At 61.0% G+C, this 56,286-nt stretch carries 51 protein-coding genes (2 of these 51 running past the window's edge); 22 read left to right on the top strand and 29 right to left on the bottom strand.

Annotated features, from left to right (window positions below; all coding sequences use genetic code 11):
• Positions 1-110 carry the 3' portion of a DMT family transporter gene (locus RA24_RS11255; RefSeq protein WP_019297263.1) on the top strand. The gene continues 799 nt to the left of window position 1, outside the view, so 110 of the gene's 909 nt are visible here — the last part of the coding sequence; its start codon lies beyond the left edge, outside the window; the stop codon is at positions 108-110.
• Here the strand turns inward: RA24_RS11255 and RA24_RS11260 are convergent.
• Complete coding sequence (locus tag RA24_RS11260) at positions 84-2,042, bottom strand: lytic transglycosylase domain-containing protein (protein WP_019297262.1); 1,959 nt, start codon at positions 2,040-2,042, stop codon at positions 84-86. The two genes, RA24_RS11255 and RA24_RS11260, sit on opposite strands and share 27 nt — an antisense overlap.
• Before the next feature lie 139 nt (positions 2,043-2,181).
• On the opposite strand from RA24_RS11260, the gene dapA reads away from it, so the two are divergent.
• A complete protein-coding gene (dapA, locus tag RA24_RS11265; RefSeq protein ID WP_039191553.1) occupies positions 2,182-3,054 on the top strand; it encodes a 4-hydroxy-tetrahydrodipicolinate synthase in 873 nt (290 codons plus the stop codon).
• Between the two features lie 122 nt (positions 3,055-3,176).
• Here dapA and RA24_RS11270 read toward each other — a convergent pair whose 3' ends face one another.
• From RA24_RS11270 to pdxR, 9 genes are all read right to left on the bottom strand, one after another.
• A complete protein-coding gene (locus RA24_RS11270; protein WP_039191555.1) occupies positions 3,177-4,058 on the bottom strand; it encodes a sigma-70 family RNA polymerase sigma factor in 882 nt (293 codons plus the stop codon).
• Positions 4,055-4,516: a carboxymuconolactone decarboxylase family protein gene (locus tag RA24_RS11275; protein ID WP_019297259.1), complete on the bottom strand. Its 462-nt coding sequence runs from the start codon at positions 4,514-4,516 to the stop codon at positions 4,055-4,057. Before RA24_RS11275 ends, RA24_RS11270 begins: the two co-directional genes overlap by 4 nt.
• A gap of 117 nt (positions 4,517-4,633) precedes the next feature.
• Complete coding sequence (locus tag RA24_RS11280; RefSeq protein WP_039149538.1) at positions 4,634-5,521, bottom strand: dimethyl sulfoxide reductase anchor subunit family protein; 888 nt, start codon at positions 5,519-5,521, stop codon at positions 4,634-4,636.
• The gene (locus tag RA24_RS11285) at positions 5,521-6,285 is read right to left on the bottom strand and encodes a 4Fe-4S dicluster domain-containing protein (RefSeq protein ID WP_039149537.1); all 765 of its coding nucleotides are present in this window, start codon (positions 6,283-6,285) and stop codon (positions 5,521-5,523) included. Before RA24_RS11285 ends, RA24_RS11280 begins: the two co-directional genes overlap by 1 nt.
• Complete coding sequence (locus RA24_RS11290) at positions 6,282-9,104, bottom strand: molybdopterin oxidoreductase family protein (protein ID WP_039191558.1); 2,823 nt, start codon at positions 9,102-9,104, stop codon at positions 6,282-6,284. Before RA24_RS11290 ends, RA24_RS11285 begins: the two co-directional genes overlap by 4 nt.
• A 96-nt stretch (positions 9,105-9,200) precedes the next feature.
• Positions 9,201-10,229 carry a phosphate acetyltransferase gene (pta, locus tag RA24_RS11295; protein ID WP_039191800.1) on the bottom strand — a complete coding sequence of 343 codons (1,029 nt, stop codon included), beginning with the start codon at positions 10,227-10,229 and terminating at the stop codon, positions 9,201-9,203.
• A gap of 43 nt (positions 10,230-10,272) precedes the next feature.
• Positions 10,273-11,019, bottom strand: coding sequence for a sulfite exporter TauE/SafE family protein (locus RA24_RS11300; protein ID WP_039191561.1), 747 nt, complete (start codon positions 11,017-11,019; stop codon positions 10,273-10,275).
• Positions 11,020-11,023: 4 nt separating this feature from the next.
• The gene (xsc, locus tag RA24_RS11305; RefSeq protein WP_039149528.1) at positions 11,024-12,796 is read right to left on the bottom strand and encodes a sulfoacetaldehyde acetyltransferase; all 1,773 of its coding nucleotides are present in this window, start codon (positions 12,794-12,796) and stop codon (positions 11,024-11,026) included.
• Between the two features lie 266 nt (positions 12,797-13,062).
• Positions 13,063-14,523 (bottom strand): MocR-like pyridoxine biosynthesis transcription factor PdxR, encoded by a 1,461-nt coding sequence (gene pdxR, locus RA24_RS11310; RefSeq protein ID WP_019297252.1) that lies wholly within the window; start codon positions 14,521-14,523, stop codon positions 13,063-13,065.
• Between the two features lie 106 nt (positions 14,524-14,629).
• Between pdxR and RA24_RS11315 the strand changes: the two genes are divergently transcribed.
• From RA24_RS11315 to RA24_RS11325, 3 genes are all read left to right on the top strand, one after another.
• Positions 14,630-15,382: a hypothetical protein gene (locus RA24_RS11315; RefSeq protein ID WP_039191564.1), complete on the top strand. Its 753-nt coding sequence runs from the start codon at positions 14,630-14,632 to the stop codon at positions 15,380-15,382.
• 73 nt (positions 15,383-15,455) lie between these two features.
• The gene (locus tag RA24_RS11320) at positions 15,456-15,767 is read left to right on the top strand and encodes an ArsR/SmtB family transcription factor (protein ID WP_019297250.1); all 312 of its coding nucleotides are present in this window, start codon (positions 15,456-15,458) and stop codon (positions 15,765-15,767) included.
• Positions 15,760-16,791, top strand: coding sequence for a permease (locus RA24_RS11325; RefSeq protein WP_019297249.1), 1,032 nt, complete (start codon positions 15,760-15,762; stop codon positions 16,789-16,791). Before RA24_RS11320 ends, RA24_RS11325 begins: the two co-directional genes overlap by 8 nt.
• Positions 16,792-17,080: 289 nt before the next feature.
• On the opposite strand, the gene RA24_RS11330 is transcribed toward RA24_RS11325, so the two are convergent.
• Positions 17,081-18,478, bottom strand: a complete 1,398-nt coding sequence (locus tag RA24_RS11330; protein ID WP_019297248.1) for an aminotransferase family protein — start codon at positions 18,476-18,478, stop codon at positions 17,081-17,083.
• Positions 18,479-18,773: 295 nt separating this feature from the next.
• Here RA24_RS11330 and RA24_RS11335 point away from each other — a divergent pair, with 295 nt between their 5' ends.
• Positions 18,774-19,550, top strand: coding sequence for a 3-keto-5-aminohexanoate cleavage protein (locus tag RA24_RS11335; protein WP_019297247.1), 777 nt, complete (start codon positions 18,774-18,776; stop codon positions 19,548-19,550).
• A gap of 2 nt (positions 19,551-19,552) precedes the next feature.
• Positions 19,553-20,881: an aspartate aminotransferase family protein gene (locus tag RA24_RS11340; RefSeq protein WP_039191566.1), complete on the top strand. Its 1,329-nt coding sequence runs from the start codon at positions 19,553-19,555 to the stop codon at positions 20,879-20,881.
• Between the two features lie 46 nt (positions 20,882-20,927).
• Here the strand turns inward: RA24_RS11340 and RA24_RS11345 are convergent, their stop codons facing one another.
• Positions 20,928-21,596, bottom strand: a complete 669-nt coding sequence (locus RA24_RS11345) for a DsbA family oxidoreductase (protein WP_039191569.1) — start codon at positions 21,594-21,596, stop codon at positions 20,928-20,930.
• A 166-nt stretch (positions 21,597-21,762) separates the two neighbouring features.
• Here RA24_RS11345 and RA24_RS11350 point away from each other — a divergent pair, with 166 nt between their 5' ends.
• Positions 21,763-22,821, top strand: a complete 1,059-nt coding sequence (locus tag RA24_RS11350; RefSeq protein ID WP_241480935.1) for a D-cysteine desulfhydrase family protein — start codon at positions 21,763-21,765, stop codon at positions 22,819-22,821.
• A 37-nt stretch (positions 22,822-22,858) separates the two neighbouring features.
• Here RA24_RS11350 and eda read toward each other — a convergent pair whose 3' ends face one another.
• From eda to zwf, 3 genes are read right to left on the bottom strand one after another with little or no spacing between them, the layout of a single operon-like run.
• Positions 22,859-23,509: a bifunctional 4-hydroxy-2-oxoglutarate aldolase/2-dehydro-3-deoxy-phosphogluconate aldolase gene (gene eda, locus RA24_RS11355; protein ID WP_039173949.1), complete on the bottom strand. Its 651-nt coding sequence runs from the start codon at positions 23,507-23,509 to the stop codon at positions 22,859-22,861.
• A gap of 3 nt (positions 23,510-23,512) precedes the next feature.
• A complete protein-coding gene (gene edd, locus RA24_RS11360; protein WP_019297242.1) occupies positions 23,513-25,321 on the bottom strand; it encodes a phosphogluconate dehydratase in 1,809 nt (602 codons plus the stop codon).
• Between the two features lie 48 nt (positions 25,322-25,369).
• Positions 25,370-26,830, bottom strand: coding sequence for a glucose-6-phosphate dehydrogenase (zwf, locus tag RA24_RS11365; protein WP_039191572.1), 1,461 nt, complete (start codon positions 26,828-26,830; stop codon positions 25,370-25,372).
• Between the two features lie 281 nt (positions 26,831-27,111).
• Here zwf and RA24_RS11370 point away from each other — a divergent pair, with 281 nt between their 5' ends.
• On the top strand, positions 27,112-28,215 hold the full coding sequence (locus RA24_RS11370) for a CaiB/BaiF CoA transferase family protein (RefSeq protein ID WP_039191574.1): 1,104 nt from the start codon (positions 27,112-27,114) through the stop codon (positions 28,213-28,215).
• Positions 28,216-28,410: 195 nt separating this feature from the next.
• Entirely contained in the window at positions 28,411-30,396 is a 1,986-nt protein-coding gene (locus RA24_RS11375) for a CocE/NonD family hydrolase (protein ID WP_019297239.1), read from the top strand.
• 64 nt (positions 30,397-30,460) lie between these two features.
• On the opposite strand, the gene nadC is transcribed toward RA24_RS11375, so the two are convergent.
• The 3 genes from nadC to nadA are packed head-to-tail and all read right to left on the bottom strand — an operon-like array spanning position 30,461 to position 33,924.
• Positions 30,461-31,315 (bottom strand): carboxylating nicotinate-nucleotide diphosphorylase, encoded by an 855-nt coding sequence (gene nadC, locus RA24_RS11380; protein WP_039191576.1) that lies wholly within the window; start codon positions 31,313-31,315, stop codon positions 30,461-30,463.
• A complete protein-coding gene (locus RA24_RS11385; protein ID WP_039191577.1) occupies positions 31,312-32,868 on the bottom strand; it encodes an L-aspartate oxidase in 1,557 nt (518 codons plus the stop codon). The genes nadC and RA24_RS11385 overlap by 4 nt, the downstream gene beginning before the upstream one ends.
• 3 nt (positions 32,869-32,871) lie before the next feature.
• Complete coding sequence (gene nadA / locus RA24_RS11390) at positions 32,872-33,924, bottom strand: quinolinate synthase NadA (RefSeq protein ID WP_039149506.1); 1,053 nt, start codon at positions 33,922-33,924, stop codon at positions 32,872-32,874.
• A 292-nt stretch (positions 33,925-34,216) separates the two neighbouring features.
• On the opposite strand from nadA, the gene RA24_RS11395 reads away from it, so the two are divergent.
• From RA24_RS11395 to RA24_RS11405, 3 genes are read left to right on the top strand one after another with little or no spacing between them, the layout of a single operon-like run.
• Positions 34,217-34,921: an ABC transporter permease gene (locus RA24_RS11395; protein ID WP_039149502.1), complete on the top strand. Its 705-nt coding sequence runs from the start codon at positions 34,217-34,219 to the stop codon at positions 34,919-34,921.
• Positions 34,921-35,631 carry an ATP-binding cassette domain-containing protein gene (locus tag RA24_RS11400; RefSeq protein WP_039191579.1) on the top strand — a complete coding sequence of 237 codons (711 nt, stop codon included), beginning with the start codon at positions 34,921-34,923 and terminating at the stop codon, positions 35,629-35,631. Before RA24_RS11395 ends, RA24_RS11400 begins: the two co-directional genes overlap by 1 nt.
• Positions 35,628-36,431: a substrate-binding domain-containing protein gene (locus tag RA24_RS11405; RefSeq protein WP_039191581.1), complete on the top strand. Its 804-nt coding sequence runs from the start codon at positions 35,628-35,630 to the stop codon at positions 36,429-36,431. The genes RA24_RS11400 and RA24_RS11405 overlap by 4 nt, the downstream gene beginning before the upstream one ends.
• 72 nt (positions 36,432-36,503) lie before the next feature.
• Here RA24_RS11405 and phnF read toward each other — a convergent pair whose 3' ends face one another.
• Positions 36,504-37,217 carry a phosphonate metabolism transcriptional regulator PhnF gene (phnF, locus tag RA24_RS11410; protein ID WP_039191584.1) on the bottom strand — a complete coding sequence of 238 codons (714 nt, stop codon included), beginning with the start codon at positions 37,215-37,217 and terminating at the stop codon, positions 36,504-36,506.
• A 107-nt stretch (positions 37,218-37,324) separates the two neighbouring features.
• Between phnF and phnG the strand changes: the two genes are divergently transcribed.
• The 7 genes from phnG (at position 37,325) to phnN (ending at position 42,660) form a co-directional block, all read left to right on the top strand.
• On the top strand, positions 37,325-37,777 hold the full coding sequence (phnG, locus tag RA24_RS11415; protein WP_039191588.1) for a phosphonate C-P lyase system protein PhnG: 453 nt from the start codon (positions 37,325-37,327) through the stop codon (positions 37,775-37,777).
• On the top strand, positions 37,777-38,361 hold the full coding sequence (gene phnH / locus RA24_RS11420) for a phosphonate C-P lyase system protein PhnH (RefSeq protein ID WP_039173762.1): 585 nt from the start codon (positions 37,777-37,779) through the stop codon (positions 38,359-38,361). Before phnG ends, phnH begins: the two co-directional genes overlap by 1 nt.
• 4 nt (positions 38,362-38,365) lie before the next feature.
• Positions 38,366-39,466: a carbon-phosphorus lyase complex subunit PhnI gene (locus RA24_RS11425; RefSeq protein WP_019297229.1), complete on the top strand. Its 1,101-nt coding sequence runs from the start codon at positions 38,366-38,368 to the stop codon at positions 39,464-39,466.
• A 315-nt stretch (positions 39,467-39,781) separates the two neighbouring features.
• The gene (locus tag RA24_RS11430) at positions 39,782-40,639 is read left to right on the top strand and encodes an alpha-D-ribose 1-methylphosphonate 5-phosphate C-P-lyase PhnJ (protein ID WP_039191804.1); all 858 of its coding nucleotides are present in this window, start codon (positions 39,782-39,784) and stop codon (positions 40,637-40,639) included.
• Positions 40,639-41,409: a phosphonate C-P lyase system protein PhnK gene (gene phnK, locus RA24_RS11435; protein ID WP_039191591.1), complete on the top strand. Its 771-nt coding sequence runs from the start codon at positions 40,639-40,641 to the stop codon at positions 41,407-41,409. Before RA24_RS11430 ends, phnK begins: the two co-directional genes overlap by 1 nt.
• A 10-nt stretch (positions 41,410-41,419) precedes the next feature.
• Positions 41,420-42,103 carry a phosphonate C-P lyase system protein PhnL gene (gene phnL / locus RA24_RS11440; RefSeq protein ID WP_019297225.1) on the top strand — a complete coding sequence of 228 codons (684 nt, stop codon included), beginning with the start codon at positions 41,420-41,422 and terminating at the stop codon, positions 42,101-42,103.
• Positions 42,100-42,660 carry a phosphonate metabolism protein/1,5-bisphosphokinase (PRPP-forming) PhnN gene (phnN, locus tag RA24_RS11445; protein WP_019297224.1) on the top strand — a complete coding sequence of 187 codons (561 nt, stop codon included), beginning with the start codon at positions 42,100-42,102 and terminating at the stop codon, positions 42,658-42,660. The genes phnL and phnN overlap by 4 nt, the downstream gene beginning before the upstream one ends.
• Here the strand turns inward: phnN and RA24_RS11450 are convergent.
• Positions 42,642-43,325, bottom strand: coding sequence for a DUF1045 domain-containing protein (locus RA24_RS11450; protein ID WP_039149486.1), 684 nt, complete (start codon positions 43,323-43,325; stop codon positions 42,642-42,644). The genes phnN and RA24_RS11450 overlap by 19 nt on opposite strands.
• A 50-nt stretch (positions 43,326-43,375) precedes the next feature.
• On the opposite strand from RA24_RS11450, the gene RA24_RS11455 reads away from it, so the two are divergent.
• Positions 43,376-44,518 carry an alpha-D-ribose 1-methylphosphonate 5-triphosphate diphosphatase gene (locus tag RA24_RS11455; protein ID WP_039149483.1) on the top strand — a complete coding sequence of 381 codons (1,143 nt, stop codon included), beginning with the start codon at positions 43,376-43,378 and terminating at the stop codon, positions 44,516-44,518.
• Positions 44,519-44,590: 72 nt separating this feature from the next.
• Here RA24_RS11455 and RA24_RS11460 read toward each other — a convergent pair whose 3' ends face one another.
• Genes RA24_RS11460 through RA24_RS11490 form a run of 7 tightly spaced genes read right to left on the bottom strand, consistent with a single transcriptional unit; the run spans position 44,591 to position 51,104 of the window.
• Positions 44,591-45,070, bottom strand: a complete 480-nt coding sequence (locus RA24_RS11460) for a class I SAM-dependent methyltransferase (protein WP_019297221.1) — start codon at positions 45,068-45,070, stop codon at positions 44,591-44,593.
• Positions 45,071-45,829: a polysaccharide deacetylase family protein gene (locus RA24_RS11465; RefSeq protein ID WP_039173767.1), complete on the bottom strand. Its 759-nt coding sequence runs from the start codon at positions 45,827-45,829 to the stop codon at positions 45,071-45,073.
• Positions 45,826-46,962, bottom strand: a complete 1,137-nt coding sequence (locus tag RA24_RS11470; protein ID WP_039191594.1) for a glycosyltransferase family protein — start codon at positions 46,960-46,962, stop codon at positions 45,826-45,828. The genes RA24_RS11465 and RA24_RS11470 overlap by 4 nt, the downstream gene beginning before the upstream one ends.
• Positions 46,959-47,546 carry a histidine phosphatase family protein gene (locus RA24_RS11475; RefSeq protein ID WP_039191597.1) on the bottom strand — a complete coding sequence of 196 codons (588 nt, stop codon included), beginning with the start codon at positions 47,544-47,546 and terminating at the stop codon, positions 46,959-46,961. Before RA24_RS11475 ends, RA24_RS11470 begins: the two co-directional genes overlap by 4 nt.
• A complete protein-coding gene (locus RA24_RS11480) occupies positions 47,543-48,637 on the bottom strand; it encodes a glycosyltransferase family 4 protein (RefSeq protein WP_039191599.1) in 1,095 nt (364 codons plus the stop codon). Before RA24_RS11480 ends, RA24_RS11475 begins: the two co-directional genes overlap by 4 nt.
• Complete coding sequence (locus RA24_RS11485; RefSeq protein ID WP_039191601.1) at positions 48,637-49,881, bottom strand: glycosyltransferase; 1,245 nt, start codon at positions 49,879-49,881, stop codon at positions 48,637-48,639. The genes RA24_RS11480 and RA24_RS11485 overlap by 1 nt, the downstream gene beginning before the upstream one ends.
• Positions 49,878-51,104, bottom strand: coding sequence for a glycosyltransferase (locus RA24_RS11490; RefSeq protein WP_019297215.1), 1,227 nt, complete (start codon positions 51,102-51,104; stop codon positions 49,878-49,880). Before RA24_RS11490 ends, RA24_RS11485 begins: the two co-directional genes overlap by 4 nt.
• A gap of 390 nt (positions 51,105-51,494) precedes the next feature.
• Here RA24_RS11490 and RA24_RS11495 point away from each other — a divergent pair, with 390 nt between their 5' ends.
• Complete coding sequence (locus tag RA24_RS11495) at positions 51,495-53,972, top strand: mechanosensitive ion channel family protein (protein WP_039191604.1); 2,478 nt, start codon at positions 51,495-51,497, stop codon at positions 53,970-53,972.
• A 59-nt stretch (positions 53,973-54,031) separates the two neighbouring features.
• Here the strand turns inward: RA24_RS11495 and RA24_RS11500 are convergent, their stop codons facing one another.
• Together RA24_RS11500 and RA24_RS11505 are read right to left on the bottom strand one after the other, a co-directional pair.
• On the bottom strand, positions 54,032-55,378 hold the full coding sequence (locus tag RA24_RS11500; RefSeq protein ID WP_039191607.1) for a CoA transferase: 1,347 nt from the start codon (positions 55,376-55,378) through the stop codon (positions 54,032-54,034).
• Positions 55,375-56,286 carry the 3' portion of an ABC transporter permease gene (locus tag RA24_RS11505; protein WP_019297212.1) on the bottom strand. Its footprint extends 243 nt past the window's final position, so only the last 912 of its 1,155 coding nucleotides appear in the window; its start codon lies beyond the right edge, outside the window; the stop codon is at positions 55,375-55,377. Before RA24_RS11505 ends, RA24_RS11500 begins: the two co-directional genes overlap by 4 nt.

Genomic DNA, 56,286 nt, shown 5'->3' on the forward strand with positions numbered 1-56,286 from the left:
TGGGCATGGCGGTGTTCGGCGAGGTGATCCGCACCAATGTCGCCATCGGTGCGGGCATCATCATCGCCGCGGGCCTGTTCACCCTATGGCGCGAACGCGTGAAGGGTTGAGCCCTTCAGCTCCTTTGAAAACGGCACCGGCAGCGGCTTCTTGCCCAGCCGCGCGCGGTAGACAGGCAGGCTTTCGGTCACACGCATCACGTAGTTCCGGGTCTCGTTGAAGGGGATGTGTTCGATCCAGTCAACGATATCGGGGTCACCGTCCCGGGGATCGCCATAGCGTTCCATCCAGGCAATGGGGCGGTGCGGGCCGGCATTGTAGCCGGCCGCCATCATCACCACGTTGCCGCGGAACTTGCCGGCTAGGCCTGCCAGGTAATTGGCCCCCAGCTTGGCGTTGTAGTCCCATTCCGCTGTCAGGCGGGACGTCTTGTGGTTTGCCAGGATGCCCAGCTCGGTCGCCACCAGCTTGGCCGTTGCCGGCATTACCTGCATCAGTCCGCGCGCACCGGCATGGCTTATGACCGCCGGGTCGAATTCGCTTTCCCGCCGCGCAATAGCCAAGGTCATTTCTTCGGCCATTGGAAGCTGCCGCTTGGCAACGGGGTGCAGCGGGTAGTAGGCGCCCTCCAGCTCTACCCCGCCACGGGCTGCGCGTTTGGAGATCATCACAGCCAGATGCGGCTGGTCCATGTCCACTGCCATCTGTCCCAGCTGGCGCGCCTGTACCGGTGGCAGGGTTTCGACCAGATGAGTAAGAAAGCGCTCGGCCAGCGCCAGATCGCCAGCTTTCAGCAGTTGCAACCCGGCCTCTGCCACCGAGGACTGCATGAATGCCGCCTCGCGCCAGTCCGGCATGGGGGCGGGTGTCACCAGGGCAGGATCAAAGGGGCGTCCCAGTTTTTCGGCGGCCAGCAGTCCGTAGAAAGACGTCTGATATTCTGCACCCCTCGCATAAGCCTCGTGTGCTTTGTCGGCCTCTCCCATTGCCGCATAGGCCCGGCCCAGCCAGTAGCCGCCGCGGCCGATCGAGATCGGGGTCTCGACGGAGGAAAGAAAGCGCTGGAAGTGCACCGCAGCCAGTTCCGGGTCGCGCAGCTTCTGCAATGCGATGTAACCTGCCAGCCATTCACAGTCGGAATAGCCGTAACCGTCATCGGGCGTGGAGAAATGATAGGCCGCAAGCTGGTAGGCGCGCTCATGTTCGCCGTCACGCATCACCTGGCGGGCCAGATCACGGCGGCGGCGCAGCCATTTTTCCGGCTCACCCAGGTTATCGGCACTGGTACTGCGATCTAACAGCATTTCTATCGCGCTCTCCTGCAGCCGCTTGCGGTCGCGCCAAGAAAAACGGTCATAAGCAAGTCCAGCTGAACCCGTCAGGCTGGCGGGAATGGCTTCGATTTTTGCATCCACGCCGGCGGCACGCTCCTGCAAGGCAATGCGGGCTTCGGCCAGTTTGCGCTCACCCTCGGGCACCAGCGGCAGCATCCGCTTGGAACTGACCAGATGATCCTCCCACAAGAGCCGGTCCAGCCGGGCGGCATGGTGCGGCTTCAGCAACTTGCTGAAGTCCCGCAGATAGAGATCCTGAATAGCGCTGCCCATTGCCATGGTACGCCAAGCCAGCACAATTTCCGCCTCACCTTCGCCGTGGCGGCCGTCTGTTATAAGGGCCTTACCCAAGCTCAGCGCACCTTCGGCGGTTTGCGGACGCTGCTTGGCATAGAAGGCCAAAATAGTTTCACGCCCGGTGGCGGCAATGGCGTCCTCGTTCTGGCGGCGCAGGTAGTCCAGTCCAGGCCAGTCCGGGCGCCGCTGAAGAAACGCCATCACATCGCTGACGGAACCTAGCCCAGCCCGAAGCCGGTGCCATTCAATGATATCGTGTGCCACGCTTTTCGGCTTGCCTGCCTCGCGGGCTGCGTCTGCCCACTTCTCCGACCGCATCAGGTCCAGCGCCTTGCCCAGGTCGCGCGCCTGGGCAGATGCCCCAGGCAGGGCAGCCGCAATCAGCAGAATAAGGGCCAGGATGCGTGTCATCTCTTGCATTTTCCAACGGTCCGGGGATAGAGGCTTGAACGTTACTCATTGGCGTGCCGGTATCAACTCAAATCACCGGCATTCCGTATCTTGACGGCGGCGGATTGCCGCCTGCACCTGCAGCGAAGGGAGCGTGCCCATGTTTAAAGGCTCTATGCCAGCACTCGTTACCCCGTTTTCGAACGGCGAGCTGGATCTGGATGCGCTCAAACGTCTGGTGGAATGGCAGATTGCCGAAGGCTCTACCGGCCTGGTGCCTGTCGGCACCACTGGTGAAAGCCCGACCCTGACCCACGAAGAGCATGAGATGGTCATCGCAGAAACGGTAAAGGCAGCAGCCGGCCGGGTGCCGGTAATCGCGGGTGCAGGCTCAAACAACACTGTTGAGATGATTCGCTTTGTCGAGTTTGCCAAGAAGGTTGGTGCCGATGCGGCGCTGGTTGTGACCCCTTATTACAACAAGCCGACCCAGCGCGGCATGGTGCAGCACTTCCAGGCCGCCCATGACTGCGCCGAGCTGCCGATCATCATTTACAACATCCCCGGCCGTTCGGTTGTCGACATGACGCCTGCGACCATGGGCGAGCTGGCCAAGCTGCCGCGCATCATCGGGGTGAAGGACGCCACTGGCGACCTGGCCCGAGTCAGCCAGCAGCGCGCCGCCTGTGGTAAGGACTTCGTGCAGCTGTCCGGTGAAGACGCCACCGCGCTGGGCTTCAACGCGCACGGCGGCATTGGCTGTATCTCGGTGACCGCAAATGTTGCGCCAAAACTTTGTGCTGAGTTCCAGGCCGCCACGCTGGCAGGCGACTATGCCACGGCGCTGGAGTATCAGGACAGGCTGATGCCGCTGCATGAAGCGATCTTCATCGAGCCAGGCCTTGCAGGGGCGAAATACGGTCTGTCCAAGCTTGGCATGTGCAGCGAAGAGGTGCGTTCGCCGCTGACCACGCTGGAAGACAGCACCAAAGCAGCGATTGATGCAGCCATGCTGCACGCTGGCTTGCTGTAACTCCTCTCCAAAGATCGAACCCGTCAGGGCGGCCTCCACTGGAGTGCCGCCCTTTTTGCTTCTTTCTGGTTTGAAACGCTCCGGGTTGAATTGCTCTACTAGGACAAGAGGGGTTGACCCCTTTAGTCCAGAGCACCAGCCAGATGCCGGGTTTTGTCTGGATTGCGGGTCACATAGATCTTTGTGATCCTGCCATTCGTGATTTCCAGAGACGTCGCCTGCAGGATACCGTCCTCCGCTTGGTTCAGCACTGCCGGGAGGCCGTTCAGGCGGCAAAAACGCCAGCGTTTCGGAAGCGTGTTGGCAAACTTGCGTGCGATACCTTCCATGAGCCGCAGCACTTTGTCCCGGCCGTAAATCGGATTGAGGGCGGCCATCGCCTTGCCGCCGCCGTCAGAGATCAGCTGCACATCCTGCGCCAGAAGCTGGGTTAGCGTTGCTGTGTCACCGGTTCTGGACGCGCGAAAGAAGGCCTCGGTCAATTCCCGCCCCTGATCCGGGTCCGCGGGGCGCTCTGGCCGCAGCTTCTGCACTTTGCGCCGTGCCCGCGCAGCGAGCTGCCGGCAAGCGTCAGGGGTGCGGTTGAGGGCGGTGGCAATGTCACCGTATGAGCTGTCAAAGATGTCATGCAACAGGAAGGCAGCGCGTTCCAGCGGTGAAAGGGTTTCCAGTGCCAGCAGAAGGGCAATCGAGACGTCATGATCCAACTGATCAGCCACGTCCTCGGTCAGCAGAGGCTCCGGCAGCCATTCGCCGGGATACGTCTCGCGCCGCACCCGGGCCGATTTCAGCTGGTCCAGGCACAGCCGGGTGGTGATCCGCATCAGGTAGCCTGTAGGGTCCTGCACGTCCTTCCGGGGTGCTGTCTGCCAGCGCAGGAACGCATCCTGCAGGATGTCTTCGGCGTCGCTGACCGTGCCCAGCATCCGGTAGGCGGCCGCAAACAATCGCGGCCGCGCTGTCAGGAACGCGTCGGTTCCTTCGTCCCTTTCCTGAGCTGTCACGCGGCGTTGGCCTCCTCAGCGGCAGGATGCGGGGTGCGGAAGCCGATTGCAATGCGGTTCCATGCGTTGATGGCGCTGATCAACAGTGTCAGCACCACTTGCTCACGTGGAGAGAACAGCCTGGTTGCTTCCTCGTAATCCGCATCCGGGGCACCGGTTGTTTCCACCCGCGTCAGCGCTTCGCACCAGGCCAGCGCGGCACGTTCCCTCTTCGAGTAGAGAGAGGATTCCCGCCATGCATTCAGCAGTTGCATCCGGTCCTCGCTTTCACCATGTGCGCGCAGGTCGTGGCTGTGCATGTGGATGCAGAAGGCGCAGCCGTTGATCTGCGAGGCCCGCAGTTTCACCAGTTCCACCAGGCTGTGCTCCAGCGTGCTGTCCTTGAACAGCTTCTCCTGCTCCAGCATCGGCTGGAACAGTTCGGGAGCAATGGCGAAGTAGTCTAGGCGTTGGGTCATAGTTCTGTTCCTTTCTAATCGCTTCAGGAACAGGACGAGGCAGCCAGGGCGTTTGTGACACCTACGGTAAAAAATACTTCAAAAAATTGAGGCGCCCCTTCGGCGCCCCGGTAGATATCAGCGTTTGCCGTAGTAGAGGCCAACCACATGTTCGGCCTGGGCAAAGAAAAGCCAGCGTGAGGTGGCGACGCCTGCGAGATGTGACAGCACCGCGAGGGCGGCAAACACATGCTTGATCACGATGCCCTGAACCGGGGTCAAGATCAGCAGCAGCGGCAGGGCAAAGCCGAGGATAAAGGCAATCATCCGCAGCTTCTGCGCGTGCTTGCGGCCGACCACATGCACAAACTCGCGCAAGAGATAGTTGGAGCCGGTGTGCGGCGGTTCAAAGGCGCGGACCGCGCCGCGGTCGCCAAGGCCGGTGGCGGTGCCCAGACTGGTGCCAGAGTTTTCAAGCGCCTTATCGCCCTTGGTCCAATAGGCCAGCTGCACCGCGCCTGCGATGGCCAGCAGCCAGGGCGCCACCGACTCCGCTCCGGCCAGCAGCGCGCCGCCTGCCAGGCTGAAAGACAGAAACATTGCAGGCGTCAATTCCATGTTCCAGCGCGGGATGGTTTTCAATTGGGTGTAGATCATTGAGGTGGTGAAGACGGTGGCCAGGCTCAATGCCGCACCGATCCAGCCCAGCAGAGTCCACTGGCTGTCCATGAAGACCGCGCCAAGCGCATAAAAGCCCATGACGATCAGAGCTCCGACCGCGCAGACGCCTTCACGGCTGAGCCAGCTGGTTTTCCACTGGGTGAGGGCACGCCAGGCGCGCTCCGGGTGGCCCAGGTGGAAGGTCGAGGCCAGCAGGCCGCCGCAGGCCAGGCCAAAGGCAATGGCATAGAACACGAAGGCTACTGTGCCGGTCACAGCTGGCTGACCGAGCCCGAGGAAGAACAGCAGGCCAAAACCCAGACCCGACAGGGTGGTAAAGATGATGACTGAGGGTGCAGGATGCATCAGTTCGCTCCTCCCGGAAGTTTGTCGAGGGCCTTGTCCAGCCAGCCCATGAAGCCCTGCGGCTCCTCAGCAACCGGCGCAAGCAGCGGGGCGAGAATGTCGATCTGCTCCTCTATCTGGTCCTTGGGGCGGGGCGGCAGGTATTTATTTACCGGTTTGGTGCCCATTTCCGGCATCAGGTCCATGCCGCCGCGCTCTGCCACCAGTTTAGAGACATCACTGTCCGGGTCGCCTAGATCGCCGAAATGCCGCGCGCCTGCGGGGCAGGTGCGCACGCAGGAGGGGATGCGGTCCACCTCCGGCAGGTTCTCGTTATAGATCCTGTCAACGCAGAGGGTGCATTTCTTCATCACGCCCTCGGCCAAGTCCAGTTCCCGCGCGCCATACGGGCAGGACCAAGCGCAAAGGCCGCAGCCGATGCAGTGGTCCTCGTTCACCAGCACGATGCCGTCCTCGGCGCGCTTGTAGCTGGCGCCGGTGGGGCAGACGGTGACGCAGGGCGCGTCCTCGCAGTGCAGGCAGGACTTGGGGAAATGAATTAGCTGCGCATGGCCGTCCGCAGGCTGCACCTCATAGGAGTGAACCCGGTTCAGGAAGGTGCCTGAAGGATCGCCGCCATAGGGATTCTGATCACTGAGCGGCGCGCCGTAGTTTTCCGTGTTCCAGCCTTTGCAGGAGATCACGCAGGCATGGCAGCCGACGCAGGTGTCCAGGTCGATGACCAGGCCCATCTTGCGTTCTGTGGAGTTGGGGAGCTCGGTCATTTGCCTACTTTCCACTTCAGTTCTTTCGGGCCGGTGCCGACCGGGGACTCTTGCGCCGGGAAGGCCGGCTGGCTTTCCTGCAGGTCAGAAGGCGTCGCGGCCTTTTCGATTTTGACTTTGAGGTCGAACCAGGCCGCCTGGCCGGTGATCGGGTCTGAGTTCGCCCACCGCATGCCGTCGCCCTTGGCGGGCAGCAACTCGTGGATCAGGTGATTGAGCAGGAAGCCCTTGGTGGCCTCCGGCGCATCCTGTTCCAGTGCCCATGCGCCTTTGCGCTTGCCGATGGCGTTCCAGGTCCAGACGGTGTTGTCATTGAGTGCCGCCATCTCCATCACCGGCACGGTGATTTCCCCGTGCGGCGAGGTGACCTTGGCCCAGTCGCCGTCCTGCAGCCCATGCTCGCGCATCAGCTTGGTTGGGACATATAGCGGATTGCGTCCATGCAGCTGCCGCAGCCAGGCGTTTTGGGTGCCCCAGGAGTGGTACATCGCCATCGGGCGCTGGGTTAGCGCGTTGACTGTAAAACCCTCGTTGCCTTGCTGGTCGGTCTCGTACCAGATTGGCAGTGGGTCCATGACGTCCTTCACCCGCTGGCGCAGATGCTCGGGGGGCTGGCGTTCGCCGTGGCCCTCTGCAGCCAGCTGGAACTTGCGCATCGGCTCCACATAAAGCTGGAACAGATAGGGCTGCGGGCTGTCATAGATGCCCATGCCCACCGCCCAGTCCTGATAGGCGGTGTTCCAAGGTTTGTAGTAGTCGGCACCTTCCGGGATGTGGGCGACGTAGAAACCGCCGTTTTCGATGTATTTGTCCAGCTGCTCAGGGTTCACTGCGCCGCGGCCTTCCTTGTCGCCGTTTTCACCGCGGAAGCCTGCCAGCGGGCCGATACCCGGCTTGCGCTCGTGGTTGACGATGTAGTCGGCGTAATCCTTCCACTTGGGCGTCCGGTCCTCGTTGGTGAAGTTCGGCAGCTTCATCCGGTTGGCGAGCTGGATCAGCACCGTCTGGAAGCCGCGGACATTCCGGTCCGGCTCAATCACCGGCCAGCGGATGGCATCTGCCGCTGCATCCGCTTCGCAGATCGGGCGGTCCAGCAGCGAAATGCAGTCGTGGCGCTCCAGATAGGTGGTGTCGGGCAGGATCAGATCGGCAAAGGCCACCATCTCCGACGAATAGGCATCCGAGTAGATGATATGCGGGATCTTGTAATCACCGTTTTCATCCTTGTCGGTCAGCATCTCCATTACACCCTTGGTGTTCATGGAGGAGTTCCACGACATGTTGGCCATGTACATGAACAGCGTGTCGATTTTGTAGGGATCGCCCGCATGCGCGTTGGAGATCACCATGTGCATGAGGCCATGGGCCGACATTGGGTTTTCCCAGGTGAAGGCCTTGTCGATGCGTGCGGGGCTGCCGTCTTCCTTCAATGCCAGGTGCTCCGGGCCGCGGACAAAGCCCAGGTGCGGGCCGTCCAGAGGGGTGTCGGGCGTAGATTTGCAGTGCGGTGTCGGGTGCGCCTCAACCGGCTTGGGGTAGGGCGGTTTGAAGCGGAAGCCGCCGGGAACCTCGACGGTGCCCAAGAGGATCTGCAGCACATGCAGCGCGCGGCAGGTCTGGAAGCCGTTCGCGTGTGCCGAAACCCCGCGCATCGAGTGCATCGAGACCGGGCGGCCCGTCATCTTGGAGTGTTTCTCACCGCGGAAGTCGGTCCATTCGACATCCAGCTCAAACGCCTCGTCAAAGGCGACGCGGGCCAGTTCACCGGCAATGGCGCGGATGCGTTTCGCCGGGATGCCGCATTTGTCTGCCACCGCTTCAGGGGCGTATTCATCCGCCAGGTAGCGCTCGGCCATCAGGTGGAACACCGGGCGATGGATGGCGCCGTCTTTTTCGTAGACCGCCGACAGGTCCGGGCGCACGCCGGGCTGGTCAAACGGGGTCAGCTGGCCGGTATTGCGGTCGATGACCAGCATCTTGCCATCGTCGTCGCGCAGGAACAGGCCCTTGTCCGGCCCCTCTGACGCGTTGATCAGCACGGGCGCGTTAGTAAAGCGGCTGAGATAGTCGAGGTCGATCTTGCCAGCCTTCATCAGCACGTGGATCATCGACAGGATAAACAGGCCGTCAGTGCCGGGAGTTATGCCGACCCAGTCATCCGCCACCGCGTTATAGCCGGAGCGGATCGGATTGACGCCGATCACCCGCGCACCGCGCTTCTTGATCTTGCCGATGCCCATCTTGATCGGGTTGGAGTCGTGGTCCTCTGCCACGCCGAACAGCATGAACAGCTTGGTGTGTTCCCAGTCGGGCTGGCCGAATTCCCAAAACGCCCCGCCCATGGTGTAGATGCCAGCGGTCGCCATATTGACCGAGCAGAAGCCGCCATGCGCGGCATAGTTCGGCGTGCCATAGCTTTGCGCCCAGAAACTGGTGAAGCTTTGCGACTGGTCGCGCCCGGTGAAAAACGCCAGCTGTTCCGGTGCCTCATGGCGGATCGGTTCCAGCCAGCCCACGGCAATGGCCAGAGCCTCGTCCCAGGTGATTTCCTTGAATTGCCCCGACCCCCGCGGCCCGGTTCGCATCATTGGCGCCCTCAGCCGAGAGGGGGCGTTGACCTGCATGATGCCTGCAGACCCTTTGGCGCACAAAACACCCTTGTTGACCGGGTGGTCGCGGTTGCCCTCGATGTAGGCGGCCTTGCCGTCCTTCATATGCACATTAATGCCGCAGCGGCAGGCGCACATGTAGCAGGTGGTCTTCCGGATCTCATCCGAAACCTTAGGCGAGGTGTTCAGGATTGGCTGCTGATGAGTCATGGGCGGGTCCTGTTGGGTGTTTCGGGCGACCGTATGACGGAAAGCCTCAATATGGGAATAGTGTTCTGCAACGGTTTAGTCTTTTGGAACATTTGTTCAAATTTCCGGGCGCTTGGCGCCCGTAGCCTGCAGGATGGTGACGGCGATGATCTGGGTGACATCCTCGGCACTGCAGCCGCGCGACAGGTCGTTGGCGGGTCTGGCCAGTCCCTGCAGAACCGGGCCGATGGCGGAGTAGCCGCCTAGCCGTTGGGTGATTTTGTAACCGATGTTACCGGCATCCAAGTTGGGAAAGATCATCACGTTGGCCTGGCCTGCGACGCCGGAGCCGGGTGCCTTGCGTTCACCCACCGACGGTACGAAGGCGGCATCGAATTGCAGTTCGCCATCGGCTGGCAGGTCCGGGTGTGTGTCCTGGAACAGCGCCAGGGCTTCAGTCACCTTGTCCACTGCCGGGTGCTTGGCGCTGCCCTTGGTGGAGAAGCTGAGAAAGGCCAGCTTAGGATCCACCCGCATAAGTGTGCTGGCTGACTGTGCAGAGGCAGCGGCGATCGACATCATTTCATTGGGACTTGGGTCAATCACCAGTCCGCAGTCGGAATAGAGCATCGCGCGGGCATCCTCTGGCGCGCTTGCAGGCGGGTACATCAGGAAAAAGGAAGAGACCATGCCTGCATCCGGCGCCATACCGATTACTTGGATCGCGCTGCGCACCACGTCGCCGGTTGTATGCTCGGCACCGCCGACGGTGCCGGTGGCATGACCCAAGCGTACCAGCATGGCGGCATAGACTAGCGGGGTTTCAGCTGCAGCTCGGGCTTTTGCCTCATCCACGCCCTTGTGTTTGCGCAGATCATAGTACTCTACCGCAAAGCTTGCAGTCAGATCCGAGGCGGCCGGGTCGTGGATCGCGACGCCTTCGCTGGCTTCGGCGCCCTCGGCTTGCAGCGCGGCTTCGACTTCAGCCTGCGGGCCGACCAGGATCACATCGGCGATGCCGGCCTGATGCGCGGCCAGAGCGCCTGCAACCACACGGGGGTCAGTGCCCTCGCTCAGCGCAACAACTGGACGGGTCGCCGGGGCTTCGGCCTTCAGCAGTTCGAGCGGGGACAAGGTTTGGGTCACGAGGGTCAGGTCCTGTAACAACGGTTTCGGGGCAGGGCGGGTATCAGAACGCCAGCCGCGCGATATTGATCAGCGAAAGCGCGGTCAGCATCAGAACCACCGCGCGGCGGAACAGCCTTTGCGAGACCGCCTTGAAACTATGGGACCCGGCCCAGATGCCGAGGCCCAGAATGGGAAAGGCCAGCAGGATGCCCGTCAGGGTTTCCGGTCCGACCAGTCCGTTTGCGGCCATAACCGGAAGCGCCATCAGGTCAATGCCGGTCAGGAACACGATCATCGTGGCCCGGAACACCGCAGGCGGAACCGGCTGCGCGGTTAGAAAGGCCGCCACGGGCAGGCCACCGACGCCGGCACTGTTGGCAATGCCTGCAATGGCACCTACGCCTACATTGCCGTTGCGCCCCACGGGGCGCTCCAGTTGCCAGCCGCTCAGCAGAACCAGGCTGAGGACCAGGATCAGGCTCGAGATTGCCAGCCGGGCTTCCTGCTCCCCCAGCCGCGCCATGATAGCGATGGCGGGCACGGTGGCGATGGCGGCGCCTGCCAGCAGGGCAATGGCCCGGTGCCAGTCGATATGCGGGCGGATGTCCCGTGCCTGAAAGGCGGTCATGGCAATTTCGCAGGAAAACACCACCGGGATCAGCGGCAGCGGGTTGGTTGTCAAGGCTGCCAAAATGATGAAAATCGCGGAAAATCCGAAACCTGAGAAGCCCCGGATAACGGCCGCCGTGAATAACGCGGCGGCCAAAAATGCCCCTTGGCCGGTGGACAGGTCAAAGGGCAAATCCATGGTCTTAGACTTTCTGCGGACGCATGTCGTCCTTGCTGATGCCTGCAACCTGAACCGGTTTCTTCATCGCGTCGCGGCGGAAGGGCTCGCCCAGTTCCTGGTTGATCATCGCTTCGATCAGGGTGGTGATGCCTTTCTTCTGGTCTTCGCAGGCCTGGCGCAGGGCGTCGGTCAGCTCTTCCTGAGTGCGGGCAATCACACCTTTCAGGCCGCAAGCATTGGCGATACCGGCATAAGACACCTGGGTGTCCAGCTCGGTGCCGACAAAGTTGTCGTCGAACCACAGGGTGGAGTTACGCTTTTCCGCGCCCCACTGGTAGTTGCGGAAGACAACCTGGGTCACGGCGGGCCATTCTTCGCGGCCGATTGCGGTCAGCTCGGTCACTGCGATGCCGAAGGCGCCGTCGCCGGAGAAGCCGACAACCGGAACGTCTGGGCAGCCGATTTTCGCACCGACAACCGCCGGCAGGCCGTAGCCGCAGGGGCCGAACAGGCCGGGGGCCAGGTACTTGCGGCCTTCCTCGAAGGACGGGTAGGCGTTGCCGATGGCGCAGTTGTTGCCGATGTCGGAGGAGATGATCGCATCCTTCGGCAGGCCGGCCTGGATCGCACGCCATGCACGGCGCGGCGACAGCCAGTCAGGCTTGGCAGCGCGGGCACGCTCGTTCCAGGTGGTGCCGGGATCGTCCTGCTCGCTGTCCATCGAGGACAGTTCCTGCGCCCAGGAGGATTTGGTGTGTGCGATCAGCGCCTTGCGCTCGTCGCGGCCCTCGTCGCCTGCGGTGCCGGACAGTTTGCCCAGGATGGTGTCTGCAACCTGCTTGGCGTCGCCGACGATGCCGACGGTGACTTTCTTGGTCAGGCCGATGCGGTCCGGGTTGATGTCAACCTGGATGATCTTCGCGTCGGTCGGCCAGTAGTCGATGCCGTAGCCGGGCAGGGTCGAGAACGGGTTCAGGCGGGTGCCCAGGGCCAGAACGACGTCGGCTTTGGAGATCAGTTCCATGCCGGCCTTGGAGCCGTTGTAGCCCAGCGGGCCAGCGAACAGCGGGTGCGAGCCGGGGAAGGCGTCATTGTGCTGGTAGCCAACGCAGACCGGCGCGTCCAAGCGTTCGGCCAGGGCCATCGAGGACGGGATCGCGCCGCCGATGACAACGCCGGCACCGTTCAGGATGACCGGGAATTTTGCGTTCGACAGCAGTTCAGCCGCTTCATTCACGGCGTCGGTGCCGCCTGCGGGGCGTTCAAAGTCGACGACCGCCGGCAGCTCGATGTCGACGACTTGGGTGAAGTAGTCGCGCGGCACGTTTATCTGGGCCGGAGCAGAGTTGCGCTTGGCTTGCATGATCACGCGGTTCAGGACCTCTGCCATGCGGGACGGGTCGCGCACTTCTTCCTGGTAGCAGACGCAGTCAGCGAACATGCGCATCTGTTCCATTTCCTGGAAGCCGCCCTGACCCATGGTCTTGTTTGCGGCTTGCGGGGTAACCAGCAGCAGCGGGGTATGGTTCCAGTAAGCGGTTTTGACAGCGGTGACGAAGTTGGTGATGCCGGGGCCGTTTTGCGCGATCATCATCGACATCTTGCCGGTGGCGCGGGTATAACCGTCTGCCATCATACCGCCGGATCCCTCGTGGGCGCAATCCCAGAAGGTGATGCCCGCCGGCTCGAAGATGTCGGAGATCGGCATCATGGCCGAGCCGATAATACCAAAGGCATGCTCGATGCCGTGCATCTGAAGCACTTTGACGAAGGCTTCTTCGGTGGTCATTTTCATGGGTTTTGCTCCTGAGTGAGACGCATATTCCGCCCGGGCCAGACTGCCGGGAATTGACTCTGGTTTAGGGGGCAGTGGTGTGTCCGGTTAGGGCCAGTTGATCCACTGGAATAGGTCCAAATATGGACTCATGAAAATAGCCGGACGGTTTTTTCACATAAGGTTCAGCCGGTCACGCCTGCTGGAGCTCAAAAATATCAAGTATCGACAGATGATACTTCTGGTATCATTTTTTCACCTTGGGTGCGCGAGGGGAGGAAACCCGCTCAGCGCTGTTTCAGCGCTTGGGCCAGCAATGCCAGACCTGGTTCAATTCTGGTTGCAGGAATCGAGGAATAGCCAAGCCGGTAAAAATTCTGCTTGCGGTGCTCCGCAGAAAAGAAGGGGGCCCCGGGTTCGATGATCACACTTTTCGCGCGCAGCCGCTCTGCCACTGCAGTGGCGTCAACATCCTCGGGTGCCTGCATCCACAAAGCCGAACCGCCAAAGCTGCCGACGCCGGCAATGGTCAATCCATGCTTGCGGATCGCATCCTCTATAACGGCGCGCCGGTCGTGCAAAACCTTGGCTATGCGCCGGATCTGCGCGTCGTAATGGCCGAGAGAGAGGAAATATGCGACGGTACGCTGGACGTGTCCGGGCGGATGCCGGAGCACGCTGGCCCGCAAGGCGCGGGCCTGGCGGATAAATGGCTCCGAGCCGACCAGATAGCCAAGCCGCAGACCCGGAAAAAGCGACTTGGAGAAACTGCCCGCATAAATCACCCGGCCTTCGGTATCGAGAGACTTAAGTGATGGAGAGGGCGCACCAAGGAAGGACATCTCAAACTCGTAATCGTCCTCGACGATAACGGCATCAATTTCACTGGCGCGCTGAAGCAGTTCTTTGCGCCGTTCCATCGGCATCGTAAAGGTGGTCGGGCTCTGGTGGCTGGGCGTGCAGAAGATAACGTTTGTATCGTCGGGAATGCTTCCGGGAGGGAGGCCGCGCTCATCCACTGGAATACAATCGACCTGGCATCGGGTCTGTACTACCTGGTCGCGCAGAGTGTAGTAGGCCGGGTCTTCCACCGCCGCCCTTCGGCCGCGGTTCAGCAACAATTGGCAGGTGATCCAAAGTGCATTTTGGGCGCCGAGCGTGATCAGGATCTCTTCTGGACGTGCCGTGATCCCGCGCCGTGGCAGTGTGTGCCGGGCGATATATTCGATCAGCAGCGGGTCGTCCTGGTCAAAATAGTCATTGGCCAGTGCAGAGAAGTCTTTTTGTCCCAATGCACGCAGGGCGCAAAGCCGCCAGTTGGCGTGGTCAAAAAGCGAGGCGTCTGCCTGGCCATAGATGAAGGGATAACGGTATTCGCGCCAGTCCTGCGGTTTGCGCGGGGTGTCGCCGCCGGTGAAGCTGCGTGCCATCACCTTGCCCCAGTCAAGCGTATCGCCAGTTTTCTGCTGCGGCGTATAGGAGGGCGGCACCGGTGCATTGTCAGAGACAAAATACCCGGACCGCCCGCGTGAGGTGAGGTAGTCATTGGCCAGCAATTCAGTGTAGGCCAGCGTGACAGTGATCCGGCTGATGCCCAGGTGTGCTGCCAGCTTGCGCGAGGACGGCAGTTTCTCCCCAACCCGGAAGCGGCCGGACAGAATGCCTTCGGCAATCATTTCCTGGATCTGGGCCTGCAAGGTTCCCTGGGCGTCCGGGTTCAGAAAGAAGGTGTCAACTGAGATGGCCATGCAGGCCACCTTAGGGTGGACCTAAACGGGGCGCAATCTGGACTTAGGGCCAGTTTGGAGGAATCTGCAGCTTGCTCTGGCTGGCGTGCGGTGCCAGCGTGCCGCCATGTTTAAATTCCTTGGCCATCTGGCAATCGTTGTTCTTTTGACACTTCTCACTCAGCTCGGGGGGATTGCCTGGCTTGGGGCACTCTTGTTCCGCCGCAGGCTGGTGCCGTTCGTTTTGCTCTACGCGGGTCTCAGCCTGTCCGCCACTTGGGCTGCGCCGCAATTCGGGCGGGTTGCCCTCAGTTGCTGGGAAGATAGCTCCCTGCAAGTGCAGTCCTGGCTCTATTGCGCGATGAACCGGAACTACGTGTCGCCGGAATTGGCGGAGGTTCTGCAGGACACGGCAGCAGCGGTGGACGCAGACTATCCGGGCACTGTCACGCAGGTTCTTGATGCGAATTTTCCGTTCGTTGCCGGCTTTCCGCTGCTTCCGCACTTGTCCCACCATGATGGCCGCAAGGCGGATCTCGCTTTCTTCTATGCGGATGCAACCGGTTTCAGGCCCAAGGCTACCAGGTCTCCGATCGGCTATTTTGCCTTTGAGCAGGGGCCGTCGGAGTGTCCCGGTGCCTGGTTTACTCTGCGCTGGGATCTTCAGGTGCTGCAGCCGATGTGGCGGGAATTGTATATAGACACGGATCGCACCCGCCGCCTGCTGCAGGTTTTGATGGCAGACGGCAGGGTTGAGAAGGTTTTTCTGGAACCGCATCTGCAGGAGCGGCTGGGATTGCGTTCCAGCAAGCTGCGTTTTCAGGGCTGCCGTGCAGCACGGCATGACGATCACATCCATTTGCAGGTTTCGATAGGCTAGCGGTGTTCTCCTCTTGCAATGCGCTTTTATAACTATAAAACTAGTTATATCGAATCAAGTAGGGGTTGGATTCATGGAATGGGAAGAGGCTGCACAGGGCTTTGCGGCCATGGGGTCCGAAGCAAGGTTGCAAGTGCTGCGATGCCTGATACGCGCAGGCGATCACGGGCTGACTGTTGGGGAGATCCAGAGCCGCACCGGCATTGCGCCCTCGACGCTGGCGCATCATCTGAAGTTCCTAGCTGCAGCAGGGGTGGTGGTACAGGCGCGCGAGGGGCGCAGCACCTCCTGCCGGGCCGACTACAAACGGCTGGAAGCGCTGGCCGGCTTCATCTTGCAGGAATGCTGCGCGGATGCAGGCAAAAAGGGGACAAGCGATGGCTGATCTGACACAAAGCCCCCGCCGCGCGAAGTTGTTGGGCAACGGGCTGAAGACGCCCTGGGCTCTGAGCATTGCTCTGCTGGCAGGCGCTGCTGTCCTTGATCCGGGCAACTTCCGTTCTGTTCTGGAGTTTGCCCTCACAGCGTTGGGCAGTACGGCCCGCTACATCCTGTTTGCTGTGCTGCTGCTCGCCTATCTCAAGGCGACGGGCGCAGAAATGATGGTTGCCCGTGCCTTTGAGGGCCGTGAAACTAGGATGATATTCCTCGCCGCGCTGTTTGGCGGGCTGGCGCCGTTTTGCTCTTGCGAAGTGATCCCGTTCATTGCCGGGCTGCTGGCGCTGGGCGCGCCCTTGTCGGCGGTAATGGCCTTTTGGCTGTCCTCGCCGCTGATCGACCCGCCGACGCTTTTAATCACCGCAGGGGCTTTGGGCTGGCCCTTCGCTATCGGTAAGGCGGTGGCTGCCGTTGCGTTGGGGCTGTTTGGCGGCTTTGCCATCAAGCTGCTGCGGGGGCAGGGTGTATTCACCAATCCGCTGCGCAAGCAGGAGACCCAGAGCTGCTGCGGCTGCGGCGGGCCAAAGCCGGATTCCAAGCCGAGCTGGCGCTTTTGGACCGAGGGCGACCGCAGGGTGAAGTTCCGCGAAGAGTTAGTCTCCAATGGGCTGTTCCTGCTGAAATGGCTGGCCCTGGCCTATGTTCTGGAGTCGCTTCTGGTCCACTATGTTCCGGCCGATGTGATCGCCGGGCTGGTGGGAGGTGAAGGTGTTCTGCCGATTGCCATTGCTGCACTGGTCGGCATGCCAGCCTACCTTAACTCCTATGTCGCGCCACCGCTGCTGGCGGGATTGATGGAGCAGGGAATGAGCGCAGGTGCGGCCATGGCATTTATGGTGGCGGGTGCAGTCAGCTCTGTTCCCGCCATGGCGGCGGTCTGGTCGCTGGTGAAACCGAAGGTTTTTGCAGCCTATCTGAGCCTGGGCGTGAGCGGTGCCGTGCTGTCGGGTATTCTGTTCCAGCTGGTTTGAAGTGGGCGGAGGGCAGGGCTCTCCCGCCTGCTGAGAAGCAATCGAAGACTGCAGTTTGCCCGTTGGGCCAGGCGCCGTGCTTTCGCGCGGCGCCGATAGTCATTACTCAATAGCCTGAGGTGGACTGTGGTGCCGTCCAGAGGCCACTCCCGATTTTTGTTTGAAGAAATCGCGTCAAGGATGGGCCGTTTGGCAGCCGGACCTCGCGCCCCCTAAACCGGCGGCACGAAATAAGAAAACGCCCCGGACAATCCGGGGCGCAGTTTGTTCGTCCAACAGGGAGAGGTTGTCAGCCGAAAACTTTGGTCAGAGCTTTGTCGACCGCATCGCAGATCGCATCGATGTCGTCCGCGGTGGCGATCAGCGCCGGGCTGAAGCACAGGGTGTTGTTGCGGCCCGGGAGCGAGCGGTTGGTGACGCCGATGATCACACCCTGCGCTCCGCATTCCGCGACGACCTGCTGGGCCAGCTTCTCGTCCACCGGCTCCTTGGTATCGCGATCCTGCACCAGCTCGGCACCCAGGAACAGACCCTTGCCGCGTACATCGCCGATCACGGCGTGCTTCTCTTGCAGCTTGCGCAGGTTGTCCAGCATCCGCTCGCCCATGGCTGCGCAGTTATCCAGCAGGTTTTCGTCCTCGATGATCTGCATGTTCACCAGCGCCGCTGCGGGGCCCGCGGTGCAGCCGCCGAAGGTGGAAATGTCGCGAAAGTAGTTCATCGGATCGGAGGTGTCGTCCTTGAACATCTCAAAGACTTCCTCAGTGGTAACCATACAGGCAATCGCCGCATAACCGGAGGCCACACCTTTGGCCATAGTCACGAAATCGGGCTTGATGCCGTACTGCTGATAGCCGAACCATTTTCCGGTACGGCCAACGCCGCAGACAACCTCGTCGATATGCAGCAGCACATCGTACTTCTTACAGATCTCCTGCACACGCTCCCAATAGCCTTCCGGCGCTTCGATCACGCCGCCGCCCGCGGTCACCGGCTCCAGGCACAGGGCACCAACGGTTTCCGGGCCTTCCCGCAGGATGACTTCTTCGATGGCGTCAGCAGCGGCGATGCCGAATTCGCGGCCCGAAAGATGCTCCAGGCCCAACTCATGCTTGCGGTATTCCATGCAGTGCGGGACGCGGACAAAGTCGGGTGCAAAGGGGCCGTACTGAGCGTTGCGCTCATCCTGGCCGCCTGCCGACATAGTTGCCAGGGTGGAGCCGTGGTAATCGCGGTCGCGGTACAGGATCTTGGTTTTCTTGCCGCCATATTTCTTGTGGGCGATCTGGCGGACCATCTTGAAGGCCTTCTCGTTGGCCTCGGATCCGGAGTTGGTGTAGTAGACGCGGGTCATGCCCGGCATCTTGGAGATCAGTTTCTCTGCAAACAGCGCGCCGGGGATGGAGCCCGCGGAGTTCGCAAAATAGCAGACCTTCATCAGCTGGTCGTATACCGCCTTGCAGATGTTCTCGCGGCCGTAGCCGACGTTGACGGTCCAGACCCCGCCGGACACAGCATCCAGGAATTCCTTGCCGTTCTGATCCCAGACGCGCATGCCCTTGCCCTCGACAATGATGCGCGGGTCGGAGGATTCCAGCGCCTTGTGCTGGAACAGGTGGTGCCACATGTGGGCCTTGTCGGCCTCGACCACACGGGAGAGATCGTTTTCGTTGAACGTGCCGTCCATGACATGTCCTTTCGGCGTTAGAAGTGAATCAGGCTGCCTGGCACCCTACAGGGCTACTGAGGCGTATTATGTACCAGAAACGTCAGATTCCGAGAATTCGTTAGGGCCAGAGCATGTGCTTGCTTAGGTCCAGAGGTTGCATGTTCAGCTTGCGTCGGCAAGGCGTCGCCGGATGTGCTCTGCTTCAGAACAAATGTTCTGGAGTTGTGATGTTGAGATTGCTTGTGCTGATAGCCCAAGGTTCCGTCGGCCGTGGCCTGCATCGCGGCAGGACTTGCTGCATAGGAGGCAGACAGTGGCAGAGTACAAATTGATGGTTGCACCGAATGGCGCCCGGCGCACACGTGCGGATCATCCGCAACTGCCGGTGACGCCCGAACAGACAGCACAGGCCGCCGCCGCTTGTTTTTCCGAGGGGGCCAGGGCTTTGCATTTACATGTGCGGGACGCTGAAGGGCGCCATTCACTGGACGCAGGCCGCTACCGTGAAGCCCTTGATGCAGTGCGGGAAAGCGCGCCGGCAATGGCGGTGCAGATCACCACGGAAAGCGCCGGGCTTTACAACGTGGAGGACCAGTTCACCTGTCTGGACAAGCTGCGCCCTGCAGCGGCCTCTGTCTCGGTGAGGGAAATGGCCCGGGACGCGGAGCTTGCCGCGCGCGCCTATGCCCTGTGCGCGGAAGCAGGCACGGAAGTGCAGCATATCCTGTACGGTCCGGACTGCATCGCCCAACTGCGCGCCTGGTACCAGGACGGCACCGTTCCGGGTGTCATGCGCGATGCGATCTTTGTTCTGGGCACGTACAGCCCGCCTGTTCTGGCGAAGCCCAGGGGGCTCGCGGCCTTCCGTGACGCTGCGGCGGATATGCGTCTCAACTGGACTGTCTGTGCTTTTGGCCGGCATGAACGCGCCTGCCTGCTGGCTGCAATTGCTACGGGCGGGGATGCGCGAATCGGATTTGAGAATAACATCGAAACACCAGAGGGCGGGCTTCTTGCAGATAATGCAGCCTCGGTCGCCGCCTTCGTTCAGGCCGCAAAGGCCCAGGGCCATACGCTCAAGGAGTGCTGATCATGAGTCATGTCTTTCCCCGCCACACCAAAGCCAGCCTGCCCACTGCTGTTGCAGGCGACGGTTGTTACCTGATCGATGCCAGCGGCAAGCGCTATTTCGACGGCTCCGGTGGCGCGGCGGTCTCCTGCCTGGGCCATTCCGACGCCGATGTGATCAAGGCAGTGCAAGAGCAGGTTGGCAAATTGGCCTTTGCCCATACCGGTTTCCTCACCTCGGAACCGGCGGAAGAGCTGGCGGACTTGCTGGTGGCCAACGCGCCGGGAGATATCGATCGGGTCTATTTCGTCTCTGGCGGTTCCGAGGCGACCGAGGCGGCAATCAAACTTGCCCGCCAGTACCACCTGGAGCGCGGCGAGCCGCAGCGCCGCCACATCATTGCCCGCAAGCAAAGCTACCACGGCAACACTCTCGGTGCCTTGGCAGCAGGCGGCAACGAGTGGCGCCGCACGCAGTTTGCGCCGCTCTTGATCGAAATTTCCCACATCTCGCCTTGCTACGAATATGTGGGCAAGGCGGAAGGCGAGAGCAGCTATGACTATGGCCAGCGGGTTGCCAATGAGCTGGAGGCGGAAATTCTCCGCCTCGGCCCGGAAACCGTTATGGCCTTCATGGCGGAGCCGGTGGTTGGCGCCACCTCTGGCGCGGTGCCGGCGGTTGAGGGCTATTTCAAGCGTATCCGCGAGATCTGTGACAAGTATGGTGTGCTTCTGATTCTTGATGAAGTGATGTGCGGCATGGGCCGCACCGGCCATCTCTTTGCCTGCGAGGCCGACGGTGTGGCGCCCGATATCTTGTGTATCGCCAAAGGTCTGGGCGCAGGTTACCAGCCGATCGGAGCCATGCTTTGCACCAAGAGAATCTACGAGGCGATTGAGCACGGTTCCGGCTTCTTCCAGCACGGGCACACTTACATCGGCCATCCGGTGGCGACCGCTGCGGGTCTGGCTGTGGTCAAGGCAATGCTGGAGCGCGGGCTGGTGCAGCGTTGCGCCGAGATGGGAGAGAAGCTGCAAGCCGCGCTGGAGGAGCGCTTTGGCCAGCACCCGAACGTGGGCGACATCCGCGGTCGCGGGTTGTTTCGCGGAGTGGAGCTGGTCGCGGACCGCGAAACCAAAGCTCCCTTTGATCCGGGGCTGGGTTTGGCTGGGAAAATCAAAAAGGCAGCGTTTCAGGCCGGCTTGATCTGTTATCCGATGTCCGGCACCCGCGACGGCCGGAAGGGCGACCACATCCTGCTTGCACCGCCCTATATCATCACCGGCGAACAGATCACTGAGGTGGTGGACAAGGTGGAAACGGCGATTGCTCAGTGTCTTCCTGCGGGCTGATCTTTGAGCACTAGGGAGCGGCCTGACCGATAACCGGGCACCGCGGTCAGGAGAACGGGTTCACTGTGTGCCCGAGCTGCTCAAGGATATTGGCGTAATTCTCGACGCCTTGCGCTCCGGTCACCAGATGGCGGCTATCGAACACCATCGCAGGCACGCCGCGGATGCCTTGCTGCACCCAGAAAGCCTCTCGCTGGCGCACGCTGTCCGCGTGTTTGCCGCTCTCCAGGGCCGCACGCGCATCGGCGCCATTTAGGCCGAGGCTCTGGGCGGTCATTACCAATACCTCTGGATCAGAGATATTCTTGCCATCAGTGAAGTACGCGCTCAGCAGCGCCTGCTTCATCTCGTGGCCGTTGCCCTGTCCCTCGGCCCATTCGATCAGCTGATGCGCCTGAAAGGTGTTGTAGATCCGCATGCCGTCAAAGAAGCGGAAGGTGAAACCCAGCGCTTCGCCCATTTCAGTCAAACTCGCGCGCACTTGCGCGGATTGTTCATCTGAGCTGCCGTATTTTGCGGCCAAGTGCTCGCGCAGGTGCTCGCCCTCGGTCGCCATGTCCGGGTTGAGTTCAAACGGCTGCCAATGGATATCCAATGCCACCCCGGCGCGGCGGGCGGCAAAGGCGAGCTGGCTGTAGCCGACAGCACACCAAGGGCAGACGACATCCGAGACAATATCGACTCGAAGGGCTGGTGTTGTACTTGTTTCTGTCATCCGGCTGGTCCTTGGGGATTCAGTGCATTCAGAACACATGGGAAGCAAAACACGACAAAGCAACCGTCTCAGTAACTGAAACAGTCAGAGCTGATGAAACTGAGCTCAGTCGCAGTGCTAACATTTATTATTGACGGAACCGGTGACGGCTTCACTGTTGGAAGCAGTGAACTACGGCTATAGTGAAGGATCCGAAATGAGCATGACAAAGGACTGCTTCCGGGCCTTTCCCCGTGCCCCTCTGTTGGTTCAGCCGACCCCGCTGGAAAGGCTGGACCGGTTGTCGCACGAGCTAGAAATCGATCTTTGGATCAAGCGGGACGATCTGACAGGGCTCAGTTTCGGCGGAAACAAAACACGCCAGCTGGAATTTTATCTGGGGGCAGCGCTAGCGGACCAGGCGGATACTATCCTGATTACCGGCGCTGTTCAGTCGAACTTTTGCCGAACAGCTGCTGCGGCTGCTGCAAAACTTGGGATGCGGGCCATTCTTCAGCGAGAAGAGCGGGTGCCAGGGATGGACCCACTCTATTACAGATCCGGCAATATTTATTTGTCGGACATTCTGGGTGCGGAAAGCATTAGCTATCCGGAAGGCGAGAATGAAGCCGGAGCCGATGCAGCCCTGGAGGCGCAAGCAGAAGAGCTGCGCAAGGCGGGCTGCAATCCTTACATCATTCCTCTGGGTCTTGGGCATCCACCCCTAGGCGCCTTGGGCTATGTCCTGGCGGCAGAGGAACTTGCTGCGCAGATCGGCAGCTTTGATGCGGCTGTGGTACCTTCTGGAAGCGGCGCAACCCATGCCGGCTTTCTGATAGGAACACGCCGTGCCGGCATCACCGCACCGGTTTACGGCATCTGTGTTCGCAGAAATGCACAGCTGCAAAAAGACAGGCTCGAACAATTGACGCAAAATCTGGCAGATCTGATGAATGCACCGCGCCCATTTGGAAGCGAGGACATCCTCACTTGGGATGGTGCGCTCGCCCCCGGTTATGGACGGGCCGGGCCGGCCACGCGCGCCGCGTTACAGCGCATGGCAATAACAGAAGGAATCCTTCTGGATCCGGTTTACTCCGCCAAGACGTTTGCCGGTCTGTTAGGGCTGCTGGAAACGGGTTCTATCGCCAAAGGGCAAAAAGTGCTGCTGCTGCACACAGGAGGGTTACCGGCGCTATTTGCCTATCAGAATGAGCTTGGGTTCGGGCACGGCAGCACCTGCTGATCCTGTCCCGTGCGATCTGCCGCAGGGAGAAAAATGTTCACGTTTGACCCAGCGTGGCCGCGTCGCAAGCCAAGGCTTCAATCGCGCTCCAATTGTGCGCCTGGACCAGGTCACTGGGAGCAACCCAGCTGCCGCCGGCACAGACTACATTGCCCAGGCTCAGGTAGTTTTCGGCATTGGCGGGGGTAATACCGCCAGTGGGGCAGAAGGAGATTTGCGGCAAGGGCGCGCCGATTGCCTTGAGTGCGGGCGCGCCGCCGGAGGCTTCGGCCGGGAAGAACTTCAGCATGCCGTAGCCGCGGGCTAGCAGCCGCATTGCCTCAGTTGCGGTGGCAGCGCCGGGCAGGAGCGGCAGGCCGATGGATTCGCAGGCATCCAGAAGGTAATCCGTGGCGCCGGGCGAGACACCGAATTGGGCGCCGGCCTCCTTGGCGGCCTCGGCGTCCTTGGGGGTGATCAGCGTGCCGGCACCGACAATGCCGCCTTTCACCTTTGCCATTTCGCGGATCACCTCTAGCGCCGCGCCGGTGCGCAGGGTGACTTCCAGTGCGGGCAGCCCGCCTGCCACGAGTGCTTCGGCAAGCGGGCGGGCATGGGCCGCGTCCTCCACCACCAGCACCGGCATCACGGGCGCCATCGCGCAAATCTCGCAGGTGCGTAGGCTGGCGTCCTGAGGGGTAATCCGCATCATTCAAACTCCAAATACGCTGGCGCCTTCGTCGGCTGAGGCAACCGAGCGGCGGAATAGGGAAAACAGCTCGCGGCCGGTGCCGTGCTGATATGCGCTGAGGTCGGCAGTGGCCGGTTCGCGTTCCATTGCGCCTTCTGTCAGGACTTCGAGCGTGCCGCGAGCGGCATCGAGCCGCAGAACGTCGCCGTCCCGGATCCGGGCAATCGGCCCGCCATCCAGGGCTTCGGGCACCACATGGATCGCCGCCGGGATTTTGCCGGAGGCTCCGGACATCCGCCCGTCAGTAACCAGCGCCACCTTCTGGCCGCGGCCCTGCAGGATACCAAGGAACGGCGTCAGGCTGTGAAGCTCCGGCATGCCGTTGGCCTTGGGGCCTTGGAAACGCACCACCACAATCACGTCGCTGGTCAGTTCACCGGCTTTGAACGCCGCTTTGGCCTCTTCCTGATCATGAAAGACCCGGGCCGGAGCTTCGACCAGCTGATGCTCTTTCGCGACTGCCGAGACTTTGATAACAGAGGTGCCCAGATTTCCGGTCAGCCGCTTGAGCCCGCCGGTCATCTGGAATGGCGCTTCGGCAGGGCGCAGTACCGCGTCGTTCAGGCTTTGCCCTGGGCCCTGGCGGTAGGTGAGCCCGTCCCCTGACAAGAACGGCTCCTGTGTGTAGTGCTCCAGCCCTTCGCCTGCGACCGTCCTGGTGTCCGGGTGCAGAAGGCCCGCCTTCAGCAGCTCGCCGATCATGTAACCAAGTCCGCCTGCGGCGTGGAAATGGTTCACGTCGGCCAACCCGTTGGGATAAACCTTGGCCAGCAGCGGCACAGATTCCGAGAGATCCGCAAAGTCCTGCCAGTCGAGGAGGATGCCGCCCGCCCGCGCCATGGCGATCAGGTGGATCAGCAGGTTGGTTGAGCCGCCGGTTGCCATCAGCCCGACGATGCCATTGGCATAAGCTTTCTCGTCCAGAACCTCGCAGACCGGGGTGTAGTTGTTGCCAAGGGCGCTGAGCGACAGCGCCCTCTTGGCGCCCTCAACCGTAAGGGCTTCACGAAGGGGGGTGCCGGGGTTCACGAAGGACGATCCAGGCAGATGCAGTCCCATGAACTCCATCAGCATCTGGTTGGTGTTGGCAGTGCCGTAGAAAGTGCAGGTGCCGGGGCCGTGGTAGGCCGCCATCTCTGCCTTCAGCAGCTCCTCGCGGGTGACTTCCCCGGCGGCAAATTTCTGGCGGATATGCGCCTTCTCGTCATTGGCCAGGCCGCTGGTCATCGGCCCTGCAGGCAGGAATACCGCCGGGATATGGCCAAAGGCTTGGGCGCCGATAACCAAGCCGGGCACAATCTTGTCGCAAACACCGAGGAACACCGCGGCGTCGAACACATTGTGGCTGAGTGCGACGCCCGCAGCCATGGCGATCGTGTCGCGGGAAAACAGGCTCAGCTCCATGCCGGCCTCACCCTGGGTGACACCGTCGCACATCGCCGGCACCCCGCCCGCCACCTGCGCGGTGCCGCCTGCCTTGCGCACTGCGTCGCGGATAAGCGCAGGATAGGTCTCAAACGGCTGATGCGCCGACAGCATGTCGTTATAGGCGGTGACGATTCCCAGGTGCCCAGTTGAGGCTTCCGCCAAAGCCTGCTGGTCCGCACCAGTGGCAGCGTAGGCATGGGCCTGGCCGGAGCAGCTGAGATGGGCCCGGGCCGGGCCTTTGCCTTGTGCCGCACGCATCCTGTCCAAATAGGCGGCGCGGGACGCCTCGCTGCGGAGGATGATACGCTCTGTCACGGCGGCCAGTGTGGAATGAAGGGTCATGTGGTGCCTTTGCTGCAAACTGCGGTGGCGAAAGGGAGGGCGGCCATATTACGCTCCGACGCTGCGCCAGCGGCGGCCGTCACGGTGGATCAGCAAGAGTGAGTCATCGGGACCTGAACTGCCGCTGTCATAGGATTGCGGGGTGTCGCCTGTGTCCTGCCAGCCGGCGATGATCGGGTCGGCCCAGGCCCAGGCGGCCTCGACCTCGTCGCCGCGCATGAACAGGGTCTGATTCCCACGGATCACATCCATAATCAGGCGTTCATAGGCATCTTGCGGGCGTCCCGATTCGGCCAGCTCGTCGGCGAAGGTCATGTCCAGGTTGGCACCGGTAAGCCGCATGCCGCCGGGGCCGGGATCCTTGATGGTGGTCTTCAGGGTGATACCCTCATCCGGCTGCAGCCGGATCACCAGCACGTTGCCGTGCACTGTTCCCGAGCCTTCGAAAATGTTGTGCGGCGGGTCGCGGAAATAGACGGCAATCTCGCTCACGCGCTCGCGCAGGCGTTTACCGGTACGCAGATAGAAGGGTGTGCCGGCCCAGCGCCAGTTCGCTACCTCCACCTTGAGCGCGATATAGCTTTCGGTGCGGCTGGCAGTGTTGCCGGCATGGTCGCGGTATCCATCGCTGTCTTTGCCGCCGTTCCTGCACCGGTACTGGCCGCGGGCAATGCTCTCCTGCGGCACCGGGCGCAGCGCCTCGATCACTTTGACTTTCTCATCCCGCACCGCGTTGGGGGTGAACTGCGCCGGCGGTTCCATTGCGGTCAGGCAGAGAAGCTGCATCAGGTGGTTTTGTACCATGTCCCGCATGGCACCGGATTTGTCATAGTACTCGCCGCGACCTTCGACGCCGATGCTTTCGGCCACGGTTATTTGCACATGGTCGATGTGGGAGGAATTCCAGAGCGGCTCGAACAGCGAGTTTGCGAAGCGCAGCGCCATCAGGTTCTGCACCGTCTCCTTGCCCAGGTAATGGTCGATCCGGTAGATCTGCTGCTCCTCGAAGTGTTCCCTCAGTGCGGCGTTAAGAGCTTGGGCTGAGGCCAAGTCGTGTCCGAAGGGCTTTTCCAGAACAATGCGGCTTTCGGGCGAAGCAATACCTGTTTCGCTAAGGCGGCGAGCAATATCTGTGAACAGAGACGGGCCAACAGACAGATAGAAAGCGCGCACTGCATCGTCGCGTAGTTTTTCGTGAATCTCATCCCAGCCTGCGTCGCCACGTGCATCCACGGCGGCATAGTCAAGAAGCGCCGTGAAAGCAGCGATTTCGTCTGGTGTGGTTTCTACATCCTGGCCGAACTCGCGGATCGCATTTGCGGTTTGGTTGCGGAACTCTTCTGCCGTCAGCTCGCTGCGGGAACTGCCGATAATCCGGCAATTGCTGCTGAACTGACCAATTTGAAAACGGTGGAACAAGGCCGGTAAAATTTTGCGGCGCGCCAGGTCGCCAGTCGCGCCAAACAGCACGAGGTCAAAAGGGGCAACTGGAATGACGCGGGAAACCATTGATTTTACATCGCTGTTCCATTGGGGCCGCAAAGCCAGACCATTGTGCCGCCTGGAACAGTGCAATTCAATTCCTGCCGCAGGAATTGGGCCGGTTAAAGTTGCGTTATCGCTAACATGGCTTAAGGTGGAGAGCTACAAAAATCTTCAGAATTCGCAGACAGCATGTTTGACCGGTGAGGGGCTTCACTGGGTTGGAAATTTGATCAAATCTTGCCGGATCAACTGGCGGCAGCTAAGCATGTCGATAAGTAAGCAACCTCTGCTCTGAAGGAGATTCCATGACCCCGCTTGCAGGCCTGAAAGTGGTTGAACTCGCCCGCATCCTTGCCGGCCCCTGGATAGGTCAGTCGTTGGCAGATCTAGGTGCAGAAGTGGTCAAGGTGGAAAGCCCGGATGGTGATGACACCCGTACATGGGGCCCTCCATTCATTGAGCGGGACGGCGAGAAGACGGCCGCCTACTTCTATGCTGCTAACCGGGGAAAGGACTGCGTGACCGCAGATTTCCGCACCGAAGAGGGCAAGCAGACAGCATTGGAATTGATAGAGGATGCGGACATCCTGATCGAGAATTTCAAAGTTGGCGGGTTGAAGAAGTTCGGGCTGGACTACGATAGCCTGTCGAAGATCAATCCGCGGCTGATTTACTGCTCAGTCACCGGTTTTGGCCAGGACGGGCCTTATGCGGCGCGGGCAGGCTACGATTTTTTACTTCAGGGGATGTCGGGGCTGATGTCGATCACCGGAGAGCAGAATGGCCAGCCGCAAAAAGTGGGTGTGGCGATCACAGATATTGTCACGGGGCTGTACGGCACCATCGGCATTCTGGCCGCAGTTGAGCAGCGTCACACCACGGGCCGCGGGCAGCATCTGGACATGTCGCTGCTGGATTGCGCAACGGCTTTGCTGGCGAACCAGGCAATGAACTATCTGACGACCGGGGAAAGCCCAACCCGGCTCGGCAACGACCACCCGAATATCGCACCCTATCAGGTGATGGCCGTAAGCGATGGGCATGTGATCCTGGCGGTGGGCAATGACGGTCAGTTTCAGCGGTTGTGCGATGTGCTGAAGCTTGCTGAGGCTAAGGCAGATGCACGGTTCCAGACAAATCAGCTGCGAGTGGCAAACCGCAGGGAGCTGACTTTGATCCTTGAGGCGTCGCTGGCCGAATGGACGCAAGCGGGGCTATTGGAAGCAATGGAGGCGGCAACTGTGCCTGCCGGGCCGATCAACACAATTGGCCAAGCGTTCGAAGACCCGCAGATTAGGCATAGAGGGATGCAAATCGCCCCGGAAGGGGTGCCAGGGGTGCGGGGGCCATGGAAGTTTTCCGGTGCTGACTTGGCTCTTGAGAAATCTGCACCCAAATTACCGAAATAGCGGTGTTATCTTCGCTCACACATCTGCACGCCGGCGCTGCAAACATTGGGCTTGACCAGTGGAAGTTTTCGCGAATTGAAGCAGGATCGCATACATATGCTTGCAAATGCTAACACGTGCTAACTTTCCCGGAATTACAGATTAGTTGAATGTGCAGGCAAGGCCGACGTCGAATTAAAGCTAAAGGACACCGCAATGCCGGGTGCATACCGCATCATTGAAAACAATTGGATTACTCTGCCCGACGGTCGCAAGCTCGCTGCTCGTATGTGGCTGCCGAAGGGCGAGGGGCCGTTTCCGGCGATTCTGGAATACCTTCCCTACCGAAAGCGTGACGGCACTGCCCCCCGGGATGAAACAACGCATACGGTCTTTGCTGCTGAGGGCTATGCATGTGTACGGGTGGACATAGCGGGTACTGGAGACAGTGAGGGAGTTTTCGATGATGAGTATTCGGAACAAGAACTGAGCGACGGCGAGACACTCCTTGAATGGATTGCATCGCAGGACTGGTGTGACGGCAAAATTGGCATGATCGGCATCAGCTGGGGCGGCTTCAATGGCCTTCAGCTGGCATTCCGCCGCCCGGCGGCGCTGAAGGCGGTGGTTTCCGTTGCCTCTACCGTCGACAGGTATGCCGATGACATTCATTACATGGGTGGGTGCCTGCTGAGCGACAATGCCAACTGGGGCAGCCAGATGTTTGCCTACCAGTCGCGCCCAGCGGATCCGGAGCTCCGGTCGGACTGGCGGGATGACTGGATCAAACGTATCGAGGGGATGCCCTTCATGGCGGCGGAATGGCTTCGTCAGCAGGTGCGTGGAGATTTTTGGAAACACGGCTCGGTCTGTGAGGAATGGTCCGCCATTCAGGCACCGGTGCTGGCGATTACCGGCTGGGCCGACGCCTATGTAAACGCACCGCCGGCGTTGGCGGCCAACCTGACGGTGCCCGCCAAGGCAATGATAGGCCCCTGGGAGCACCGCTATGCCCATATTGCCAAACTGGACCCGGCAGACTTCCACGGTGAGGTGCTGCGCTGGTTTGGTAAGTGGCTGAAGGGCGAAGAGACTGGTGCGGAGGAGTTGCCGGACTATCGCGTCTATATGCAGGAGCATTTCAACCCCACCATGCAGAACAAGCCGCGGCAGGGGCGCTGGGTGGCAGAGGCCGCGTGGCCATCGCCCAACGTGCAGGACCGGGTGATGCATCTGGGCGCAGGCGTTTTGGCAGAGGCGGCGGCAAGCGGAGCTTTGGCTGTCCGCAGCCCGGCGACCGTAGGGCAGGCCGGCGGCTATTTCTGCCCGGGCATGCGGTTTGACAACGAACTGGCGGGGGATCAGGCGGAGGATGACAAGCTTTCAGCCTGTTTCGACACCGCGCCCTTGGAGGAGACGTTGGAAGTGCTGGGCCGTCCTCGGGTTAAAGTGGCGTTCAGTGTTGACAAGCCGGTTGCGCAGCTGGTGGCGCGGCTTTGCGATGTCTCGCCAGAGGGTGTCTCGCAGCGGATCAGTTTCCGGCCGCTGAACCTCACGTGCCGCAAGGGTTTTGAGGCGCCGGAGAAGCTGGTGCCTGGTAAACGCTATGAGGCGGAGATCGAGCTGAATGAATGCGCCCACCGCCTAAAACCGGGGCATCAGCTGCGGTTGGCGCTGTCGACGTCTTACTGGCCGATTGTCTGGCCCGCGCCGGAAGCGGCGGAGGTCAACCTGCATCTTGAGGGCTGCCAGCTGGTGCTGCCGGAACGCCGTGTGTCCGAGGAGATCGACCCGCAAGAGCCCGGCGCGCCGCGGGACTATCCGGTGTTGCAGGCGGAGCAGCAGCGCAAGGCTTCCGGCACGTCAAAAACCTGGACGCGTGAGGATGGCGTGCTGGTGCTGGACACCTTTGACGACTACGGAAAGGCGGTAGACCCGTATCATGGCATGTGCGTGGGCAGCCATGTAACCATGCACTACGAGGTGCATCCCGATGATCCTGCTACAGCGGCCTTTGCCAGCGATTGGAGCTTCGAGTTTGAACGCAATGGCTGGCATGTCTCAATTGACACCGAAAACAGGATGACCTGCGACCGGGCAAATTTCTATCTTTGGCGCAGGGTCACCGCCTATGAAGGTGCAAAAAAGGAAGAGGTTGTAACCAAGGAATGGCGTGAGGTCATTCCCCGCGGAGTGCTTTAGGCTCAGGCAGGCCGCGGGGCAAATGCGGGCTTGCGGTGCAACGCCTGCACTGCAAGCCTGACGTTCAGAAATCGAGGCCCAGATCCAGCGTGCGTGCCGAGTGAGTGAGCGCGCCGGAGGAGATATAGTCGACACCCGTGGCGGCAACCTCGGCGATGCGATCCAGTCGCATGTTGCCGGAAGCTTCGGTCACGACGTGATCCTTGGCCATTTCCACTGCTTTGACCAGTGTAGGCGTTTCCATGTTGTCGAGCAGCACAACATCGGCACCGCCGGTGGCGATCACTTCAGAGAGCTGGTCCAGGGTGTCGACCTCAATTTCCACTTTCATCATATGACTGACGCTGGCCTTGGCGGCTTCCAGCACCGCCTTGACCCCGCCCGCCGCAGCGATGTGGTTGTCCTTGATCAGGATCGCGTCTGACAGGCCAAAGCGGTGGTTGTAGCCGCCTCCGTGCAACACCGCCTGTTTTTCGGCAATACGCAGGCCCGGGGTGGTCTTGCGAGTGCAGGTGATGCGGGTGGCGGTGCCCTTGGTTTGCGCTGCAAAGGCCGCGGTCAGGGTGGCGATACCCGTCAGCCGGCCGGCAAAATTCAGCGCCACACGCTCTCCTGACAGGATTGAGGCGGCAGAGCCTTCGATCGTCATCAGCGTGTCGCCTTTCCGACAAGGGCTGCCGTCGGCCAGAAGCGTTTCGACCTTCAGCCCGGCATCCACCAGGTGAAAGGCGATTCGGGCAATCTGCATACCGGAGACCACACCGTCCTCGCGTGCGTTCAGCCGGGCCGAATAGCTGGCAGAGGCCGGGATCACCGCGCGGGTGGTAATATCGCCGTTCTGGCCCAAGTCCTCCATCAGCGCAGCGCGCACTATCGGCTCCAGGATTAGGTCGGGCAGAGTGGCGAATTGAGTGCTCATGACAGCTCCTTTGCGGCCTTGGCGCGGATGGCAAGAGCCTCATTCAGGGTAATGCGGGTGCGGTGTGCCTGCTCGGGGTCGGCTTCGGGAAAGTCGTCGCGGAAGTGACCGCCGCGGCTCTCCTCGCGCCGAAGTGCGGCGGCGGTGATCAATGTGGCGGTTGCGCACATGTTGGTGAAGTTTTCGTCCGCCGACTGTTCGGCCTCAAGTCTGGCAATGGCGGCAAGCGCCTGTTTCAGGCCATCGCCAGTGCGGCGCACGCCGGCATGGGTGGTCATTGTTTCCCGCAAGTCTTGCAGCGCGGCCGGGTCCAGATCCTTGCCACCTGCAGAGAAGCTGGGGACGACCTCTTCCGCCTCTGCAGGAGTGTACATAGACGCCATGTCCCGGGCTGCATTGCGGGCATAGACCAGAGCTTCCAAGAGGCCGTTGGAAGCGAGCCGGTTGGCACCGTGAAGCCCGGTTGAAGATGCCTCACCACAGACCCAGAGGTTTGCCAGGCTCGTGCGGCCCTTCATGTCCGCATCGACCCCGCCCATGTGGTAGTGAGCGGCGACGGCGACGGGAATCGGCTCTTGCACCGGGTTGATGCCAGCGCGGGCGCAGGTTTCCGCAACCGTCGGGAAGCGGCTCAGAACCTCCGCGCCCAATGCCTCGCGGGTGTCGAGCATCGGGCGGCGGCCTGCTTGTGTTTCGGCAAAGATGGCGCGAGCGACAATGTCACGAGGGGCCAGTTCGGCATCCGGGTGCTGCGACAGCATGAAACGCTCGCCCTCCGCATTGACCAGCACCGCGCCTTCGCCGCGCAGGGCTTCGGTCGCCAGCGGCGCCGGGTCCTCGCCGATGTCAAAGGCGGTGGGGTGGAACTGGACAAACTCAGGGTCGGCAATGCTGGCGCCGGCGCGGGCGGCAAAGCCGATCACTTGGCCGCGGATGCGGGGCGGGTTGGTCGTGTGGGCATAAAGACCGCCTGAACCGCCACCCGCCAGAAGCACGCCTGGGGCCTTGATCAGCATTGGGGCGGAAGGCGTGCCCGCACGGTTGATCCAGATGCCAGAGACAGCACCACCGTCGGTTTCCAGGCGCACGGCTTGAGTATTTTCCAGAACCTGTACAGAGGGAGCGGCCCGCACGGCAGCGATCAGCGTCTGCATGATTTGCCCGCCGGCCTGGTCACCCTTCACCCGCACCACGCGGGCAGCGGAGTGTGCGGCTTCGCGGCTCATCACGTAGTTACCGTGCGCGTCGCGGTCGAAGGGGGCGCCAAGTTCGGTGAGGTCGATGATATGCTCGCGTGCAACCCTGGTGACCATTGCTGCCACCTCAGGGTCCACCGTGCCTGCCCCCGCCTGCAAGGTGTCTTCGGCGTGCGCTTCTGGGGTGTCGTGACTGGCCATGGCAGCTGCAACGCCGCCCTGGGCCCAAGCGGAGCTTGCGCCTTCCCCCAGCAGTTCCGGGGAAATCACCAGAACCGGCCGCGGTGCCAGTTCAAGCGCCGCATAAAGTGCGCCAAGGCCTGCGCCGGCAATGACGATACGGCTGGTTTCGATCACGGATCAGATGCCTAGCTTTTGCGAAAGGTCGATCATCCGCTGAACTGCGACACGGGCCTTGTCAGCCACTTCCGGGTCGACTTCGACCGGCTCGGTCATGGTGTGCAGCGACCAAAGGATTTTCTCCAGCGTGATCTTCTTCATGTAGGGGCACATGTTGCAGGGGCCGACAAACTCCACTTCGGGCAGCTGGTCCGCGATATTTGAGGCCATCGAGCATTCAGTGATCAGGAGCGCCTTTTCCGGCTTCTCGTCGGTCACGTATTTGACGATGCCACTGGTCGAGCCGGAGAAGTCGGCCTCTGCCACCACGTCCGGCGGGCATTCCGGGTGGGCGATCAGCCGGGTGCCCGGGTTCCATTCGCGGAAATCCCGCAGGTCCTTGGCGGTGTACTGCTCATGCACAATGCAGGAGCCCTCCCACCAGACGATGTTCTTTTCCGGAACCTGCTGGGCAATGTTCTGGGCCAGGTACTGGTCCGGCGTCATGATGATGGTGTCTTCCTCCATCGCGGCAACGATCTGCGCCGCGTTGGAGGAGGTGCAGCAGATGTCCGAGGCGGCTTTCACCTCGGCTGTGGTGTTCACATAGGTGACCACCGGCGCGCCGGGATAGCGGCGGCGCATTTCCGCGACGCCTTCGGCGGTAATGCTTTCTGCCAGCGAGCAGCCTGCCTCCATATCCGGGATCAGCACGGTTTTCTCCGGGCTCAGGATCTTGGAGGTCTCGGCCATGAAATGCACACCGCATTGCACGATCACGTCAGCCTCAACCCGTGTCGCTTCGATTGCCAATTGAAGGCTGTCGCCGACCACGTCCGAGATGCCGTGATAGATTTCTGGCGTCATGTAATTATGCGCCAGAATCACCGCATTGCGCTGCTTTTTAAGCTCCAGAATCGCTGCAACATAAGGTGCATGAGTGGCCCATTCGATTGGGTTCACCACGCGGTCCATGCGGGCGTAGATATCTGCCATCTGTTCGGCCAGGGCCGGGTTGGGGGCCAGATCGTAATGGTTGGCGAGCTGATCCCGCATGGATTGCAGGTCGAACATGGTGTATCCTCAAGGTTGCGTCTGGGGTGACACTTTGGGCGGGGGTTGTTTCATGTTCATATCATCCGCGCAAGCGCGTGTGAGCGGAAACGGAGCCAAATGCGGTGATTTGGCGCTAACAGGCGGCATCTCAGGGAAGCCGTTATTTCTCAGATGGGTATTGGCAGCATGATTTTCCAGCCGGATTGCCGTTTTTGGCTGTCCCGGCGTCCTCTCCTGTGATTTGGAGCCGCGCAAAGCCATGTTAAACCGGGCCGGTATCTTTAGGGCCAAGGGTGAGTGACCGGACGCGATGAATGATCTGTGGGCAGGACTAAGCCAGGCCTTTTGGCTGCTGGTGACGCTGGACGCGGATCTGGTGGAGATCACCTTACGCTCCTTGCGGGTGACGCTGACCGCACTGGCTATTGCCTGCGCCATTGCGCTGCCGCTGGCGGCCTTCCTTGCGGTGCGCCGGTTCAGGATGCGGCGCGCCACGATTGCGGTGCTGAATGCGCTGATGGGGCTGCCGCCTGTTGTGGTCGGGCTGGTCGTGTATGTGTTTCTGTCCCGGGCCGGCCCGTTCGGTGTCTTCGGCCTGTTGTTCACCCCCACTGCAATGATCATCGCCCAGGTGATCATCGTGGTGCCGCTGGTCGCTTCGGTTGCGCATCAAAGCTTGCGCGAGCTGTGGAGCGACTATCACGACCTGCTGATCTCGATGAACGCGACCCAGCTCCAACGGATCCAGGCGCTGTTGTGGGATGGGCGGCGGGCGCTGCTGACCGCGGCTCTGGCAGGCTTTGGCCGCGCGATCGGCGAAGTGGGCGCGATCATGGTGGTCGGCGGAAACATAGACCACGCAACGCGGGTGCTGACCACGGCGATTGCGCTGGAAACCGGCAAGGGCGAATTTGCAATGGCGCTTGGGCTGGGCTTCGTGCTGATTGCGCTGGCGATTGCGGTCAACCTGGCAATCCACTGGCTGGGCCGCACTGAGAGCGAGGGGCGCTGGTGATGCAGATGTTCCCGCTGAAGGCCACAGGCGCCCAGGTGCGCCGCCGCGGCAAGGTGCTGGTCGGCCCGGTCGACCTGACGCTGGGCGGGCAGGGCACCTCGATCATCATTGGTCCGAATGGCGCAGGCAAGACCACGCTGCTCAAGATGCTGCATGGCATCGTGCGGATGAATGGTGGCAGCCTGAATTGGGCTTGCCCGCTGGACGAGGCGCAAAAACATCAGGCCTTTGTGTTTCAGACCCCAGTAATGATGCGGCGTTCGGTGATTGACAATATCGCCTACCCGCTGCGGCTGACGGGCTTGAGCCGCCGCCAGGCCCGCTCGCGGGCTGCGGATTGGGCGGCCCGTGTCGGCCTAGGCGAAATTCTTGAACGTCAGGCCACCATGCTGTCAGGCGGGGAGCGGCAAAAGCTGGCGCTGGCCCGCGCGCTGGTACGCGAGCCGCAGGTGTTGTTCTTGGATGAACCCTGCGCGGCGTTGGACGGCCGGGCCACCCGAGAAATTGAAGAAATTCTGGCACATGCCGCCGGCAGCGGCACCCGGCTGATCATGTCCACCCACAACATGGGCCAAGCCCGGAGGCTGGCGGATGAAGTGATTTTTGTCTTGCAGGGCCGCATCCACGAATTCAGCCCGGCAGCAGAGTTTTTCGCCGGGCCTGAAACAGCGCAAGCGCGCGCATTTCTGAATGGAGATATTGTCGAATGAAACGTCTGATTTTGGGCGCCGTTGCCTCTTTGGTCTGGGCTGCGGCGGCGCTGGCGGAAGAGATGAAGATGGCGGTGACCACCTCTTTCCACAATTCCGGGCTGGCTGAGATCCTTCTGCCGGAGATCAAGAAGGACCTGGGGCTGGATGTGCAGCTGCTGGTCGTCGGCACCGGCCAGGCGATCCGTCTGGGGGAGGCAGGCGACGTAGACGCGATCCTGGTGCATTCAAAGAAGGCCGAGGAGAAATTCCTGGAGGGCGGCAACGGCACCCACCGCCGCGAGATCATGTATAATGATTTTGTTTTCATCGGGCCTGAAGGCGATGCAGCAGGGATCACTGGCACCGAAAATGCAGCCGGTGCTTTGCAAAGGATTGCCGGGACAGAGGCGGCTTTTGTCAGCCGCGGCGACGACAGCGGCACGCACAAGAAGGAGCTAAGCCTCTGGAAGGCCGCAGGGCTGGAACCCGAAGGTTTCGGTGAGTGGTACCGTGCTGTTGGCGCGGGTATGGGGGCAGCGCTGAACACCGCTGCGGGCATGGACGCCTATATCATGTCGGACCGCGCCAGCTGGCTGAACTTCGGCAACAAGGGCGGTCTAAAGCTGCTGTTCGCCGGTGACCCGGTGCTGTTTAACCAGTATGCCTATATCCCGGTGAACCCGGAGAAGCATGGCCATGTGAAGAATGGCCTGGCAATGCAACTGGAGGAATGGCTGGTCTCGGACAAGGCCAGGGAGCTGATCAACGGCTACCAGATCAATGGGGAAACGCTGTTTGTCTTTAACGCCCAGCAGTGACTTGATCTGATCTGGATAAACGGAGCCCCTGCCTTTGGCGGGGGCTTTTCTTGGTGCTGATGGAAAGCGCCCTCAGCTTTCGCCGCCTACCGTGAGCGTCACCCGGTCGCCGGCAAACCAGGTGCGGCCGAACTCGACAGGGCGCCCCTGCGGATCCGCATTGACGCCTGTTGTGCGCAGGATCGGGCTGCCTTCGGAGATCCTGAGGTGCAGGGCCTGAGTGGCCGTGGCAAGCTTGGCGGTGATCCGGGTCTCGATCCGGGTGTAATCCTCAACCCCGCACTTCTGCAGCGCCGCGGTGACCGAACGCTGCTCCTGAAGGTGGCCGAGGATGCCGGGAAAGCGGTCTGCCGGAAAGATGCTTTGGAACAGGGCAATGGGCTGACCGTCCGCCAGTGACAATCCGTCATAGACATGCACCTCGGCGCCCGGGTCCAGATGCAGCGCCTTGGCCTCGCGGGCGGATGCCGCACGGGTTTCTAGCGTCAGGATCTGCTTGGCTGGGCTGCGGCCCTCGCGTGTCAGGTTCTGGTGGAACCGCACACGCCTGCCAATCGGGTAATCGGTCGGCTTCGCCGCCACGAACACCCCCGCGCCGCGGCGGGAATGCACGAGGCCCTGTTCGCTCATCTCCGCCAGCGCCCGGCGAACCGTATGGCGGTTCACGCCGAACCGGGTTGCGAGTTGTGCCTCGGCAGGTAGCTTGCCACCGGTTTCATAACGGCCCTGCGCAATGTCGTCGGTCAGGGCAATGGCGATGGATTTCCAAACGGGGGTGCGGGCCATGTCACGGAACTTTCACAACTCCTGGATTGCGCCGGTCAGGGCGACTCAGGTAACATTTGTCTAGTTGTATAGGTAATATAGACAACCTAGCCAAGAGGCATGGACAAATGAAGACCACTTTTTCTGCAGAGGGCCGAAAGGGCTGGATGAGCCTTCTGGCTTCTGCCAGCGAGGTCCGACTGACTGAGCTATGGCGGGACTGCGGGGCAGATCCCGACTGCGTTTTTCTGCGCGCGCCTGAGGTCGGCGGCATTATGGTGAGGGGCCGCATGGGCGGGTCCGGCGCGCCCTTCAACCTGGGTGAGATGACTGTCACTCGCTGCGCGCTTTCGCTGGAGGACGGCACCGTTGGCCACGGCTGCGTGCAGGGCCGCAGCAAGGCCAAGGCAGAAATTGCCGCCAAGGTCGATGCGCTGATGCAGACCGATGCGGCGGCGAGCTTGCGCGTAGCGGTGCTGGCACCCTTGGCCGCGGAACGGCAGGCGCAGAAAGACGCCCGCGCCGCCAAGGCGGCAGCGACAAAGGTCGAATTTTTCACCATGGTGCGGGGAGAGGACTAATGAGCCTTCAATCCCACAATGCCATCTATGCGGGCGGTTTCAGCAACCCACCGGTGGCTGCGGCACATGCCTTCCGCGCGGCGATGAATGCAATGGCCAGGCCCGGTAAGCTTCAGGATATCACTGGTGCCGAACCGCCCGAGGGGATCTCAATTGCGGCAGGCAGTCTGCTGCTGACACTTTGCGATCCGGAAACCGGCGTCTATCTGGCGCCGGACGTAGACACGGACGCCTTGCGCGGCTGGCTGACGTTTCACACGGGCGCGCCGGTTGTCCCGGCGGAGCACGCGGATTTCGCGCTAGGTAGCTGGGACGCGCTGCTGCCGCTGAACCGCTTCCGCATCGGCACCCCGGAATACCCTGACCGTTCAGCCACTTTGATTGTTGAAACCCCTGGCTTTGCTATGCCCAACGCGGTGCTGAATGGTCCCGGGATCAGGAGCGCCATCCGGATGCAATTGCCAGAACTGGCGGCGTTCCAGAACAATGCGGCTCTTTACCCGCTGGGAATGGACTTTTTCTTCACTGCGGGTTCGCAGGTGGCAGGGCTGCCGCGCTCAACCTTTGTCGCTGCGGAGGCCTGAGCCCATGTATGTTGCAGTCAAAGGCGGTGAGCGCGCCATCGAAAACGCCCATACTTGGCTGGCCGAGGAGCGCCGCGGTGACAAGGAAGTGTCCGAACTTTCGATTGCCCAGATCCGCGAGCAATTGAGCCTGGCGGTGAACCGGGTGATGGCAGAAGGGTCTTTATTTGACCCTGATCTGGCTGCGCTGGCGATCAAGCAGGCACGAGGGGATCTAATCGAAGCGATCTTTCTGATCCGGGCCTACCGCACCACCCTGCCGCGGTTTGGGTGCTCGCAGCCGGTGGAGACCGGAGAGATGTCTTGCGACCGGCGGATTTCGGCGACCTTTAAGGATGCGCCGGGAGGGCAGGTTCTGGGACCGACATTCGACTACACTCACCGTCTGTTGGACTTCAAATTAGCGGCTGAGGGCGACGTTGCGGAGGCGCCGGTTGCGGAAACTCGCACACAAGCCACGCCGCATATCACCGGATTCTTGCAGGGTGAGGGCATTATCGAACAGGAGCCTGCCTCAAACGCGGTGCCGGGAGATCTGACACGCGAACCGATGTCCTTCCCTGCTGGGCGGGCGGTGCGGCTGCAGTCGCTGACCCGGGGCGACGAGGGGTTCCTGCTCGGCATGGCTTACTCCACCCAGCGCGGCTATGCCCGCAACCATGCGTTTGTCGGCGAACTGCGTATCGGCACTGTACCTGTCGAGATGGAAATCCCGGAACTGGGGTTTGCCATCGAAATCGGCGAAGTGGAGCTGACCGAATGCGAGACGGTGAACCAATTCAAGGGTTCCAAGACGGTGCCGCCGCAGTTCACCCGCGGCTATGGTCTGGTCTTTGGCCAGTCAGAGCGCAAGTCGATCGCCATGGCGCTGGTCGACCGTGCACTGCGCTGGGAGGAACTGGGCGAGGACAATTCTGGCGCGCCTGCGCAGGATGAGGAATTTGTCCTGAGCCACGCCGATAACATTCAGGCCACCGGCTTTCTAGAACACATCAAGCTGCCCCATTATGTGGATTTTCAATCCGAGCTGGAACTGGTTCGTAAGCTGCGCCGGGAAGCGGCAGAGCTTGCTGAGACGCTGGCGGCAAAGGAGGCAGCGGAATGAGCTTAGTCGCCTCCACCGCCGCCTGCGTCACCTCCGGCGAATCCTTCGCTGTTGTGGCCTTGGCCCCAAGGACGGTCAGAGCCAGGGCCATAGGACGCAAGGCTTGCATCAACCGGGTCAATACTCGTGTGATTATGTCCAGATGGGCGGCGCATCGCGTGGTCATAGCCGCCTGCGCGCAAAGTGCGAAAAATGCGCACGAGAGCCCAAATCAGGACGCCAAGCCCAACCGCCAAGAAATAGCCGAGAGTGTCTTCCATCGGAATTCAGCGCTCCTATCCGGCATGAGCCACAAAATTCTAGTTCGAGGTCATGATGTCTGACTACAACTTTGCATACCTTGACGAACAGACGAAGCGGATGATCCGCCGGGCGATCCTCAAGGGGCTGGCGGTGCCGGGCTATCAGGTGCCCTTTGCCAGTCGCGAGATGCCGATGCCCTATGGCTGGGGCACCGGCGGTGTGCAGGTCTCTGCCGCGACTCTGACTCCGTACGATACGCTGAAGGTGATCGACCAGGGGGCGGACGACACCACGAACGCGGTGTCTATCCGCAAGTTTTTCGAAAAGACGGCGGGGATTGCGACCACCGAGGAGACGAAAAAAGCCAGCATCATTCAAACCCGGCACCGGATTCCGGAAGCGGAGCTGACGGAGGATCAGATCCTGGTCTACCAGGTGCCGATCCCGGAGCCGCTGCGCTTTCTGGAGCCGCGTGAGACTGAAACCCGAAAAATGCATGCCTTGCAGGAATACGGGCTGATGCATGTGAAGCTCTATGAGGACATCTCGCAACATGGTGCCATCGCCACAGCCTATGCCTATCCGGTGAAGGTGGAGGGGCGTTACGTGATGGATCCATCGCCGATCCCGAAGTTCGACAATCCCAAGATGGAGATGGCAGCAATCCAGCTGTTCGGAGCCGGCCGGGAGCAACGCATTTATGCAGTTCCGCCTTACACGCAGGTCGTGTCGCTGGATTTCGAGGATTATCCGTTTCAGGCCAGCAAGGCAGATCACCCATGCGGCCTCTGCGGGGCAGAAGACAGCTATCTGGATGAGGTCATCCTGGATGATGCGGGCAACCGGATGTTTGTCTGCTCGGACACCGACTATTGCCGTTCGCGGCGCGAAGCGGGTCAGGTTGGCCAATTGGGTGAGGAGGCAGCGTGATGATACCTTTGCTGCAAGTAAAAGGCGTTGCAAAAAACTACGGAGCGCGGATCGGCTGCACAAATGTGAGCTTTGATCTGCATCCCGGCGAAGTGATGGGCATCGTTGGCGAAAGCGGATCCGGCAAATCAACCCTTTTGAACTGCCTGGCGGGCCATCTAACCCCAGACCGGGGTGAAGTGATATTCAACACCCGTGCGGACGGGCCACTGGATACCGTCACCATGTCCGAACCAGAGCGGCGGATGCTTTCCCGCACCGACTGGGCGTTTGTGCATCAGCATGCCCGTGACGGGCTGCGGATGTCAGTCAGTGCAGGCGGCAACATCGGCGAGCGGCTGATGGCTGTGGGGGACCGCCACTACGCCACGATCCGGGAACAGGCCTCTGATTGGTTGGGCCGGGTAGAGATCTCTGAAAGCCGCATTGACGACAGACCTTCGGCTTTCTCCGGAGGTATGCAGCAGCGGCTGCAGATAGCCAGAAATCTCGTGACCGGCCCACGGCTTGTCTTCATGGACGAGCCGACCGGCGGCCTCGATGTTTCGGTTCAGGCGCGGCTGTTGGATATGCTGCGTGGCCTGGTGCGGGAAATGGGATTGAGCGCGATCATCGTGACGCACGACCTAGCGGTGGTGCGCCTGCTGGCAGACCGTCTGATGGTGATGAAGAACGGCCATGTGGTGGAAACCGGGCTGACAGATCAAGTGCTGGACGACCCCCAGCATGGCTACACCCAGCTGCTGGTTTCCAGTGTGCTTCAAGTCTGAGGGTAGGGTGATGATTGAACTGAAGAATGTATGCAAGAGCTTCACGCTGCACAATCAAGGCAGCGCGGTGATCCCAGTGATGCAACACGCCACGCTGAGTGTGAAACCCGGAGAGTGTGTCGGATTGACCGGAGCGTCCGGGGCCGGCAAGTCAACCCTGATGCGGGTTATTTACGGCAACTACCTTGCTGCTTCCGGCAGTGTCATGGTCGGCTGTGTCGATGTTGCCAAGGCCGAGCCTCGCGAAATCCTGGCCTTGCGGCGTGAGACGCTGGGCTATGTCAGCCAGTTCCTGCGGGTAGTGCCGCGGGTGCCTGCTCTGGATGTGGTGGCCGAACCGCTGCTGTCCGTTGGCACACCGGTGGATCAGGCACGCAGCAAGGCTGCTTCGTTGCTCACACAGCTCAATATCGCGGAACGGCTATGGGGGTTGAGCCCGACGACGTTTTCCGGCGGTGAGCAGCAGAGGGTGAACATCGCGCGCGGATTTGCTTATGACTATCCCGCAATGCTGCTGGATGAACCAACGGCTAGTTTGGATACCCGGAACCGAGCCACAGTGCTGGCGCTGATTGAGGAAGCAAAAGCGCGCGGAGCGGCGATCATTGGGATCTTCCACGATGAAGCAGCACGTGAACAGGTTTGTGATCGCTTTGTGGACGTCACTGAATTTTCTCCCAGGGCAGCGGCATGAGCGTATCAGCCAAGAAAGGCCCGGTTATCGCTGTGGTTGGACCGTCGGGGGTTGGCAAGGACAGCCTCATGTCCGCTCTTGCTGTTTCTGGCCCCCAACTGCGGTTAATGCGCCGGGTGATCACCCGCGCGCCGGAGGCGGGAGGTGAGAATTATCAGGCGGTATCAGAAGCAGAGTTCTCCGCCCTGGCCGGAAACAGTGTTTTTTCGCTGCACTGGCGGGCGCATGGGCTGCACTATGGCATTTCCCGCGACATTGAAAGCTTGCGTGAGGGCGCGGGCGGAGTACTGGTGAACCTTTCCCGGGCTGTGCTGCTGGAGGCCCAGAAAAAATTTGGAGATTTTATTGTGCTGTCGGTGACCGCACGCCCTGAGGTGCTGGCAGACCGGCTTGCTTCCCGCGGGCGGGAAGACAGGGATGAAGTGCAGCGGCGTCTTGCCCGCGCCGTCAGCCCGCTGCCGACAGGACTGAACCGTGTCCATCAGATCGACAACAGCGGTTCCCTGAGCGCTGCGGTGAACGCTGCGCTGGCAGCCCTTCAGCCAGAGAGGGCGTAGCGGTGGATCAGATGAAACTTGCCGTCCTTTGCCTCGCCGACCAACGCCAAATCGCGGATCACAATGCGCGCAGGCAGCAACGGAAGCAGATGCGTCTCCAGCGCGGTTTCGACGGCAGGCAGTTCTGGTTTTGGCAGCTTACCTGTGAGGGTGATGTGAAACCGGAACTGGTTCAGAACATAAGGGTAGCCCCATCGGGAGAGGTTCTCGTCCTGCACGGGCGTCAAGCCCGCAGCCCGTCGGCGCTGCAGCTCGGCCTCGGAAGCGGGAGCTCGAAACGCGTCGAGTTCCGTGACGCAGGCCGCGGCCAGAACCTTCAGCGCCGTTTGGTCTCCGGTTGGACACAAGGCCAGGAAACGGCCAAGGCGGGCCAGATGAAGGCCATCAAGGATGACAGGTTTCTGAGCCGCGGCGAAGGTTTCGCAAGCCGATTCCAGCGAAGCGGCGGACTGGCCTGGGGCAAGACGGAACGGCGGTTTCATCGTTGCGTGCAATCCGTATTTGCGCGGCACATCCGTGATCTCGCCAATGTCCAGATAATTCACGGCCGGATGGGGCAGCTCAGCACCCGATTCAATATCCCAGCCGAGCCAGCTGGCGGCAAACCGGCTCCACTCCATTTCCGCGGGTGGGGCGTAATAGATCGCGTATCGCGTGAATGTCACATTGGCCTCCTAAACGTGGCCTTCCATAGCTCGAAAGATGTGAAGTTCAGATGACAGAAGAGATGATCCTTGCCAATGCTGCTTTGGTACTGCCGGGTGAGATCCGAACCGGCAGTGTGAAAATCGCTGGTGGTGTGATTGCAGACATTTCCGAAGGACGGTCGGTGCCGGCTGGTGCTGTGGACTGCGCAGGAGATTACGTCAGTCCAGGTTTGGTGGAATTGCACACGGACAACCTGGAACGCCACATCCAGCCACGCCCAAAGGTGGGCTGGCCGCATGCCAGCGCAATTATTGCCCATGACGCAGAGCTTGCTGGTACCGGCATCACCACAGTTTTTGACGCCATGCGCGTCGGGTCGATCAGCCGCCGCGAAAGCCGTTATGGCGCTTATGCCCGGCAGCTGGCATCGGAGCTTCTGGAGCTGCGGGCTGCTGATGCGCTGAAAATCTCCCACTTCCTGCATCTTCGGGCAGAGGTTTGCACTGATACCCTGGTGGAGGAGCTGAATGCTTTTGGAGAAGGCGACCGTGTCGGGCTGGTCTCGCTTATGGATCACACACCGGGGCAGCGCCAGTTCCGGGACCTCTCCAAGCTGGAGCAGTATGTAAAGGGAAAACACGGCTTTGATGACGCTGCATTCCACGCCCACATCGCGCATTTGATGGAGCTGCAAGAAACTTATGGGGCCTTGCACGAAGCGGAGGCTGTTAAAGCTGCAAAGCGGTTTGGTGCTGTGCTGGCAAGCCATGATGATACCACCGCGGCTCAGGTGGCTGTCTCTGCGGAACATGGCATCCGCCTAGCCGAGTTTCCGACCACGGTAGAAGCCGCACAAGCATGCCACGCCTTTGGCATCAGGGTCATGATGGGGGCACCGAACCTGGTCCGCGGAGGCTCGCATTCCGGCAATGTGGCAGCGCAGGAACTGGCGGAGCTGGAACTGCTGGACATTCTATCGTCTGACTATGTGCCTGCGGCGCTGCTGATGGCGGCAGCCAAGCTGGGCAGCCTGTGGGGGGATATGGCGCGGGGGATGGGCACCGTGACCCATGCACCTGCCGCCGCGGTTGGGCTAGACGACCGGGGACGATTGGAGACTGGCAAGCGTGCCGACCTGATCCGGTTCGGCCTCAAATCAGGCACTCCGGCTTTGCGCGGGGTTTGGGCGCGTGGCCTGCGGGTAGCTTGAATGGACTGCGCCAGGGGCGGTTGAAGCGTGCGTGCCCAGCGTTTCCCGGCCCTGCGCCGGGCAGCGCTGGCGTCAGTTGACGCGATAAAACATATAGCGCCCCGCGGGTATGCCTTCGGGGCCGCCCAGTTTCTCGAACCCGGATAGCGGCTGACCTGAGACGATGATTCCGCCCGGCACCATGACCCGGGCAATTGCTGGCGACAGGGCTGTGGCCTCGGCGACGTCTTTCTCCTTGACGCCAAAACCGAAATCATAATGCGCCAAGGCTATCTTGCGGCCTTCAGTGGCGAGCCGCTCCAGCATCGGCCTTGCTTCGCCCTGCAGAAAATCCTTCTCTGGCGGCACGCAGGAAGGGTGGCATTGCAAAATCCGGTCAATCACCCAGATTCTTCGGCTGCCAAGGATTTCGCGCAGGTGGTCATAGGTGCGCCCATTGCCGAGCCCCATGTCCAGAACATCGCCATCCATCGCACTGATTTGCTTCGCGGCCCAGTTCAGGCCGTCACGCTGGGCGGTCAGGCGGCGCAGCATGGAATCGAGACGGCTCATTCAGGACATCCTCTCATCATAAATCCAGGCCTCCCCCGGACCAGCCAGCAGTCTTCCAGCCAGCGCGCTGATGAAAGACCAGATAGCTTCATCATGCACCTGATGGTGGGTGAGGAGCCCATAAGGTTCCGCATTGTCTGCATCACCAAGGCGCCGGTCACGCAGCTGGCGAACCACCTGCTTGATCAGTTGCTCAGGCGGCAGAAGACCGCGGCCGCCTTTCCAGTCAACCGGATCCAGATGTGCATTCACCCGCAAGAGGCCAGAGGCGGGTTTGGCTGCCTTGCGCGGTGTGAACGTCGAAACCGCAGTGAAACCCGCACCCGCCAGCCAAGTCAGCAGGTCAGGCGAGATCCGGTTCCACGGTGGAACGAACATTGGCCGCAGGCTGCTGCCAAACATCTTCTGCAATGCAGTCAGACCGCGCTCAGCATCGTCCAGCAGCTCCTCCAGCGGGCGGTGAGCACCGAACTCGGCCTTCTTTTCGCCTGCAGGCGCGTGGTTTTGGTGCGCCCAGCCGTGGACGATCGGGATGAGCGACGGGTTCTCTGCGATAAACCGGGCCAAATCAAGTGTAGCGCCATGCGGGATCACGGCCAAATGCACCGGCAGATCAAGGTCTTCTGAGAGCGCTGCCAACCGTTCAAGCTCGGCGGAATGTGACATCGCATCGTCGTCCCGCCACCACAGGGGCAGCGTCATTCCCGCTTCTTGCCAGTGATCCAACTCCCGGTCCAGATTGCTCCAATCCGCCGTCATACTCGCCCTCCTGCAAGCTCTGCGGCAATCTCCACGCTCCGGGCGGCTCCGTCAAACCTGAAACCGCCTGCTAGCCGCGGCGGAGCCTGCATTGCCGCCTTGACCGCAGTGCATAGCGTTTCGGGAGAGAGCTCTGCCGTCTTGAGTACTTTGATGCCGTCCAGTGGAGCAAGGCTGGCAGCACGCAGGCCCTGTTCGGTCTCGTTTCCAGCGTCGAACGGCACCAAGACGGCAGGCGTGCCTGCCTGCAAAAGATCTAGCGTGGTGTTGTAACCGCACATGCTGACAGAGGCGGCCGCGTGGCAAAGCATTTGGCGGAAATCTTTGCGGGCGGGTTCCAGCAGGGCTGGGGAGCCGGTCCTGGCAAACTCCGCAATGCGCATCTCTGCATCTGATCCGCCTACCAGCAGCCGCCAGGAGGTGTCCGGCATCAGCCTTGCAGCATCCAAGGCACAACGGTAGAGCGGTGTGCCAACATTGCCGCCGCCTGCGCTTACCAAAACTTCTCCAGTTCCTGCCTGCTGCGGGTGCGGGCCCGCGGCAGGAGGGGCCACATAACCGGTGTAGCGCAGTTTGGCTGCAAGCGAACCGGAGACCGGCCAACTGGCTTTGAGCCGGGTGGCAGCGGGGTCGGAATGGACCAGCACCGCATCATAATATTTTGCGACGACTGCATCTGCCCTTTCCGCTTTCTCCGGTTTGGAGGGCGGCGCGAGGATATCGCGGATGGATGACAGGATAACTGGCCGCAGTGGCTGCGCGTGAGCGGCCTCCAGGAGGGCGAGGAACTCCCTGCGCAGGGAGCGGCGCCCAAAGGGGTAGAGCTCTGTGAGCAAGACGTCAGGCTGCAGGTCTCGCAGCGCAGTGCAAAGGGCCAATTGGCGGCGTGCCAGATATGCCTCATCTGCCTGCGCGTCATCGTCCGCCATAAGCCGTGTGAAATCCAACCCATCCGAACGCAGCGGTGGCAGCTGGATCAGCTCGATTCCCTCGGCGCTCAGCTGCGGCGCAGGAAACCCGCCAGACGCAATCTGCACTTTATGGCCTGCCGCGTCGAAAGCCCGGGCCAATGTCAGCGCGCGGGACAAGTGGCCGGTACCCAGCAGGTGCGTGACGGCAATCAGGACTTTCATGAGTCATCCTTGCGAAGCAGCCGCACCGGGTTTGCCCAAGGTATGAGGTTTGTCTCGTCAACTTCCACGACGAACAGGCGGTTGCGTTTAATGCGAAATGGGGCAGGGCCGTTGAAGTCCCAGCCATGCGCTCGTGCCAAAATCATCCGCATGACACCGATGTGGCAGACGGCAAGAGCGTCCTGGGTCAACCCGCTAAGCCAGGGCGCAATCCTGGACCAGACCTCTTTTGGAGTTTCCCCGCCGGGCGGGCGATAGTCCCAGCCCCAGCTCTCGATATCGCGGAAACCGCTGCTCGGGTCTGCTTTCAATTCCGCGCCATGAAGGCCTTCCCAATCGCCCCAGTTCATTTCTGTCAGCTCAGGTGAGGTGCGGGGAGGGTGTCCGGCGACAAGCAGAGCGGTTTCTGCTGCGCGCATCAGCGGGCTGGACCAGAGCATTGCTTGCTTCCACTCCGCGGGCAGAGCATAGCCGCGCAGCTCCGCCCGGGCCGCGTCATCTAGCGGGATATCGCTGCGGCCCTGGATGCGGCCAGCGCGGTTCCAGGCGGTGTGGCCATGTCGTAATAGGGCAAGACGGATCACTCAGAAGGCTCCATCAGTGGCAGAACGGTATCCCAGAACCGCTTGGCGGCGGCAGGCGCAAGATGCCTGTTTGCAATATGCGTGCGGGCTTTCAGGGCAGTCTGAGTGCGCAGAGAGCGGTTTGCAAGCAGCTGGCCAGCAAACGACGCAAGAGCCTCTCCTCCCTCCTCGGCAGCTGGGTAGTGACCAGGGAGCAATACATCCCGAACGCCAGGGCGGTCCTGGGCAACGATCGGCAGGCCATGGGCTTGCGCCTCAAGAAAAACCATTCCAAAGGCCTCATTGACGCCAGGCCACAGAAAAAGGCTTGCATTTTCATAGGCCTTGGCCAGTTCTGCACGGCTGAGCTGGCCAAGAAAGCGAACTCTATCCGAAAAGGGAGACATCAGCGCCTCGATTTCGGGCCGGGCCGGGCCGTCGCCGGCAATGTCCAAACGCCAATCGCCCGGCAGATGGGCAAGCGTTTCTGCAATAATGCTGTAGGAGGCAAGTTTATCGCCCGCGCGCATCATGCCTGCTACCAGCATCGGCCCGTCCAGAGAGGACGCAGCAGGCAGTGCGCTAAGAGGCAGGAAGGGAGGGAGAGGTGCCACTGTCTGATTGCCGAACCGGTCGCGTTCCAGCGCGAAGCGGTCCTGTTCAGTGAAATAGAAAATCGCGGCGGCAGCATCGGCTGCGGCATGGGCTGCCTTGGCGAAGTGCTCCCAGCCGCCAGTCAGCCTTTTTTTTGCGCGGGTAGATTCGATTTGCACGTAGGGTATGCCGCGGGCGTGCGCCACGACAGGACCGATCAGGTCCGGCGCTTTGTAGTAGTTGTGATAAGTGACCCAGAGGTCCGCCTCCTGCATTTGTTCAATTAGGCGGCTGGATTCGATTGCTGCCTGTGAGCGCAGATTGCTTTGCAGCTCGGTATCGCCGTGTTTGTCATAGGTCCGAATGTCTGACACCAGTTGCACTTCGGCGCCGCTTGAGCTCATGAGATCAATCAAATTGCGGGCAATTTCACGATCACCGGAGGGCACAGGGTGGTGAGGCGGCTTCATCGGGGCGTAAAAGGCAACCCGTTTTCCCGTTCCGGGCAGCACCGCCATCAATCGCACTGCAGCATTGCATTCAGCCGCTTGGAAAGCTGCGTAATGCCGGGGTCCATGCCAAAATCTGTGCGCAAGCGTGCAAGGGCGGCACCCGCCATCTCAGCAAGCTTCTGCGGCTGGCGGGCAGCATAGAGCATCGCTTCGGCCAGCGCCTCCGGACTGTCTTCGCTAAGCAGCCCATGGATGCCGTGGTCTATGAACTCAGGAATCGCCGACACAGGGGTCGAAAGGATCGGAAGGGTCTGCGATGCCGCTTCCATCAGGACATTGGGCAGTCCGTCGCGGTCGCCGTCTGCGGCTACCCGGCTGGGCAGAATGAACAGGTCCGAGGACCGCATGGCCTCTATCACTTCAGGCTGGTCGCAAGCACCGCGCCAGGTAATGCGATCGGAAATGCCTTCGTCTTCGGCCATGCCCTGCAGCAAGTCGCCCAGCCCGCCTCCGCCGATGTGGGTCCAGTGCCAGTCAAGGCCTGAAGGCAGCAAGGCCAGCGCAGCGATCAGCCTGTCGAAACCTTTTTTCTCGACCAGGCGTCCGACAGACATGAAGTGAACCGGGTCCTGGGGCAAGCGCGGCTGACGTTCCGGTGGAGCGGGAAAGCGTGTAAGGTCCAGCCCGTGGTATACGAGATCGACCCGGTCAGGTGTGTCAGCCATTGCCTGCAGGTGTCTGGCGCCAAATCCGGTGCAAGTGGCGCCGAAGGCGGCACCATGATGGGTCCGGGAAAGCTTTTCGCGGATCTCCCAGTTTGGCGAGGTCCAGATGTCCTTGGCATGGGCCGAAAAACTCCATGGCAGACCGCGCATGATCGCTGCGTAACGGGCGACAGAAGAAGGCGTGTGCAGGAAATGCGCATACAGGCCAAGCACCTCATCGGGCATCTCTGCTGCCAGTACACAGGCTTGGCCAAACCGGCGGATGCGGTTGGGGGTTGCATCCCGGCGCAGGTCGGCGCGCCAGATCTGGTATGCCTCTTCGTAACCCACCATTTGTTGTGCGGCAGCACGGGCGCGCCAGACCCGATCCGGTTCCTCGTACAGATACTCTGGCAGGTAGTTCACCCTGGCCTTCAGCTGCCTGTGCAAGGGATGGCGCTTAATGTCGGTCGGGTGGCGCAGCGACCAGATTTCAAAGTCATGGCCAGCTGCCTCAAGGGCAACCAGCTCCTGCGCGATGAAGGTCTCGGACAGGCGCGGCCAGCCCTTGACCACCACCGCAAGCGGCGGGCGGGCAGTGTTCATTCGGCGGCCTCTTTGCGGGTGTCCTGAAGCAGCGATGCAACGCGCCGGGTCACATAGTCCAGCCCGTCCAGCAAGCCTTCAGAGCCGGCGGCAGAGGGAGGAGGCTGTGTTGCCAGCGCACGGATCGCCTTGGCCAATGCTGGTGCTGTCCATCCATCACGGGTTTCGTCCAGCATTGTAGTGAGGCCGATCTCTTCAGCCCGGCTGGCGCGTATCCATTGCTCCAGCCGTGGTGTCGTACGGGGCACAATCACTGCTGGCTTGTCAAAAGAAAGAACCTCGCAAAAGGTGTTGTACCCTCCCATGCAAACAACGCCCTTTGCGCCGGCAAACAGGGTTTCAATCTGGGATTCAAAACCAACTGCGGTGACGCGGCCATTCAGGCGGGCAACGCGTTCTTCGAAATCCTCACGGGTCTCTCCGGACAAGAAAGGACCGTAAACCAGAACCGCACGGGGAGAGAGGTCCGGGTCGGCCTCATAGGCAGACAGTACCAGATCAACCATCATTTCGCCATCACCGCCGCCGCCGGGCGTGACTAAAAGGTAGGGTTGCTCGGGCGGTTCCCCAACCTGGCCAAGATCGCGGCGCAAATAGCCGGTCCAATGCATGCGTGCCTGCATTTCCGGCGTGAAGGGCAGCCCTGCGGTCGGATCGTATACGGAACGAGGGCCGTAGACCCAGATCTCATCATAGAAATCACGTGTGGCTTCTACCGCGTGCTTACGCTCCCATTCGGCTGCCAGCACTTCAGGTTCATCAAGCACATCCCGCAGGCCCAGAACCATCCTGCAACGCCCGCGTGTCTTCAGCAGATCGAGTGCCGGCATTAGCTCGCCGCGAAAACCTGTCGGCTCTTTGTCAGCGACCAGCACATCCGGATCATATTGTTCGACGGTCGAACGGATCAGGGCCGCGCGCAACTCCGCAGTTTCCTCAATGCTCATTCCCATTGTGCGCGACGCATAGGAGCCGTCAGCACGCTTGATTACGCCGGGCAAACGTACATGGTCGACCCTGGACGGAAAGGAAAACCGGCCTGCCACCGGCGAGCCTGTGAGGATAAGGGCCGAGGCGTCAGGGTCGGCTGAGGTGATCGCACCTGCCAGCGCCCGCGACCGGCGCAGGTGTCCAAGCCCGAATGTGTCATGGCTATAGAACATGATACGGGGGCCGCGCCTGGTGAATTCTGCCTGGGAATGGGGGATGCCTGTTTCCGTCATGTCATTGCCTGAAAGGATTGCCGGACAGGGTCAGGCACCAGGGAGCAGCGGCAGAGAAAAAACGGCAACCGTTGCTGCCGCTCGTCTCCGGGCGCGTGCTTTCATGCTCGGCCATCTTCCGCCTCAATTTGCACGCCCGGTGTCCATTTGCAGCAGGGCGTGGTCAGTATTTTCTTCAGCCGCTTCCGGTCCAGACTGGTTGCTGCCGGGGCCGCGGCATTGCGGCTGTCCGCCCGTTGGGCAGATATCTGAATTTGTATAGCCCGGAGCCGGGGTGCATGCAATCGTGCGGCATTGTTGCAAGGCGCACGGTAATTTGCGTGCGCGCCATTTGCGCAACGGCCCGGCAGATGGTTAATTTGGCTCAAGTTTCCATAAGGATAGCCCGAGATGCTGCATGCCCTGTTTCGATTTTTGCTCTGCTTGCTGCTGGGTTTCGGGCTGACAGCTCACACCAGCGCCCAGGAAAGTGACGCAAGCGGAGCTGAGGCACTGTCCCAGGCGATAGAGCAGGCCGCTGAAAACGGTGTCAGTGTGCTGGTTGTGGACAGCAGCGGGCGGTTGCTCAATGCGCCGCCGGAAGCGGGGCCGCAAACCGGCGAAACCAGCACGGATGTGATGGAGCAGCCTTCCGCGCTAATGAAAGCACAGTCCAGGGTTGCGGCTTTTCGTGCGGAACTGAACAGCCGCCTGGAAGCGCTGCCTTACTCAGTGTTCGAAATGCAGTACATTCTGCGCCAGACCAGCCCGGATGGGCGCATCATGACATATGTAGAGGTGCTGGGCTGGAGTGTGCTGTTCCTGCTGGTTGGCCGCTGGCTGTCGGTGGAGATCTATGGCAAACGCTTTGCAAAAAGGTTTGTGGTTGCTCGGATCCAAGCAACTCCTGAAGGCTACCAGGATAAGATGCCTTTTCTGGTATTCCGCTTCCTGATGGGAATCGGCGCGACGATTTTTGCAATGATCTTCGCAGCTTTGATTTCGCATCTGGTCTTTGGTTCCTCAGGCGATCCGTCTATCGAGTTCACTGTCACAGCGATTTACACGGCCTACTTTTTGGCCAGGACCGTCTCAGACTTGTGGCGGATGGTTCTTTCACCCTTTCTGGCGCAATACCGCATCCCGGTTTTCTCCGACAGGGACGCCAAGCGGCTGTATATTTGGGCGTCTTTGCTGGCGACATACGACATTTCGTCGACGCTCTTTGCAACCTGGGTCGGGGATTTTGGGCTGAACTACAACGTTTATGCGCTTGTTTATGGAGTGCTTGCACTGGTCGGGACGCTGGGCAACCTCTTGATGGTTCTGGTCAATGGGCGTGCGATTTCCAATGCCATCCGGGCCGGCCGGATGCCTGAAGATTGCTCTTGGCTGGTGCGCTTCCTTGCTGTGGCCTGGGCGCCGGGATTAATGATCTACATGGTGTTTGGCTGGCTCAAGCTGGCCTTTGACCTTGTGCTGGAACACGAGGTTTCTATCCCTCTGATGGCGGGCAGCTATTTCGTCCTGACCACAATTCTGGTTGTTTACGGAGCGATAAACTATCTGATCGAGCGGTATTTTCGCCGAGCATACCAGACCCATGCCATGTCAGAGGCCCTGGAAACCGCTGAGCAACCTGAGCCTGCCGTTCTAGAAACAGGACCTGCAGCTCCGGCTGATGTGATTGCAACTGCTGAAGATGGATCGCCGGAGCAGTCAGACCCGCTTGGCGCCGAAGGAGCAGAACGAGTTGCGGCAATGCCGGATGCTGCACCTGATGAGTCTGGTGGATTCGATAACGAAGATGAGATCTCCGAGCAGGTGGTACACCCGATTGCTACCTACGAAGACCTGGCTCGCCGTGTTGCGGGCATCCTGGCTTTTGTTGTCGGTGCCTACTCGCTGCTCATTGTCTGGAGCCCTGATGCAAGCTGGCTGAGCACTACTGCTGCCGAGCGCATGGTGGATGTAACCGTCATTCTGTTTATTGGGTATATCGTCTATCACCTGTTCCGGATTTGGATCGACAGCAAGATTGATGAGGAGGTTGGCGACATTCCTGTGGCCGAACTCGGCGATGAAGGCGGTGCGGGGGGCGCCAGTCGGTTGGCCACATTGCTGCCTCTGTTCCGCGGAGCAATTCTGGCCGTGGTTCTGGTTTCCATCGTGCTCATCCTGCTGTTGGAACTTGGAATCAATGTCAGCCCGCTGTTTGCAGGTGCCGGCGTGGTCGGATTGGCGGTAGGCTTTGGTTCCCAGACCCTTGTGAGGGACATATTCTCCGGTGCTTTTTTCCTCATCGATGATGCATTCCGCAAAGGCGAATACATCGACATCGGAGATGTAAAAGGCACTGTTGAGAAAATTTCAGTCCGTTCCTTCCAGCTGCGCCATCACCTTGGCGCGCTACATACAATTCCGTTTGGAGAGATCAAGGTTCTGACCAATTACTCCCGTGACTGGGTGATGATGAAATTGCCGCTGCGGGTTACCTATGACACCGACGTGGAAAAGGTCCGCAAGCTGATCAAGAAGCTGGGCCAGACCCTAATGGATGATCCGGTTGTCGGGCATACGTTCATTCAGCCCCTGAAGTCCCAGGGTGTGATCGAGATGCAAGACTCGGCAATGATCATTCGTGTGAAATTCATGACCAAGCCGGGGGATCAGTGGATTGTGCGCAAGCGGGTGTACCAGGAAATCCGCGAGCTGTTCGCGCGGGAAGGCGTCAAGTTTGCCCACCGTGAGGTCACGGTGCGTCTGGCCCCGGATCAGGCGGAAGGGGCGACGCCTAAACAGAAGGACGCCGCGCTTGGTGCTGTGCAGGCCGCCATAGATGAAGACATGCTGGAAGACATGGGCGGACCTGACGGCGATGACCGCTGAGCATCAGTGCGCGTGTGTGCCCTTGTGCCCCCTTTCAGCCGCGCAATGCGGTAAGCTTGTTAGTCAGGCCAGCAGGCAGGGCTGCTGCCGCGGCGGGCGGCGGGCAGGTCCCAGTTCATTGCCGTTCCGTTTAGGCTGAGCGGAGCTGCAAGCCGGTGTCCTGGTCCCCAGCCGCTGCGTTCAATAAGCTGTGAATAATCTCCATCTCCCGGCCCGCCAATATCCGGGCCATTGGCAGACTTTTCCATCCCTGCAAGCAATTCTGCCGTCCGGGCAAGGGACAGCCGGGCGGAAGGGACTGCCGCACCCCGCGCCGCGGCTGTAAGTGCGGACAACACTGCAGCGGCCATAAGGTATCCGGTTGCATGGTCCAGCGCCTGTACCGGTAAAGGGTGGGGGGTGCCGGACCCAGCCCAGTCGCGGCCTGCATCGGCGATGCCAGCGCTCATTTGCACCAGACTGTCAAATCCGCGCCGCGCGGACCAAGGACCGGTCCATCCATAGGCATCCAGTGACACCTCTACTGCGCCGGGTGCAAGCTGCCGGCGTGTGTCTGCGTCATATCCTAAGTTGTCCAGCGCGCCGGGCCTGTAGCCGTGCGCAATCACATCAGCCTGCGCAAGCAAGGTTTCGAAAACCAGCCGGTCTTCGCCTTTGGTCAGGTCAAGCGCGGCCATGTGTTTGCCTAGCGAAACATCGGTGATCACACCGGGTTCGTCCCAGCCGGGCGGGTCGATGCGCAGTACATCAGCACCAAAACCGGCCAGAGTTCGAGTGGAGACGGGCCCGGCAATAACGCGCGTCAGATCGAGCAACCGCAAACCGGCAAGCGGGCGTTCTGCAGTTGCCTGCGGCCGGTCTCTCAGATGGATGGGCCGGGGGGAAATCCAGTGAGTCAGCGGCTCTGCCGCCACGGCGCGGCCTTGAGGGTGTTGCCGCCACTCCGAGCGGCTGCGCATTGCGGCGGCCACGCCGCCTGCAGCCACGGTTGCGCTCTCCAGGCTGTCAGCCTGCCAGTGCCTAACCGCAGCGGTCACGGCCTTCCGCGTGCCTGCGCAGCCAAGCACTTGCAGCGCGGCCTGGCGGTGATGCGGCAAGTTGGTATGCAAGCGGATCCAACCGTCCTGTGTTTCGTATACGCCTGCTATTGCGTCCCAAAGGTTTGGCAGCTCCCAGCCCTCAGGCCGGAAACTGTAGCCGAACCAGAGCGCGGCCAAGCGCTGATCAACCGTGACTTCCGGCGCAGACGGAGCAAGGTTGAGCACTTCTATCAGCCTGGCCAGTTCCAGCCCAACCGCCGCGATCGAGGCGTTAGCCAGTTCGGTGACTGCAAAGGCACTGAGCCATTGGCCGCTGCCAGTCAGGCGGAATTGGTCCGCAGCGGGGAGTGCAGTTAGCAGGCTCAATGCTGATAGGGATCAAGGCTATCGCGCAGCCCGTCGCCAAGGAAATTGAAAGCAAGCACGACAACGACAATAGGCAACATCGGAATGGCCAGCCAGGGGTAGATCTCGACAGAAGTGAGGTTCTGGGCGTCATTCAGCATCACACCCCAGCTGACCGCCGGCGCACGCAAGCCGAGCCCGAGAAAGGACAATGCGGTTTCGCCCAGGATCATTGCCGGGATCGATAAGGTGGCCGAGGCGATCAGATGAGACATGAAGTTGGGAAGCAGATGCTTGCGGATCACCCGCCCGGAAGAGGCCCCCATCATCTCCGCCGCACGGACGTATTCCTCTTCCCGAAGCGACAGGAATTTGGCACGCACGGAACGGGCCAGTCCAGGCCAGTCGAGAATGCCGAGAATGATGGAGATGATGAAAAACACCGCAACCGGTGACCAGTTCGAGGGAACCGCAGCGGACAGGGCGAGCCACAAGGGCAGTTCAGGCAGCGATCTAAGGATCTCGATCACCCGGTTCACAGCCCAGTCGACACGGCCGCCGAAGTACCCGGCGACACTGCCGAAGAAGATACCAAGAACGAAAGATACGGTAATCCCGATCAGGCCAACTGTCAGAGATAATTGCGCGCCGTAGGAAACGCGGCTGAAGATGTCGCGGCCCAGGCGGTCGGAGCCCATAATGAAAATTGTCGCCTCTTCGCTGGCGCAGAACAGGTGCCGGTTGCTTTCTATGAAGCCTGCGAGGTTATAGGTGCTGCCTTCACAGAAAAACTTGAGCTTGAGCGGGCGCGAGGTGTCCGGCTTGAATTCCCACTGGAAGGTCTCGAGGTTGGCCTCAGAGGTCATCGGGTAGACGAAGGGGCCGACAAACTCGCCCTCGTGGAAAAGTTTGATCGATTGCGGCGGTGA

Source organism: Leisingera sp. ANG-M6 (assembly GCF_000813905.1).
Lineage (GTDB): Bacteria > Pseudomonadota > Alphaproteobacteria > Rhodobacterales > Rhodobacteraceae > Leisingera.

Excerpts from the sequence above, each read along its gene's own strand:
- RA24_RS11455 (WP_039149483.1), top strand. The coding sequence starts at position 43,376 with ATGACAGAAGAGATGATCCTTGCCAATGCTGCTTTGGTACTGCCGGGT.
- RA24_RS11495 (WP_039191604.1), top strand. The coding sequence starts at position 51,495 with ATGCTGCATGCCCTGTTTCGATTTTTGCTCTGCTTGCTGCTGGGTTTC.
- RA24_RS11405 (WP_039191581.1), top strand. The coding sequence starts at position 35,628 with ATGAAACGTCTGATTTTGGGCGCCGTTGCCTCTTTGGTCTGGGCTGCG.
- RA24_RS11280 (WP_039149538.1), bottom strand. The coding sequence starts at position 5,521 with ATGCATCCTGCACCCTCAGTCATCATCTTTACCACCCTGTCGGGTCTG.
- RA24_RS11300 (WP_039191561.1), bottom strand. The coding sequence starts at position 11,019 with ATGGATTTGCCCTTTGACCTGTCCACCGGCCAAGGGGCATTTTTGGCC.
- RA24_RS11470 (WP_039191594.1), bottom strand. The coding sequence starts at position 46,962 with ATGAAAGTCCTGATTGCCGTCACGCACCTGCTGGGTACCGGCCACTTG.
- RA24_RS11490 (WP_019297215.1), bottom strand. The coding sequence starts at position 51,104 with ATGACGGAAACAGGCATCCCCCATTCCCAGGCAGAATTCACCAGGCGC.
- RA24_RS11480 (WP_039191599.1), bottom strand. The coding sequence starts at position 48,637 with ATGGCGGTGCTGCCCGGAACGGGAAAACGGGTTGCCTTTTACGCCCCG.
- xsc (WP_039149528.1), bottom strand. The coding sequence starts at position 12,796 with ATGAAAATGACCACCGAAGAAGCCTTCGTCAAAGTGCTTCAGATGCAC.
- RA24_RS11325 (WP_019297249.1), top strand. The coding sequence starts at position 15,760 with ATGGCTGATCTGACACAAAGCCCCCGCCGCGCGAAGTTGTTGGGCAAC.
- phnG (WP_039191588.1), top strand. The coding sequence starts at position 37,325 with ATGAAGACCACTTTTTCTGCAGAGGGCCGAAAGGGCTGGATGAGCCTT.
- RA24_RS11290 (WP_039191558.1), bottom strand. The coding sequence starts at position 9,104 with ATGACTCATCAGCAGCCAATCCTGAACACCTCGCCTAAGGTTTCGGAT.
- nadC (WP_039191576.1), bottom strand. The coding sequence starts at position 31,315 with ATGAGCACTCAATTCGCCACTCTGCCCGACCTAATCCTGGAGCCGATA.
- RA24_RS11400 (WP_039191579.1), top strand. The coding sequence starts at position 34,921 with ATGCAGATGTTCCCGCTGAAGGCCACAGGCGCCCAGGTGCGCCGCCGC.
- RA24_RS11395 (WP_039149502.1), top strand. The coding sequence starts at position 34,217 with ATGAATGATCTGTGGGCAGGACTAAGCCAGGCCTTTTGGCTGCTGGTG.
- RA24_RS11285 (WP_039149537.1), bottom strand. The coding sequence starts at position 6,285 with ATGACCGAGCTCCCCAACTCCACAGAACGCAAGATGGGCCTGGTCATC.
- RA24_RS11320 (WP_019297250.1), top strand. The coding sequence starts at position 15,456 with ATGGAATGGGAAGAGGCTGCACAGGGCTTTGCGGCCATGGGGTCCGAA.
- RA24_RS11345 (WP_039191569.1), bottom strand. The coding sequence starts at position 21,596 with ATGACAGAAACAAGTACAACACCAGCCCTTCGAGTCGATATTGTCTCG.
- pdxR (WP_019297252.1), bottom strand. The coding sequence starts at position 14,523 with ATGGCCATCTCAGTTGACACCTTCTTTCTGAACCCGGACGCCCAGGGA.
- RA24_RS11340 (WP_039191566.1), top strand. The coding sequence starts at position 19,553 with ATGAGTCATGTCTTTCCCCGCCACACCAAAGCCAGCCTGCCCACTGCT.
- RA24_RS11275 (WP_019297259.1), bottom strand. The coding sequence starts at position 4,516 with ATGACCCAACGCCTAGACTACTTCGCCATTGCTCCCGAACTGTTCCAG.
- RA24_RS11425 (WP_019297229.1), top strand. The coding sequence starts at position 38,366 with ATGTATGTTGCAGTCAAAGGCGGTGAGCGCGCCATCGAAAACGCCCAT.
- RA24_RS11465 (WP_039173767.1), bottom strand. The coding sequence starts at position 45,829 with ATGACGGCGGATTGGAGCAATCTGGACCGGGAGTTGGATCACTGGCAA.
- edd (WP_019297242.1), bottom strand. The coding sequence starts at position 25,321 with ATGACCCTTCATTCCACACTGGCCGCCGTGACAGAGCGTATCATCCTC.
- RA24_RS11260 (WP_019297262.1), bottom strand. The coding sequence starts at position 2,042 with ATGACACGCATCCTGGCCCTTATTCTGCTGATTGCGGCTGCCCTGCCT.
- RA24_RS11430 (WP_039191804.1), top strand. The coding sequence starts at position 39,782 with ATGTCTGACTACAACTTTGCATACCTTGACGAACAGACGAAGCGGATG.
- zwf (WP_039191572.1), bottom strand. The coding sequence starts at position 26,830 with ATGGTTTCCCGCGTCATTCCAGTTGCCCCTTTTGACCTCGTGCTGTTT.
- nadA (WP_039149506.1), bottom strand. The coding sequence starts at position 33,924 with ATGTTCGACCTGCAATCCATGCGGGATCAGCTCGCCAACCATTACGAT.
- dapA (WP_039191553.1), top strand. The coding sequence starts at position 2,182 with ATGTTTAAAGGCTCTATGCCAGCACTCGTTACCCCGTTTTCGAACGGC.
- RA24_RS11330 (WP_019297248.1), bottom strand. The coding sequence starts at position 18,478 with ATGGACGGCACGTTCAACGAAAACGATCTCTCCCGTGTGGTCGAGGCC.
- phnN (WP_019297224.1), top strand. The coding sequence starts at position 42,100 with ATGAGCGTATCAGCCAAGAAAGGCCCGGTTATCGCTGTGGTTGGACCG.
- phnH (WP_039173762.1), top strand. The coding sequence starts at position 37,777 with ATGAGCCTTCAATCCCACAATGCCATCTATGCGGGCGGTTTCAGCAAC.
- phnL (WP_019297225.1), top strand. The coding sequence starts at position 41,420 with ATGATTGAACTGAAGAATGTATGCAAGAGCTTCACGCTGCACAATCAA.
- RA24_RS11315 (WP_039191564.1), top strand. The coding sequence starts at position 14,630 with ATGTTTAAATTCCTTGGCCATCTGGCAATCGTTGTTCTTTTGACACTT.
- RA24_RS11485 (WP_039191601.1), bottom strand. The coding sequence starts at position 49,881 with ATGAACACTGCCCGCCCGCCGCTTGCGGTGGTGGTCAAGGGCTGGCCG.
- eda (WP_039173949.1), bottom strand. The coding sequence starts at position 23,509 with ATGCGGATTACCCCTCAGGACGCCAGCCTACGCACCTGCGAGATTTGC.
- phnF (WP_039191584.1), bottom strand. The coding sequence starts at position 37,217 with ATGGCCCGCACCCCCGTTTGGAAATCCATCGCCATTGCCCTGACCGAC.
- RA24_RS11460 (WP_019297221.1), bottom strand. The coding sequence starts at position 45,070 with ATGAGCCGTCTCGATTCCATGCTGCGCCGCCTGACCGCCCAGCGTGAC.
- RA24_RS11375 (WP_019297239.1), top strand. The coding sequence starts at position 28,411 with ATGCCGGGTGCATACCGCATCATTGAAAACAATTGGATTACTCTGCCC.
- RA24_RS11370 (WP_039191574.1), top strand. The coding sequence starts at position 27,112 with ATGACCCCGCTTGCAGGCCTGAAAGTGGTTGAACTCGCCCGCATCCTT.
- phnK (WP_039191591.1), top strand. The coding sequence starts at position 40,639 with ATGATACCTTTGCTGCAAGTAAAAGGCGTTGCAAAAAACTACGGAGCG.